72 protein-coding genes and 2 pseudogenes (1 of these 74 only partly in view) are annotated in these 55,506 nt (G+C 38.6%); 54 read left to right on the top strand and 20 right to left on the bottom strand.

Annotated features, from left to right (window positions below; all coding sequences use genetic code 11):
• The 5 genes in view from D0T87_RS02215 to D0T87_RS02195 are tightly spaced (at most 53 nt apart) and all read left to right on the top strand, a layout consistent with a single transcriptional unit that may run on beyond the window.
• On the top strand, positions 1–638 hold the 3' portion of the coding sequence (locus tag D0T87_RS02215) for a hypothetical protein (protein WP_163172431.1). Its footprint begins 91 nt before the window's first position; only the last 638 of its 729 coding nucleotides appear in the window; its start codon lies beyond the left edge, outside the window; the stop codon is at positions 636–638.
• A gap of 19 nt (positions 639–657) precedes the next feature.
• A complete protein-coding gene (locus D0T87_RS02210) occupies positions 658–1,281 on the top strand; it encodes a hypothetical protein (protein ID WP_163172429.1) in 624 nt (207 codons plus the stop codon).
• A gap of 9 nt (positions 1,282–1,290) precedes the next feature.
• Entirely contained in the window at positions 1,291–1,557 is a 267-nt protein-coding gene (locus D0T87_RS02205) for a hypothetical protein (protein ID WP_163172427.1), read from the top strand.
• Positions 1,558–1,562: 5 nt separating this feature from the next.
• Entirely contained in the window at positions 1,563–1,919 is a 357-nt protein-coding gene (locus D0T87_RS02200; RefSeq protein WP_163172425.1) for a hypothetical protein, read from the top strand.
• 53 nt (positions 1,920–1,972) lie between these two features.
• Positions 1,973–2,248 (top strand): hypothetical protein, encoded by a 276-nt coding sequence (locus tag D0T87_RS02195; RefSeq protein ID WP_163172423.1) that lies wholly within the window; start codon positions 1,973–1,975, stop codon positions 2,246–2,248.
• A 15-nt stretch (positions 2,249–2,263) separates the two neighbouring features.
• Here D0T87_RS02195 and D0T87_RS02190 read toward each other — a convergent pair whose 3' ends face one another.
• A complete protein-coding gene (locus tag D0T87_RS02190; RefSeq protein ID WP_163172421.1) occupies positions 2,264–2,524 on the bottom strand; it encodes a DUF4884 domain-containing protein in 261 nt (86 codons plus the stop codon).
• A 257-nt stretch (positions 2,525–2,781) separates the two neighbouring features.
• Between D0T87_RS02190 and D0T87_RS02185 the strand changes: the two genes are divergently transcribed.
• Genes D0T87_RS02185 through D0T87_RS02120 form a run of 14 tightly spaced genes read left to right on the top strand, consistent with a single transcriptional unit; the run spans position 2,782 to position 9,278 of the window.
• The gene (locus tag D0T87_RS02185) at positions 2,782–4,299 is read left to right on the top strand and encodes an LPD5 domain-containing protein (RefSeq protein WP_163172419.1); all 1,518 of its coding nucleotides are present in this window, start codon (positions 2,782–2,784) and stop codon (positions 4,297–4,299) included.
• A 16-nt stretch (positions 4,300–4,315) separates the two neighbouring features.
• Entirely contained in the window at positions 4,316–4,552 is a 237-nt protein-coding gene (locus D0T87_RS02180; RefSeq protein WP_163172417.1) for a hypothetical protein, read from the top strand.
• A 39-nt stretch (positions 4,553–4,591) separates the two neighbouring features.
• Positions 4,592–4,831, top strand: a complete 240-nt coding sequence (locus D0T87_RS02175) for a hypothetical protein (protein ID WP_163172416.1) — start codon at positions 4,592–4,594, stop codon at positions 4,829–4,831.
• A gap of 1 nt (position 4,832) precedes the next feature.
• Positions 4,833–5,102 carry a hypothetical protein gene (locus D0T87_RS02170; protein ID WP_163172414.1) on the top strand — a complete coding sequence of 90 codons (270 nt, stop codon included), beginning with the start codon at positions 4,833–4,835 and terminating at the stop codon, positions 5,100–5,102.
• Positions 5,102–5,491 carry a hypothetical protein gene (locus D0T87_RS02165; protein WP_163172306.1) on the top strand — a complete coding sequence of 130 codons (390 nt, stop codon included), beginning with the start codon at positions 5,102–5,104 and terminating at the stop codon, positions 5,489–5,491. The genes D0T87_RS02170 and D0T87_RS02165 overlap by 1 nt, the downstream gene beginning before the upstream one ends.
• Before the next feature lie 10 nt (positions 5,492–5,501).
• On the top strand, positions 5,502–5,726 hold the full coding sequence (locus D0T87_RS02160; RefSeq protein ID WP_370526808.1) for a hypothetical protein: 225 nt from the start codon (positions 5,502–5,504) through the stop codon (positions 5,724–5,726).
• A 42-nt stretch (positions 5,727–5,768) separates the two neighbouring features.
• Positions 5,769–6,170 (top strand): hypothetical protein, encoded by a 402-nt coding sequence (locus tag D0T87_RS02155; protein WP_163172412.1) that lies wholly within the window; start codon positions 5,769–5,771, stop codon positions 6,168–6,170.
• Positions 6,145–6,543 carry a hypothetical protein gene (locus tag D0T87_RS02150; RefSeq protein WP_163172410.1) on the top strand — a complete coding sequence of 133 codons (399 nt, stop codon included), beginning with the start codon at positions 6,145–6,147 and terminating at the stop codon, positions 6,541–6,543. Before D0T87_RS02155 ends, D0T87_RS02150 begins: the two co-directional genes overlap by 26 nt.
• Positions 6,540–7,121 carry a hypothetical protein gene (locus D0T87_RS02145; RefSeq protein WP_163172408.1) on the top strand — a complete coding sequence of 194 codons (582 nt, stop codon included), beginning with the start codon at positions 6,540–6,542 and terminating at the stop codon, positions 7,119–7,121. Before D0T87_RS02150 ends, D0T87_RS02145 begins: the two co-directional genes overlap by 4 nt.
• Positions 7,122–7,130: 9 nt before the next feature.
• A complete protein-coding gene (locus D0T87_RS02140) occupies positions 7,131–7,460 on the top strand; it encodes a hypothetical protein (RefSeq protein WP_163172406.1) in 330 nt (109 codons plus the stop codon).
• Between the two features lie 31 nt (positions 7,461–7,491).
• Positions 7,492–7,659, top strand: a complete 168-nt coding sequence (locus tag D0T87_RS02135; protein ID WP_163172404.1) for a hypothetical protein — start codon at positions 7,492–7,494, stop codon at positions 7,657–7,659.
• Between the two features lie 11 nt (positions 7,660–7,670).
• A complete protein-coding gene (locus D0T87_RS02130; RefSeq protein WP_239063423.1) occupies positions 7,671–8,312 on the top strand; it encodes a hypothetical protein in 642 nt (213 codons plus the stop codon).
• A 4-nt stretch (positions 8,313–8,316) separates the two neighbouring features.
• On the top strand, positions 8,317–8,571 hold the full coding sequence (locus tag D0T87_RS02125; protein ID WP_163172402.1) for a hypothetical protein: 255 nt from the start codon (positions 8,317–8,319) through the stop codon (positions 8,569–8,571).
• A gap of 11 nt (positions 8,572–8,582) precedes the next feature.
• A complete protein-coding gene (locus tag D0T87_RS02120) occupies positions 8,583–9,278 on the top strand; it encodes a hypothetical protein (protein ID WP_163172400.1) in 696 nt (231 codons plus the stop codon).
• Here the strand turns inward: D0T87_RS02120 and D0T87_RS02115 are convergent.
• Complete coding sequence (locus D0T87_RS02115) at positions 9,275–9,529, bottom strand: hypothetical protein (RefSeq protein ID WP_163172398.1); 255 nt, start codon at positions 9,527–9,529, stop codon at positions 9,275–9,277. The two genes, D0T87_RS02120 and D0T87_RS02115, sit on opposite strands and share 4 nt — an antisense overlap.
• Before the next feature lie 123 nt (positions 9,530–9,652).
• Between D0T87_RS02115 and D0T87_RS02110 the strand changes: the two genes are divergently transcribed.
• The 17 genes from D0T87_RS02110 to D0T87_RS02030 all read left to right on the top strand — a co-directional run bounded on the left by D0T87_RS02110 (position 9,653) and on the right by D0T87_RS02030 (position 23,679).
• Positions 9,653–9,922, top strand: coding sequence for a hypothetical protein (locus tag D0T87_RS02110; RefSeq protein ID WP_163172396.1), 270 nt, complete (start codon positions 9,653–9,655; stop codon positions 9,920–9,922).
• A gap of 12 nt (positions 9,923–9,934) precedes the next feature.
• A complete protein-coding gene (locus D0T87_RS02105) occupies positions 9,935–10,906 on the top strand; it encodes a hypothetical protein (RefSeq protein ID WP_163172395.1) in 972 nt (323 codons plus the stop codon).
• 63 nt (positions 10,907–10,969) lie between these two features.
• Complete coding sequence (locus D0T87_RS02100) at positions 10,970–11,698, top strand: hypothetical protein (protein ID WP_163172393.1); 729 nt, start codon at positions 10,970–10,972, stop codon at positions 11,696–11,698.
• A gap of 1 nt (position 11,699) precedes the next feature.
• Positions 11,700–12,149: a hypothetical protein gene (locus D0T87_RS02095; RefSeq protein ID WP_163172392.1), complete on the top strand. Its 450-nt coding sequence runs from the start codon at positions 11,700–11,702 to the stop codon at positions 12,147–12,149.
• 11 nt (positions 12,150–12,160) lie between these two features.
• Complete coding sequence (locus D0T87_RS02090; protein WP_163172391.1) at positions 12,161–12,490, top strand: hypothetical protein; 330 nt, start codon at positions 12,161–12,163, stop codon at positions 12,488–12,490.
• A 12-nt stretch (positions 12,491–12,502) separates the two neighbouring features.
• Positions 12,503–12,943, top strand: coding sequence for a hypothetical protein (locus D0T87_RS02085; RefSeq protein WP_163172390.1), 441 nt, complete (start codon positions 12,503–12,505; stop codon positions 12,941–12,943).
• A 35-nt stretch (positions 12,944–12,978) separates the two neighbouring features.
• Complete coding sequence (locus tag D0T87_RS02080; RefSeq protein WP_163172389.1) at positions 12,979–13,473, top strand: hypothetical protein; 495 nt, start codon at positions 12,979–12,981, stop codon at positions 13,471–13,473.
• Positions 13,470–13,979 (top strand): hypothetical protein, encoded by a 510-nt coding sequence (locus D0T87_RS02075; protein ID WP_163172388.1) that lies wholly within the window; start codon positions 13,470–13,472, stop codon positions 13,977–13,979. Before D0T87_RS02080 ends, D0T87_RS02075 begins: the two co-directional genes overlap by 4 nt.
• Positions 13,980–13,985: 6 nt before the next feature.
• Positions 13,986–14,624, top strand: coding sequence for a hypothetical protein (locus D0T87_RS02070; RefSeq protein WP_163172387.1), 639 nt, complete (start codon positions 13,986–13,988; stop codon positions 14,622–14,624).
• Positions 14,617–14,976, top strand: coding sequence for a YopX family protein (locus tag D0T87_RS02065; protein ID WP_163172386.1), 360 nt, complete (start codon positions 14,617–14,619; stop codon positions 14,974–14,976). Before D0T87_RS02070 ends, D0T87_RS02065 begins: the two co-directional genes overlap by 8 nt.
• A 4-nt stretch (positions 14,977–14,980) precedes the next feature.
• Positions 14,981–15,361 (top strand): hypothetical protein, encoded by a 381-nt coding sequence (locus D0T87_RS02060; RefSeq protein WP_163172385.1) that lies wholly within the window; start codon positions 14,981–14,983, stop codon positions 15,359–15,361.
• 64 nt (positions 15,362–15,425) lie between these two features.
• Positions 15,426–16,013, top strand: coding sequence for a tyrosine-type recombinase/integrase (locus D0T87_RS02055; protein ID WP_163172383.1), 588 nt, complete (start codon positions 15,426–15,428; stop codon positions 16,011–16,013).
• 120 nt (positions 16,014–16,133) lie between these two features.
• Positions 16,134–16,748, top strand: coding sequence for a hypothetical protein (locus D0T87_RS02050; RefSeq protein WP_163172381.1), 615 nt, complete (start codon positions 16,134–16,136; stop codon positions 16,746–16,748).
• 4 nt (positions 16,749–16,752) lie between these two features.
• Complete coding sequence (locus tag D0T87_RS02045) at positions 16,753–19,884, top strand: N-6 DNA methylase (protein WP_163172379.1); 3,132 nt, start codon at positions 16,753–16,755, stop codon at positions 19,882–19,884.
• A gap of 26 nt (positions 19,885–19,910) precedes the next feature.
• Positions 19,911–21,743: a hypothetical protein gene (locus D0T87_RS02040; protein ID WP_163172378.1), complete on the top strand. Its 1,833-nt coding sequence runs from the start codon at positions 19,911–19,913 to the stop codon at positions 21,741–21,743.
• Positions 21,744–21,913: 170 nt separating this feature from the next.
• Positions 21,914–22,999 (top strand): AAA family ATPase, encoded by a 1,086-nt coding sequence (locus D0T87_RS02035; RefSeq protein WP_163172376.1) that lies wholly within the window; start codon positions 21,914–21,916, stop codon positions 22,997–22,999.
• The gene (locus D0T87_RS02030; protein WP_163172374.1) at positions 22,996–23,679 is read left to right on the top strand and encodes a DUF4276 family protein; all 684 of its coding nucleotides are present in this window, start codon (positions 22,996–22,998) and stop codon (positions 23,677–23,679) included. The genes D0T87_RS02035 and D0T87_RS02030 overlap by 4 nt, the downstream gene beginning before the upstream one ends.
• 82 nt (positions 23,680–23,761) lie before the next feature.
• On the opposite strand, the gene D0T87_RS02025 is transcribed toward D0T87_RS02030, so the two are convergent.
• Positions 23,762–25,165, bottom strand: coding sequence for a P-loop NTPase fold protein (locus tag D0T87_RS02025; RefSeq protein ID WP_163172372.1), 1,404 nt, complete (start codon positions 25,163–25,165; stop codon positions 23,762–23,764).
• Positions 25,166–25,247: 82 nt separating this feature from the next.
• On the opposite strand from D0T87_RS02025, the gene D0T87_RS02020 reads away from it, so the two are divergent.
• The 11 genes from D0T87_RS02020 to D0T87_RS01970 all read left to right on the top strand — a co-directional run bounded on the left by D0T87_RS02020 (position 25,248) and on the right by D0T87_RS01970 (position 34,331).
• Positions 25,248–26,231: a phosphoadenosine phosphosulfate reductase family protein gene (locus tag D0T87_RS02020; protein WP_163172370.1), complete on the top strand. Its 984-nt coding sequence runs from the start codon at positions 25,248–25,250 to the stop codon at positions 26,229–26,231.
• A 115-nt stretch (positions 26,232–26,346) separates the two neighbouring features.
• A complete protein-coding gene (locus D0T87_RS02015; protein WP_239063422.1) occupies positions 26,347–27,000 on the top strand; it encodes a hypothetical protein in 654 nt (217 codons plus the stop codon).
• A gap of 160 nt (positions 27,001–27,160) precedes the next feature.
• Entirely contained in the window at positions 27,161–27,679 is a 519-nt protein-coding gene (locus D0T87_RS02010; RefSeq protein WP_163172368.1) for a hypothetical protein, read from the top strand.
• The gene (locus D0T87_RS02005) at positions 27,645–28,058 is read left to right on the top strand and encodes a ribonuclease H (RefSeq protein WP_163172366.1); all 414 of its coding nucleotides are present in this window, start codon (positions 27,645–27,647) and stop codon (positions 28,056–28,058) included. Before D0T87_RS02010 ends, D0T87_RS02005 begins: the two co-directional genes overlap by 35 nt.
• Positions 28,059–28,428: 370 nt before the next feature.
• A complete protein-coding gene (locus tag D0T87_RS02000) occupies positions 28,429–28,845 on the top strand; it encodes a helix-turn-helix domain-containing protein (protein ID WP_163172364.1) in 417 nt (138 codons plus the stop codon).
• 30 nt (positions 28,846–28,875) lie between these two features.
• Positions 28,876–30,015, top strand: a complete 1,140-nt coding sequence (locus D0T87_RS01995) for a site-specific integrase (protein ID WP_163172362.1) — start codon at positions 28,876–28,878, stop codon at positions 30,013–30,015.
• The gene (locus D0T87_RS01990) at positions 29,987–31,024 is read left to right on the top strand and encodes a hypothetical protein (protein WP_163172304.1); all 1,038 of its coding nucleotides are present in this window, start codon (positions 29,987–29,989) and stop codon (positions 31,022–31,024) included. Before D0T87_RS01995 ends, D0T87_RS01990 begins: the two co-directional genes overlap by 29 nt.
• 526 nt (positions 31,025–31,550) lie before the next feature.
• Positions 31,551–31,898: a helix-turn-helix domain-containing protein gene (locus tag D0T87_RS01985; RefSeq protein WP_239063447.1), complete on the top strand. Its 348-nt coding sequence runs from the start codon at positions 31,551–31,553 to the stop codon at positions 31,896–31,898.
• A gap of 68 nt (positions 31,899–31,966) precedes the next feature.
• Positions 31,967–32,299 (top strand): helix-turn-helix domain-containing protein, encoded by a 333-nt coding sequence (locus D0T87_RS01980; protein ID WP_163172358.1) that lies wholly within the window; start codon positions 31,967–31,969, stop codon positions 32,297–32,299.
• Positions 32,292–33,359 (top strand): AAA family ATPase, encoded by a 1,068-nt coding sequence (locus D0T87_RS01975; protein ID WP_163172356.1) that lies wholly within the window; start codon positions 32,292–32,294, stop codon positions 33,357–33,359. Before D0T87_RS01980 ends, D0T87_RS01975 begins: the two co-directional genes overlap by 8 nt.
• A gap of 84 nt (positions 33,360–33,443) precedes the next feature.
• Positions 33,444–34,331, top strand: coding sequence for a toprim domain-containing protein (locus D0T87_RS01970; protein WP_163172354.1), 888 nt, complete (start codon positions 33,444–33,446; stop codon positions 34,329–34,331).
• A gap of 51 nt (positions 34,332–34,382) precedes the next feature.
• On the opposite strand, the gene D0T87_RS01965 is transcribed toward D0T87_RS01970, so the two are convergent.
• From D0T87_RS01965 to D0T87_RS01960, 3 genes are all read right to left on the bottom strand, one after another.
• A complete protein-coding gene (locus D0T87_RS01965; RefSeq protein WP_370526807.1) occupies positions 34,383–35,186 on the bottom strand; it encodes a nucleotidyl transferase AbiEii/AbiGii toxin family protein in 804 nt (267 codons plus the stop codon).
• Positions 35,101–35,280 (bottom strand): nucleotidyl transferase AbiEii/AbiGii toxin family protein, encoded by a 180-nt coding sequence (locus tag D0T87_RS25015; RefSeq protein ID WP_370526812.1) that lies wholly within the window; start codon positions 35,278–35,280, stop codon positions 35,101–35,103. The genes D0T87_RS01965 and D0T87_RS25015 overlap by 86 nt, the downstream gene beginning before the upstream one ends.
• A gap of 106 nt (positions 35,281–35,386) precedes the next feature.
• Entirely contained in the window at positions 35,387–35,992 is a 606-nt protein-coding gene (locus D0T87_RS01960) for a DUF6088 family protein (RefSeq protein WP_163172352.1), read from the bottom strand.
• A gap of 86 nt (positions 35,993–36,078) precedes the next feature.
• On the opposite strand from D0T87_RS01960, the gene D0T87_RS01955 reads away from it, so the two are divergent.
• From D0T87_RS01955 to D0T87_RS01945, 3 genes are all read left to right on the top strand, one after another.
• Complete coding sequence (locus tag D0T87_RS01955) at positions 36,079–36,453, top strand: toprim domain-containing protein (protein ID WP_163172350.1); 375 nt, start codon at positions 36,079–36,081, stop codon at positions 36,451–36,453.
• Between the two features lie 62 nt (positions 36,454–36,515).
• A complete protein-coding gene (locus D0T87_RS01950; protein ID WP_163172348.1) occupies positions 36,516–36,842 on the top strand; it encodes a helix-turn-helix domain-containing protein in 327 nt (108 codons plus the stop codon).
• Positions 36,826–38,130 (top strand): type II toxin-antitoxin system HipA family toxin, encoded by a 1,305-nt coding sequence (locus D0T87_RS01945; protein ID WP_163172346.1) that lies wholly within the window; start codon positions 36,826–36,828, stop codon positions 38,128–38,130. The genes D0T87_RS01950 and D0T87_RS01945 overlap by 17 nt, the downstream gene beginning before the upstream one ends.
• Before the next feature lie 142 nt (positions 38,131–38,272).
• On the opposite strand, the gene D0T87_RS24455 is transcribed toward D0T87_RS01945, so the two are convergent.
• Both D0T87_RS24455 and D0T87_RS01935 read right to left on the bottom strand, forming a co-directional pair.
• Positions 38,273–38,962 carry a hypothetical protein gene (locus tag D0T87_RS24455; RefSeq protein ID WP_163172344.1) on the bottom strand — a complete coding sequence of 230 codons (690 nt, stop codon included), beginning with the start codon at positions 38,960–38,962 and terminating at the stop codon, positions 38,273–38,275.
• Positions 38,963–38,987: 25 nt separating this feature from the next.
• Positions 38,988–39,827, bottom strand: a pseudogene (locus tag D0T87_RS01935) (PcfJ domain-containing protein); the annotation flags it as partial.
• Here D0T87_RS01935 and D0T87_RS24450 point away from each other — a divergent pair.
• Complete coding sequence (locus D0T87_RS24450; protein ID WP_370526816.1) at positions 39,822–40,244, top strand: phosphoribosyltransferase; 423 nt, start codon at positions 39,822–39,824, stop codon at positions 40,242–40,244. The pseudogene D0T87_RS01935 and the gene D0T87_RS24450 sit on opposite strands and share 6 nt — an antisense overlap.
• A 70-nt stretch (positions 40,245–40,314) precedes the next feature.
• Here the strand turns inward: D0T87_RS24450 and D0T87_RS01925 are convergent, their stop codons facing one another.
• From D0T87_RS01925 to D0T87_RS01895, 7 genes are all read right to left on the bottom strand, one after another.
• A complete protein-coding gene (locus D0T87_RS01925) occupies positions 40,315–41,730 on the bottom strand; it encodes an OmpA family protein (RefSeq protein ID WP_163172340.1) in 1,416 nt (471 codons plus the stop codon).
• Positions 41,731–41,866: 136 nt separating this feature from the next.
• On the bottom strand, positions 41,867–43,324 hold the full coding sequence (gene mobV, locus D0T87_RS01920; protein ID WP_163172338.1) for a MobV family relaxase: 1,458 nt from the start codon (positions 43,322–43,324) through the stop codon (positions 41,867–41,869).
• 253 nt (positions 43,325–43,577) lie between these two features.
• Complete coding sequence (locus D0T87_RS01915) at positions 43,578–44,381, bottom strand: hypothetical protein (RefSeq protein WP_163172328.1); 804 nt, start codon at positions 44,379–44,381, stop codon at positions 43,578–43,580.
• 198 nt (positions 44,382–44,579) lie between these two features.
• Positions 44,580–45,083, bottom strand: coding sequence for a hypothetical protein (locus D0T87_RS01910; protein ID WP_163172326.1), 504 nt, complete (start codon positions 45,081–45,083; stop codon positions 44,580–44,582).
• A gap of 4 nt (positions 45,084–45,087) precedes the next feature.
• On the bottom strand, positions 45,088–45,438 hold the full coding sequence (locus D0T87_RS01905; RefSeq protein ID WP_163172324.1) for a hypothetical protein: 351 nt from the start codon (positions 45,436–45,438) through the stop codon (positions 45,088–45,090).
• 1 nt (position 45,439) lies between these two features.
• Positions 45,440–45,886: a hypothetical protein gene (locus D0T87_RS01900; protein WP_163172323.1), complete on the bottom strand. Its 447-nt coding sequence runs from the start codon at positions 45,884–45,886 to the stop codon at positions 45,440–45,442.
• Positions 45,868–47,007, bottom strand: coding sequence for a hypothetical protein (locus D0T87_RS01895; RefSeq protein ID WP_163172321.1), 1,140 nt, complete (start codon positions 47,005–47,007; stop codon positions 45,868–45,870). The genes D0T87_RS01900 and D0T87_RS01895 overlap by 19 nt, the downstream gene beginning before the upstream one ends.
• Before the next feature lie 404 nt (positions 47,008–47,411).
• Here D0T87_RS01895 and D0T87_RS01890 point away from each other — a divergent pair, with 404 nt between their 5' ends.
• Positions 47,412–48,026: a recombinase family protein gene (locus D0T87_RS01890; RefSeq protein ID WP_163172319.1), complete on the top strand. Its 615-nt coding sequence runs from the start codon at positions 47,412–47,414 to the stop codon at positions 48,024–48,026.
• Positions 48,027–48,286: 260 nt separating this feature from the next.
• Here the strand turns inward: D0T87_RS01890 and D0T87_RS01885 are convergent, their stop codons facing one another.
• Complete coding sequence (locus D0T87_RS01885) at positions 48,287–48,826, bottom strand: hypothetical protein (RefSeq protein WP_163172317.1); 540 nt, start codon at positions 48,824–48,826, stop codon at positions 48,287–48,289.
• A 505-nt stretch (positions 48,827–49,331) separates the two neighbouring features.
• Here D0T87_RS01885 and D0T87_RS01880 point away from each other — a divergent pair.
• Together D0T87_RS01880 and D0T87_RS01875 are read left to right on the top strand one after the other, a co-directional pair.
• A complete protein-coding gene (locus D0T87_RS01880) occupies positions 49,332–50,735 on the top strand; it encodes an AAA family ATPase (protein ID WP_163172316.1) in 1,404 nt (467 codons plus the stop codon).
• Between the two features lie 9 nt (positions 50,736–50,744).
• Positions 50,745–51,515: a hypothetical protein gene (locus D0T87_RS01875; RefSeq protein ID WP_163172314.1), complete on the top strand. Its 771-nt coding sequence runs from the start codon at positions 50,745–50,747 to the stop codon at positions 51,513–51,515.
• A 443-nt stretch (positions 51,516–51,958) separates the two neighbouring features.
• On the opposite strand, the pseudogene D0T87_RS01870 reads toward D0T87_RS01875, so the two are convergent.
• The 4 genes and pseudogenes from D0T87_RS01870 to D0T87_RS01855 all read right to left on the bottom strand — a co-directional run.
• Positions 51,959–53,349, bottom strand: a pseudogene (locus D0T87_RS01870) (helix-hairpin-helix domain-containing protein); the annotation flags it as partial.
• A gap of 39 nt (positions 53,350–53,388) precedes the next feature.
• Complete coding sequence (locus D0T87_RS01865) at positions 53,389–54,162, bottom strand: SDR family oxidoreductase (protein ID WP_163172312.1); 774 nt, start codon at positions 54,160–54,162, stop codon at positions 53,389–53,391.
• A 3-nt stretch (positions 54,163–54,165) separates the two neighbouring features.
• Entirely contained in the window at positions 54,166–54,423 is a 258-nt protein-coding gene (locus D0T87_RS01860) for a hypothetical protein (RefSeq protein ID WP_163172310.1), read from the bottom strand.
• 6 nt (positions 54,424–54,429) lie between these two features.
• On the bottom strand, positions 54,430–55,185 hold the full coding sequence (locus D0T87_RS01855) for a ParA family protein (protein ID WP_163172308.1): 756 nt from the start codon (positions 55,183–55,185) through the stop codon (positions 54,430–54,432).
• Positions 55,186–55,506 lie beyond the last annotated feature (321 nt).

Below are 55,506 nucleotides of genomic sequence, written 5' to 3'. Positions count from 1 at the left end.
GTGACAATGGTGAAATAGACGCCACTCAAGTAAGCAATCACTATCAAGCGTGCTACTTTAACCACCATGGCGAACCTGTTACTGCACTAATTGAAAGTATCATTCTCAACGAGAATAAGGTTGAGGTTACCACCGATGAGAATTACAGTATTGGTGAGGATGATATGACTACAGAGCACATAGAATCCGTTCTCAACATTATGGATGACTTAAATTTAATTGAAAAACAGCCAGAAGTATTATGCCCAAAATGTCAATCAAACAACGTAAAGATGAATGTGTGGATGAACCCGAATACTCCGGACAAGACTTATAATCCTGTTGATGATGATAACGAATACAGCGGACGTGTATATTGTGAAGACTGTAAAGACATTATAGCATTACCAATAAGTGGAGAAAAAAAAATCCGAGAGTTATTTCTTGACAATGATATAGACTATGTAACCTTTGATATGCATTTTCCGACAGACAAGGGATATATAATCTCGGTAAGTGCTGATGGTTTTGAATATGCATCTGAGGAAACTGGCTCTTTCGATGAATTAGACGAAAATACCCTTGAGAACCTTGCTTACGAATTGGAGCTACAAATCGAAGCTGACAAAGAAGTATTTGACAAAGCACGTGGATTTTAATTTAAAAAACAAAAACAATATGGCAAACGTATGTGAAAACCAACTGTATGCAACAGGTACAGAACAGCAAATCGATTTACTAAAAGAAAAATTGTCAGAAGTGTTTGACGACAATTTTGACATAGATGACAACATCGTTGTTGGCGACGAAGCTACTCTTATTGCAAGCCTCACAAGCAAATGGGATATGCCCAAGGATGGCTTAAGAGAAGTAACTACATCCATCCCAGACACTTTCGGAATGTACATTCAAGTAGAAAGCACTGAACCTGGCTGTAACTACCATGAACATTCCATCTTTAGCACCGGTGAATGGAGTTTTGACGTATATACCACCATTAATACACAAATACTAGAGTTAAAAGAGAAAGGTCTGGACATGGTTCGTCAGTTCTTGCAGAAAGAAGATGTACCTTATGCTATAAAGGAAGATAAATTCTGGAGTGTGGTCTATGTAGATGAATATGGTGTGGCTGAATGCGAATTTATTAATTGTGTAGAAACTAAAAATGATAGTATTTTACTTCATCTACAAAACGGGCACTGCATCCATGAGAATGACCTGACAACGGACCACGTTCTTCATACGCTCACTATAATTCAAAATGGAGATGGTGAATTTAAAACAACAGAAAATAAATAAGTTCTAATTATGGCATCACACAAAAACGACTTTTTAGAATGGGTCGAAAAACAGAATGTTGAGGTTTTCAGCAAACTCTCAGAAGTAACAACTGAATTTAAAGAGGATATTGTTGCCGGACAAACCTGCACCTTTAAAAACGATTACGGAGTGGTCTTTCCTGGCAAAACCATAATGGGCTTCTGTAAGCCAACATCACGGGGACGTTGTGTGTACCTTGATTATGATTGTTATTGGCTCCCTGCAAAACTATCTAACATAATATTAGACAAATAAATCACATGAAAGAATACTCTGATTTAATGGCACGAGAATATGCCATACGCAATGAGCAGTGTGAGTTTATAATCAAGATTTTGACGGAGAACGATGGGCGGATAATCTTCACTCCTGACGAAGAGTTCGAAGGAGATTTGGGTTTACATGAAATTTATCCAATTATTTCTACGCTATATGGTAAACATGACAACTACAACATCGCCATAACAGATGTGTATCTAAATAAGTCTGGCGATGGTTTTTATGTAGATGGAATTGACCAAGAAACAGAAGAAAAGAAGTTTCAATTTCCAATTTACCCTGAGCAATATACAGATGTGCTCTGTTTTATTGGTATTACCTTAGGATTGGATGAATAGTCAGAATCTCCCAACACTATCTTTTTACTTAATTACTAATTAACTATTATTTTATGAGCAAAGAAAAAATATTTAATCTGGCTGACAGCTTTACAAATGAAGCTTGCAATGCCACCCGCAAAGAGTTTCTCGAAGAAATGAAAAAATTACACCCAACTATCCAGCAAATGTTTGCCGGACTTGTACTCTCTTGGTTGAAAGACTATGCCACTAATTATCGCCAAGACCCCAGAAACAAGCATAGTATCGAAGAATGTCAAAAACTCATCGACTCCTATACTCAGATTCACGGAAGTGAAGAACTTCGGGAACGCTTCCCTATGATCTGATAAATGATATGCTTTTTATCGTCCAACTGTTCGTATATAAGTAGCTATTGAATCATTGCTTATGGCAGTAGTACTACTTCCACAATTGGTAAAGTACACATAATTACCTTGGTCATAGAAACGATAAACTTTGCAACCATCATGTTCAAAGAGATACTGAACACGATAAGAATCATTATTTTCTGCAGGAGCATTGGCTAATGGTCTCCCTGCAAAACATGAGTTTAGAATTAACATAGAAATTCCAAGCAGAAAGAAAGGGATTGTCTTTTTCATAATTGGTACTTTTTATACGGAACATGGAATAAAAGTATAAAAAGGAATAATTTTCATCAAGTTATTTCCCCTATATCATTATAGGAATTCCCCTTTCTTTCATTAAAGACTTAAGCGTAGACTACACCAGTTTACGTTTTTTTATTGCTATACCCCAATAATCTGCATGACTTACAACCAATCCATTTCAATTGGCACTATTCTTTATCAAGTCATTGCAATCAATCCCAATAACTAATTAATAAAATCAAAGGATTATGCAAACTACATGTAACCAAGACTCCTATATTCAGGACTTTGGGCAGAAAATAGGTGGAGCTAAAAAAGACCTTGCCCAAGAACAAATTCAAAAGTTGAGGCTCATCACAAACGATGCGCTCATTACCCAGCCATTGTCAAAAGTCTTACCTAAGTTTGACTTGGTGAAGATGTATAACGATAAGCAGATTACAAAGGAAACCGCTGTTCACTTACGCTATCTCCTTAGTAAAATCCCCACCAAACCACGTAGGACATACTCATTAAAGTACTGGGTAGTGAAAGTTATGGAAATTGTTTCAAACATCCGCCTCATCTTGGACAATCCGGCAACAGCTCTGAATATTACAGCATTATCCTTACCGGAATTTATTCTATTCTCTCAAGAGCAAGAATATGCTAATTGGCCACAAGAGGAATACAATTCAGGACACTATAAGATACAAAACCTATATTGGAGCAGTAGTATTGCCGTAGTGAAAGGAAACCGTATTTTTAAAAGAGGTACTATACAAGAGTGTGTTGAATGGATTAAAGAGAAAACAGGACAGAAAAAAAGTTCCGGAAAAAGCCAATATAGTGTATACCGCTACAATTACACCCAAGAAATTTATATTTCGCCTAAAGGCAAAGGCAATATCATACTCAAGAAAGGATTTACCACACCACAAGAAGCATACCAGTTTATTGCCGATTGTGCTAATGAGCTGGAGTGCATCTATAAAGAAATTCGCTTTATACCCAGCGAGCGAAGAGATTGGAATCGTCCACGTGTTGGTAATGACCATAGAGATGGCAAAGATATTTCACCGGAAGTATTCTCCGCAACATTCCCATTTTATGGTGTAGAGTTCGGCAACTGGGTAAATCAAATAGAAAGAGCCAGTTACTTGAACATGGCTTATGATGCCTTAATGGACTTATCACTGGCCATGGAAATTAAACCCGAAGAAATAGTCCTGAATGATAAACTGTCTTTAGCTTTTGGTGCTCGAGGTGGAGGAAACGCTTCAGCCCATTATGAGTTAGACCGTAAGGTTATCAACCTGACCAAGACCAAAGGCGATAAGGGTTCACTGGCTCATGAGTGGTTCCATGCATTGGACAATCATATCTGTTATCTGCAAGGAAGTCCACTAAGCATGGCCACCGAAATGCAATCCAGACTAAACGATAGAGAACTGGGGCAGGCCTTTCAGAAACTGGATGTTGCCATAAGAAGCACCGATTTCTACAAACGCTCTCAGAAATGCGATGAATGCAGATCTAAGAAATACTGGAGTACAATCACTGAGATGGCAGCTCGGGGATTTGAGAAGTTTGTAATTACCACACTTAACGAACTTGGTTGGCATAATGATTATCTGGCCAACATCAAGACTGTTGAGGAGTATACCAAGAAAGGTTATTATCCTTATCCGACAGACGAAGAAATCAAACTCTTAGCTCCACATTATGCCAAGATTGTGACCTGTGCTTTTAAAATAGCCGAATCCGAATTACTTGATATTGCATAACTATAGAGAAAAAAATATGGAAAGATTGAAAATATCAAAGAAAAGATTTGCTGTCATCCAGACTGCAGAACACGAAAGTGATGAAATGAGTGTGACAATTTGTGGACTTAGTGAAGTTGAGTTAGGAGACATTGCATTTAATAAACATTTCTGGGAAGACATTGCTCCGGGAATGAGTGTCGGAGACTGTTACAAAAGTAGCAAAACTGACGAAAAGTGTGTACAAGGATTCGTTATAGTTAGAGTCATATAAAAAAAGAATAAGAAATCAATAAAGAAATACAACCTAATCATGGACGAAAACGCAATAATACTATTTACATGCGATGAATGGCATACCCATTCCAGCAAAGACATTATAGGTATATTCAATGATGAAGAAGCCTATAACCAATACATTGTTGATATGCAAAATGATAGAAAGTTGAATAAAGATGATGTCAGGAACCTAAGAGAATACCAGCAAACACAAGGTAAAGACATGAACTACTTGATTGAAATATTTGCTCTGAATCCTAAATATTCAGCTTAATATGTGGGCTTATTTTAACTATATAAATCCGATTGAAATAACCAAAGCACAAGCCTCCATCGGTTGTCATTCCGGCGATTGCACCGATGACATAAAATCATTAATGGAAGTTCCAAAAATTAAAAGGCAACTAAAAAAAGTTCTTCCAGACCGACTGAAAACCGAATTGTGGGAGTACGGAGCATGGACTGATGAAGAATTAAACTGCCATAAGGACAACCTAATGAGAATCTTATGGATTGCTTGTGCCAATATAATGGATGAAAAATAATGAAAACAAGAAGATTTTGCCCTAAATGTGGACGACCATTGCTCAAATCCCAGATAAAGGGATACGCATTTCAATGCTTTAGTTGTGATGAGGACTTTTGTAAGTTTGAAGTGTTACGTAAAAAGGATATGGAGTTTATCAGAACTATCCGGAAAACAACAATTCTACATGAAAGACAGCAAGATATGAACAAATATGATAACCCGGAAATAGAACAGCTACGAAAGATGTGGGAGGAGTTTGGTGATATTCCGATTGACAATGACGAATGTATAGAGTCGGACTTTTACCATTGGCCAAAAGGAACAGATCGCTACGAAATTTGGCACTGGTTCGATGAACGATGCCCCAACAACCTACATGATGACCTCATGTTCCCTGAAGAATAATTTACAAACCATGAAAAGAAATAACGATATGATAGATTCAATCATAAATAACATTTGCAATACCTGTAGTTGCAATGATAAACAAGCAAATGAGTACCTCGATGATGAGGTTCGGAACCTCCGGGATTTACAAGAGCTCGGTGATCTTGAAAGCCGCGATATGGAAGTCGCATGTGACAACCTCGGTTTGGAGTATGATTACATTGAATACTTTGTAAATGCTTTATGCTTTTGAATCCCCATCCAGGCTTTCGCTGAACAAATAAAAATATAAAAAATGAAAAGAGAAGAGAAAATAGACATACTTGTTGCTGCATTAGCAAAGCTGATAGCAGAAGGACGTAACGATAAAGATGAATATAGATCCGCACCTCAGATAGTATTTCTATCTGAAGAAGAAGTTCAGTTTGAAGAATTTCCGGGAGAACAAAAGCCGACAATCAAAGTCTATGAAGATAATCCTCTGGTTAATATTCTTAAAGAAGTCTTTAACTACTATATAGATGACGAAAAAAAGCATTATGAAGAATGCCTATTTGAAGAAGATGAGCAGGCTTACGAAGATTTTGAAAACCAAGGTATTTACAATCAGGATTGCCTTCCAACACATATTTATCATTCACTTCGTTCATTTGGAGAATTTATTGAAAACCATGAGCAAATTAATCAAATATCCTGAATTCTCACCGTTGCCACCTAGTACGGATGCTGCCGATGTGATCGAAAATATCCGAAACTGGATTGAACAGAAAAGAGAAGATAAACTAAAGCTCTATTGCCGTCCAGATAGTTCTAAGACTGGTTACCGTTTTGTTCAAGAAGAAGACTTTCTCGAAACAAAGGAAGAGATACAAACAATCCTCCGGAGAAAGGTCAGGATTGTTTTTACCCGCTATGCAGAAGTAAAGAGTAGAGCATGGTATCCCTTACACTTTACAACCCGGATGATTACTGTTCAGATACATCATGGAGGCAGAGTGCATAACTATAAAAATGACAATCAACTACGGTTATTCTTAAAAGAAGATCGCAAAAGAATTAAAGCATTATGAATATACTTCCTGATAATCTAAAAAGATTTATGCCACTACATCAACAAAAAATAGTGGTAAGTTCTGACGAGTTCAAAGAAGTAATTGAGCGCCTTGAAGAAGAAATCAAGCACATCCCTACTCACAATGAAGGTAAAATGATCTTTGCTCACTTCTTCTATGCAGGTTGTGACTGGTACATACAGGATTGGAACAGAGAAACTGATAATCTTTTCGGTTATGCAATCCTAAATGAAGATGTTCAAATGTCTGAATATGGATATATGTCACTCATAGAACTGACCCAAGATGGACGAATCGAGCTGGATTTTTATTGGGAAAAGCAACCATTAGATAAAGTTCTCTATGATAAATACCCTGATTATTTCCCAAATCCGAATAAAGAGCTAACTGTATTCCTCTACCCATTAGAGCGATTTGAGCGCAATATCCCTGATGAGACAATCATATCAGCTTACGAGAGTCCGGACGAGATCTATCCAGAGGTAGAAAAGCTTACTCCAGATGAATTTGCAGAACGTATTAACGACGATATGTTTAATGACCAAGAGTATTATGTACGCTTCATAAAATACTAAACATACAATATGAGAATAAAAGAATTGCGTAAAAAGGGAGCGGATCAGGTTCTAAAATATTTCTTGCAATTACAGCGTGGTGAAATATTCGCTGTAATGCGATGGATTGAATATACAGGTTGGATTATTGACGAGTCCTCTCCAGATATTATCGTAATAAGATCACCCATGGGTGGACAAATTCGCTTGGTAAATGCTATTCAATTCGATTCAAAAAAAGAATGTGTGTTCATGAAGGATAAACTAAACAGTGAAATCGTCAAAGAAAGCGAACCAGAACATTGGTTTCCTACTTGGGTAGAAACTTATAATCGGACACACAAAGATGATCCCAAATAGCAACCATAGTTTAAACTGTAATATACATCACATGAAAACGAAGAAAATAAAAATAGTAACAGAGGTAGAAATTGAGTACAATCCTAAATTAATCAGCATAGACGATATACTCTCAGAAATTGATTATTCATTTAATGTGTTGGAGGGTCATGCGGATGTTGCTAAAATTAAGGATACGGAAATTATTGATTGGCATTAATAATTAAAGATATGGATAATATACATAGCACTATAAACTATAAAGGATTTACCATCAAAATCCATTATGACTACGATGCCCGCTCACCACGAGAAGAGTTCGACAATTTGGGCACACTTTACACCGCTCATCGAAGCTATCAGCCAGAAGAGGACTTTTACAAACACTTTGAAGCAGAAGAAGTTTTCGATGATCAATTTGGAGTATTTACCAAATTATTTCTGAAGAAGTATATAAGTCTTCCTGTTTACCTCTACGATCACAGCGGACTTTCAGTAAACACTACCGGATTCTCGTGCCGCTGGGATACCAGTCAGTTTGGAATCATCGCTGTATCTATTGCGGATATTAAGGCCGAATATGGCTGGAAGAATCTAACAACAAAACGTCGCAGACAGATTGAGACTTACCTTGATGGAGAAATAGAAACCTACAATGATTATTTAACTGGTCGTGTGTTTGGATTCACGATAGAGAATTCCTGCGGTGAAGAAATTGACAGTTGCTGGGGATATTATGGAGAAAGTTCTATCAGTGATATTGAGAGGGAGTGTAAACACTCTATCGATTGCACTCTTAAGCTAAGAAAGGAAAGAAGAAGCAGTAGCATAATCATACCAGAAAACAACACATCTCCCCAAACTCATAAATGAGATTATGACAGACAACGAGTACCTATTGCCCGCACACTGGGCATCCGCTTTAATCAACGATGATTACAGTGGATATAGCGATGAGGATGTAAACGAAATCCGCCAGTTTTTGGCAGAAACATCTGGTTATCCTTTATGCCCGGAAGAGTTTGAACCGGGATTTATGCCATTCAATGATGCAGGAACAAAAGCTTGTGATTGCATAAATTTCATATTCAGAGTTGACAATAACGAAGAAAAAACACCATTCAAAAACTAATTCAAAACATCATGGCATATATTAAAATAACACCGGAGTTCTGGGACTTTATTGAGAAGTACCTTCCTAATTACTACAACAGAGATGATATTGCCCGTCAATCAGACTTGCAGATGTACATTGATGGACATGAATCACCTGTGGTCAACGAGTTAACCATTGATGAAGCTGAGGATGAGTTGAACACACTCTTACTTAATATTTTTCAAGAGGCTATTGATGCTTATTCCAAAGGGTTCGGATCTGACTGTCCAGAGTGTTCAATACACACATCTGACTTTTGCCCCTCTTGTGGTAGGAAGCGAGCAAATGAGGTTAAACTTCAAAATCCTTGGCGCTGTGCTGAGTGTGGTTCTCTTTCCATACAATTGCGAGCGTGGGTAGATGCCAATACTGATAAAGTACACAGTAAAGATGTTTCAGAAGAAGAGGATTTCTGGTGCGATTACTGTGGACAACACAGCAGACAACTACAAGAAGAGGAATTGATAAAGGAAATTGATGAATGGTGGGAAGGTATTGATGATGAAACTAAAGAAATTGTAACCGATGCGAAGTATTGCTCATCTGATATGAATCCGAATGCAGACAGGTTATTTGATGAGGCTTGCAAAAAGTTCTGGGAAGCTCTCTCTAATGAGCAAAAAATTGAGTATTGGAAACATTACACATACAATTCAGAAGGAACGAAGGGAGAAGAAATTTAATTCGTTTTCAAACAAATGACTTTATTCACATTACCCATCAGCCCATCCGGATCAATTAACTCAAAAGTTTGCGTGGATTGGTCAAAGTGAAACGAAATTTGGTCGTTGACATGCATTAGTGCCGCCAACTTATTCACGTCAAAGAAACGGTTTAGGTTCAACGCAAAAGCAATCATCTGATCATTGTCAAATTTATACTCCCTAAGTTTCAAAACCAAGGGTGTGGACAGCTTTAACTCATCTGTGCTCATAATCTGCATTATAGATTTATGAGAATAAAGGTAATACAATTATAGCAATCCAAATGCTTTTTGACCAGTGAAGTTATTAACAAAATATTCAATTAACTTATAATTCAGAAGATAATGAAGATAATGAGTAAGACTATTTTTCTAGGATTCAACCAAATGACTACTGAAGAAGTTGCTATCTGGGCAAAAATGTTGCAAAAGGATGGTTTTACTTCACAAGAGATTATCGCCTATCTGGAAGGCATAGATAACTGTCTAACTATTCAGGCATCTATGTCAATACTGAACAGTCATCGTGGAAAGATCAAACGGAACCGGATTACAGCCAAAGAAGTGCTTTACCAAGCGGCTACTAATGTACCCATACCTGAGAGATTTATTGAAAATGATTAAACCTTATAATAAATGAGAAGAATATTATTACAATTGCAAGACTACTTCAAATCCAAGTCAGAACTCACAGGACAAGAGCAATTCTTGCTAAAGGAAATCTCTGGAGAGTTAGAGTTTTACATTATAAGCCGCTTGCATAGGGATGACCTTAAAGGCAAGGGCTTCGACATTTCATCAATATCCGACGAGACTATGTCTGAGATTGCAAGCCGTCTGGAATCGGATTACACGGAGCAGTTGTTCTGGCAGAGTCTGGAAATCATTGCAAGCATCGGTTTAAATGTGCCCAAAAGTAAATTATTCTGTCCCATTTGTGAATGCTATGATATCAACTACCAAATAGAGACGAATGAGCACGTATGTCAAGGGTGTGGAACAGAATGGTCAGACCAATTTGTATTGGTTGAATATCCAGATGATTCGACATACTTTGAGGAAGAAGAGATTGGATATCCCAGCTTTATCAGAGAAGACAATGGAGCACGATATGTTCCTGAACACGAATACATTCTGCAATTTCAGAAAAAGCCTGATCCTGATTTATATTATCGCGTTTGCCAGTGGCCTGATTCTCAGGATTTACTTGACGAAGTTAAATCGGATGACTCTATGGAAGAGGTTACAGACGAGAAAGGATTAAATGAATTTATATGTCCTGCGTATTGGGTTCATGTCCCACCAAGAAAAATGGAAATTCAGCATGAATATAATTATGATTTCGAACAGTTAGTGCTTTGTCGCTTTAAGGATCTTGATGAACTGAAAGTCAGAGTCGAGGAGATTGGACTCAAGGTATTGTCTATTACATATGAAGATATGGAACATCGTGATGATCCAGAATCAGGATTTAAGCAGGCTGATTTGTCCCTATTGATAGATTTAGATGCTGGTAAAGAAGGTAAATACGCCCATGTGACTATTTTCTATTATGTGGATAGAACTGAAAATATTGTTATTGTTGAAACTGCTTTCCGCTGGGAATAATATTTATGATAGAACAATCTCACATACCTTCCAAAAGTATAAAACAAAAATAAAAAGACAGATATGAATCATACCGATTTTTACAAACTCAATCAAAGAATTAAAAAACAAGAATACGACGAGTTATTTCTCGCCGTACAAGCCCATGGTGGCTGTTACCAATGGGCAGGAGGCGATGATGATGAAAAGCCACTCATCGCTGTCAACCCCAACAGCATAAGTCCTGACCCGATAGATGTATTTATCAACAAAGTCGAGATCGTCAATGGATTCTTGGAAATATATGGTCGCGACAAAAATAATGATGATGAGGTCGATTTTGGCCCCGAAGATGTGTTTACCGAAGGATTAGGATACATTATTGATTGCATTTCAGAAACAGACAAAGTTTCTGATGTGACGATAAGCATGTATGATTATAAAGAGGTTCTTGCAGACATCTGCTATGAGCTTGGCGTATCACAAGTGACTATCAACAACAATTCCAGAGCACTCATTGCCAAAACGATTGAATGGGCGGACGAATTTGATAGGCTACATAAAAACACAGATTGGCATGAAGTCGATTATCTGAATGCTATTCATGAGTTTACCCGAAAGAAGATTGCCCATTATAAGGGACATATATACCACACTTGTTCCTGTTGTGGTCATGGTGTTTTTCAGTATGAGAAAGTAGATGACGAGAAGAACGAAATTACATTGACTTGCGATAATTGCGAGGTGGAAATTATTGGCCATGAGGCCGATTCTATCTATCATAAAGCTGAGAAAATATTAAATCCCAGCTAAAATGAGTAAAACGTTAATTGGAAATAAGGCCAAGAAGATGCTTGAATTTCTCCTTGACAGAAGCAATGGCAAGGATAATTACAAGATTTATGCCGAAAGTAAATATCGTTGCAAGGGTATATATAAAGGAGATATACTTTTTGTTGTATTCGACAATAGTGGTGGAAACTGTAATGTGGAAGAGTTCGCATCAGAGTTAAAAGCCAATGAATGGTTATCGGGTGCCAGTTTTACCGAAAGGGACTATTTATGTCAATGTACGAACTGTGGGACCATTCTTATTGATGAGAGTCCACAAGTTGGTGCTAAGAAATTCATCCTTTCCGGGAATGAAATTACCATGGAACGATTCTGTGATGAAGATGGCGGATTCTGGGGGTGCCCGAAATGTGAGACCGATAGTTATTTGGTGGATCCGGATATGCTAAGAATAACAAAAACTAATACCTGAAATCAGACAAGATGACTGAAAAGAAAATAATTACCCAAATCGAATCCTTGAAAGATGTAGATGGGATTTTTACTCTATCCGAAATCAAATACGTTTTTGAGTATATCTGTTTTTTCAGGTGTCCGAAAGATAAACGTGTGGAATACATCAACGATCTACTCCTCAACCGAATGGACCTATACGAGATGATTGTAGATATGCGAGATGGTATTTGCATGATCGACGAAGGTTTATTTGAAGAGAGCCTGACTCAGCTACGAGCAGCCTTCGTTAGTATGATTGATAAATTTGCCGAATATTTTGCCATTCCGGGAACTACACCATATTACAAAAACCTTTAATTCAGAAAATAAATGAGAGTACAAGCAACAATTATACTGGGGGACGATGCTACCAGATACTATAATGAAACCGGAAGAATCCCTTCAAAAAGAAAATTGGATGAGCTCGGTGGTATTATACTGGATAAAGAGTTCGGCTCCAAAGAAGAATATGACGCATACATAGCAGCTTTGGAAGAATCCGATGGCTGGGACGATTATATCGTAGCCCAAGAGACTCATGACTTACCTGATAAATATAGTTTGGATGACCGAATCAAACATTTACTTGCCGAGGGACCGTTAGTTGCTCTTTATTTTCTGATTGGTATTAATATCCTGAAAGATACTATTGATAATATGAAGGATGAAGAACTTACCAGTATGTTTGAAGGACTAATGCATCCGGAAAGAGTGCGCAAGAATATCGAACACCTCTATGATAAAATGAATACCAATAAAACCAAGCCATAATAAAACGAGTAACAACTAATGAAATTACAATCAAAATGATAAAACCCAAAGTTTATATTGTATCCTACTACGGACATAATGTAGAAATAACATTAACCTCAGTTGCCCCTGAAAGAGAAATTACAGAAATTCCTGACCCTGTACAAGACTGGATCATTAATGCCATTTGCGAGGATTACAGAAGTGGTGAATTTACTTCCGATGAATGCAAACAGATTATTGAGGGAAATATGTATACTCATTATGCTGGGACCTGGCGAATTCTGGAACTCAATTTTGGAGTTATGGAGAATGTAATTCTCTGGATCAACAATCATTATCCGGATGAATCACTTACCGAAGAACTCTTTGTCAAATACTTCGGGATATGTGACGGCAAGCACTTTTATGGGAAATGGGAAAAAACATTCAACAAGAACTTCCTGGATATGATTAACTACTTCCGGAATAGTGGTAATAAGGGGCAACTATTCTGTAACATGGCTCTGGAGCAAATAAATAAATATAAAATTAGGGAGAATAAAGTATGATAGAAAACAATAAAAACACTCTTATTATCAAAGAAGAGGAAGGGGATATGATTGATATAACTCTATCTCCGGAGAGATACCCGATTTGTTTTAATCGCAAAGTTATAGAGTTTATGGATGCCAATGGACTGAGTCGCGAAGAGGCCGAAAATATAATTGCAAATTCACCCATCCAATTAGAATTACTATACTCAATAGACCAAGGGCTTTTTGCTATTGAGTCAGAACCTTTGGCGTATATTCCGGCATACAATCCATACACCGGTAATGAGATTCCGAACGAGAACTTGCCGACGCCGGAAGATAATCCGCTTAAAACCCTCGACACTACCATCTGTCAACTCACAGACCTACCCACAGTGCTCAGAACTGAAGTGTACGACAAACACGATTTCTCCATCGAACACATGGGCAAGCTGGAAGAGGCGATGGAGTTGATTGAGGGGGCTGTCAGCGCCTTGAATGACATTGACCTTACAGAAGAGAGAGAACGAACCAATTCATAAAATGATATGGAAATAAAACTGCATCTACCCAGCCCCGGTGAATTCGAACGGTATTATGAAGTACCGACAAGCGACTTCTGCATGGATAATGGAATTTATCTAATCGGTGAAATGAAAACCAGTTGTTTCGATTTTGGCCCATTCGATAGAACAATTGAAGACCTATTGAAGGCAAGTATGTTCGCTGATGAAGAGCCAGACAAGATTACAAAACTGATTGAAGAGCAATGCGAGTTTTTTGCAGAACACCTTGGCGTAGTTTACTATAAATACGGTATTCAGCAAGCGATAAGTATTAGCGCCCTCACCGAAAGCATTAAATCGGAATTAATGTCGCTGGTCTCGGAGTGGCGATGTACAGAAGAAGAAACGCAAACCATTCACAAGCAACTTGTAGAAAGGATGATAACTGATTCAGATTTCATCGCGCAATATAAACAATCATACACCCATCAATCCTTGAATGAAGTCGCTGAGTCTGTCGCCATATATATAACTGGAGGTGGGCGGATTGAAAGATACTTTTTGGATAAGAAATATCAGGATGTGTCCTGGCAGTTGGTCGGTAATAAACGTATAATGGACATGGATGAGGTATGGTCTGTATTTTGTGAAACACTAAAAGGAGGAACAAATCATGAGTAATAAAATGGAAAGAGAGATTCGCTTTAGAGGAAAACAGATCGGCACCGGTGAATGGAGAAATTGCACTTCCATTGATGTGTCAATAAGCGGAACAGTCCTAATCGGCTATGAAGAAGTCGATCCCAAAACAGTTGGCCAATATTCGGGCATAAATGATAAGAATGGAAAAGGAATCTACGAAGGCGACATTGTTGCTTGGGTAGATGGAGGTGGTAATGAAAGAGCAGATATAGTTCAGTGGAAGAATGCCGGATTGAGTTTAACCAAGACAAGTTTAGCTATTGGAAGCTATATGTCTGTGCTTGGAAATATCCACGACGACCCCGAAGTAATAAAAACAATAATAACATAACATTATGAAGAAAGATAAACCCTACAAAGTAAGTTATGACGAGTTGGCCGAGCGCCACAGCATCCCTTTCGGACTGGAGGAAGAAATTCGCAACCGAATCAATTCTGCCAATCGAACCCGATCGTTTACCAAACGCACACTGGAGAGTCGTTCTATTGCGATGCAAAGAGAGTATCAGGGCATTCTGAAGATGGAGAAGTCCGTTATCCACATAATCCAAACGGCATGCAACGAGTACATCAAAGTACGTGCCCAGCTTTCATTAGAATGGGACTATAACAAACACATGGAAGCTCAGAAAAAGCTTTCTACATTACTGAAGAAGCATAAACTTCAAATGAGCGAACCGTTTATATCCGTGATTACAGGTTACCAATTCCACTAACAACAATCATAATTCATCATCATAGGCAGGCACAATAGTCTGCCTTTCTTATACCAATAATTGTATGGCACAAAAAGGCAAACTAACCACCGCAGATTATCTGACTGTCGATCAGTTCAATCAATTCGCGACTGCCCTTCATGATGACGGGCAATACACTTGGGAGCTCTTTTGTCGCATGGCTTTTTGCTGTGGTCTAAGAGCGTCCGATGTTCTGCAACTCAACTGGGAAAGTATTCTGGATAAGAATGAACTCACTATTGTAGAAATCAAGACCGGTAAAATCCGGGAAATAAATATGAATGGATCCGTCCGTAACAAGATAAAGGACTTGTATCTTCTGATGGGATCCCCTAATCCTCATCAACCTATTATCTACAATCCCAAAACCAGAAAACGGTATACCATTCAAACGGTGAATGAGAAGCTCAAGCAATTCCGGGTAAAGTACCGATTGAATATTAAGAATTTCTCGACCCATACTTTCCGGAAAACATTTGGCAGAATGGTATATGAGAGTTCTGGACGTTCTGCAGAGGCACTTGTCTTATTGAATAGTATATTTAAACATTCCAGTATACAGACCACAAAAACCTACATTGGCATCACACAAGAAGAAATTCAAAGTGTGTATAATCTCGTCCATTTTTAATTCATTTTCATCCCCTTTACTCTCTTATTCACCCTATTCTTAACAGATAGCCGGTTGGTATCAGTTTGTCCTGTCACCGGTTATCTGCTATCACTTTGTATTACCCTAAAACATATTAATATGAGTCTATTAATCGGAATAAAACAAGAAGACGGAATCCGTTATATTTCCGTATCAACAGAATATGGACACAAATTCGACAAGGTTGTATCTATCCTCAGAAACTTTTATAAGTCGCCTGAAAAAGTGAAAACACTTATTGACCTTGGTAATCTTCACTGGCTGGGTCCATCACCTTACAATAAATCAAAAGGAAGTGAGGACCTGGTGAATTGTGAAGCAATCATCCGTGACAGGAAACTAAGTCCCGGGAAGCATGGATTCTGCTATACAGATACAGAAGAGAACTTTGTAAAGAAGCTCGATAGAGATTGTCACTATGGCTTAAACTGTTGTTTTCTTTTCGATGAAAATGAGTGGCATATCCTTATGGGTGGACATAAAGAGAATATCCGGACCATTGATGCCTCTGTCCTGAAAAAGGGCACTCGCATGGAAGGGCTTTCAGTATATGAATATTGCCTCGATCAAGACTATAATAGGTTAAGCGGAAAGGATTTTTATACCTGGCAAGAAGTACGACTAAGTGCCGATGAAAGTAATAAACCTTATTACATTTTCCGGGGAGAAAAACTGCTTACCATTATTCATCCAAACACAAATAAAGCATCTTAAAAAAATGAAGTATCCCATTATAGCCAACCGAATCCCACAAAGTCAGCGTGCTGCTTTGAATGAGAAGATACTCATGTCAGTTCTCAGGGGAAAGAAAGACTTTAGCAACATCGATATCTATAATTATTATACTGGTATTGGTGGTTTGCATGTCCTCAACGCTAATGATTTTGAAAACTACCACGAATATTCCGAAGCCAAAAAGAGTATCGAAATGGGGCAGTTCTTCACACCTCATGGGATTTGTCGGACAATGGTAGAACTAGCCGCTCCGACACCTGCTGATATGGTACTAGATATGTGTTGTGGAATGGGAAACTTCTTTAATCATCTTCCCAATGAATACAATGCCTATGGATTCGACATAGATGAGAATGCAGTAAAGATTGCTAAACGATTGTATCCGGATGCCAATATCTCGGTAGATGACTTGACGTATTATGATCCCAAAATGAAGTTTGATCTTATTCTGGGCAACCCTCCCTTTAACCTAACCATAGAAGAAGTCAAATCCCAACATTTCTTTACCCATAAAGCATACTGGCTCCTGAACCCGGGTGGGCTCATGCTGCTAGTGATGCCATACTCTTACCTGCAAAATGCATCAACTGATAGAATGTATATCAACATGATAAACCGCGACTTCAGTTTCATCGGACAAACCAAATTAGATGCCGATACTTTCAGCGCTGTAGGGGTAGATAACTATGAGACTAAAATTATGGCTTTCCTTTCCAGAACTGAATCCATGGAGATGAATCCATATAATCCTGAGGACTTTGTTTCATTGGAGGGTTTGAAAACAAGACTTGCTGATATAAATGTGGAAAAGAAGCGATTGAGACTTAAACTCCTTCAGGAAAGAAACAGGGTTGCTGAAGGCAATGTCGAGAGCCGCCTGAAGAAATATAAAGAATCCAAAGACACCAAATTAAAGGGCAAGGCGTTAAAGGTATCGCAGAAAGATGTTCAGCTAAACCTCATGTTTAAAAATATGTCATGCCATGAAGGAAGTCGTTCCTTTGAATATTTGTTGGAGAAGTACCTGTACGAACTTAAAACACACAAACACCTACAAAAACAATATCCGAAAGCCATTGCCTTTGTAGCAAAATTCCGGAATCAACAACCGCCAACCAACTGTTCGAAGGAAGTACGAGACAAATGGGAAAAATACGAAAAGATAACCCCAACACAAGTCCTGAACCGTTTGCAACGTATTATAAAACGGCAAAACATCAAGCCTGAGAAAAAATATGCTCTGCGAAGAACTCCATATGGTTATAAATTAAAGAACCTGGCTAATCCATACTCTGAAAGGAATACAGATAAATATGTTCCATTATACGACATTATCGCCAATGGAGCAGAACTTCCTTACCCCAATAAAATGACTCCGGAATTGCAAAGGCAATATCACATAGCTGGAAAGAATATAGCCAGAAAGAAAAGAGAATTCCAGCGTGAAAACGCCCAGTGGAAAGACATGGAGCGGAAAGAGGAACTGGATAGTTATATCAATAATCTCACTTTTGTGGGGATGAAACAAACTGTTTGCAGGTTCAATGAGCCACAGAAACATGATATGGGGCTCCTGTATCAAAAACATTACTCGCTTTTAAACTGGCAGCAGGGCTCCGGTAAGACCGCTGTCCTTTATCATTTCGGTAAATATCACATGGATAACCGGCGAGTGAAGAATGTTTTTATCCTGGCACCATCCATTGCCATACACATGACTTGGGGGCATTTTTTACGATACAATAACGAGAAGTTTATCACAGTATCCAAACCCGAACACTTTGATAGTATTCAGGAAGGTCAGTTTGTCATTCTATCGGTATCCATGCTGGGAAAAATTGATAATACGCTTAGATTGTATCTGAAAAAGAAATCACAGAAAGTCTGTTTGCTCTTTGATGAATCCGACGAACTTACCAGTGAAGTCAGCCTGCGTACCAAACGAACTTTGAAATGTTTCCGTCGGGTAAAATACAAGATGCTTGGAACAGGGACTACTACTCGTAATTACATCAGTGAGTTATTCTCACAGTTCCAACTCTTATACAACAGCTCTGTTAACTTTATGTGCCACTGCCCGGAAATCTATTATGAGGATGATAAGAGAGAGATACAATCACGGGCAAACCCATATTACCGGAAACCTTTTCCGCCAAGACGTGGTGCTACGTTGTTCAAGTCTTGCTTTAATCCTGGAAAGGCTTCGGTATTTGGCATTGAAAAGCAAAACCAGGATGTGTACAACAAGAGTAGCCTGTGGGAAATTGTTGGTAAATCTATTATTACCCGGAAGTTCAAAGAATTTGCCGGTGAGAAATACACCATACATACACAAACCGTTGCACCATCAACAGGTGAGTTTGGTGTTTACGAGAAAGTCGTTAAAGAGTTCTTCTCCATTGTCGATATGTATTTCAATAGTACGGGCGACCAGAAGAAAGATAATTCACTGGCCATTATTCGCCAGATACAGTTACTCATCAAAGCATGTTCTGTCCCCAGCCTTATGCCGGGGTACAATAGCAGTTCGTTGCCACAGAAAGTGCTACATATTGAGACTATGGTACACAATATCAAAGAGAAAGTAGCAATTGGTTGTACCTCTCTGGAAGCGCTTGAGTTTTACGAAGGACACATGAGAAAAGTTTTTCCGGACCGGCCATTGTTTATTATCAAAGGTGAGATTGCATTTGCAAAGAGAAAAAGACTATTACAGGATTTTCAGGGCACAAAAGATGGCATCTTGATCTGTATGCAACAAAGCTTGAAGAGTTCGGTTAATATCCCTGAATGTAATGAAGTCATTCTGGAATCATTGCAATGGAATATCCCTCGTATGGAACAGTTCTACTTCCGGTTTATTCGTTTTGACTCTGAAAGCCATACTAATGTACACTTCGTCAATTACTCAGACTCCATTGAGCAGAATATTATGGCACTAATCCTGACTAAAGAAAGACTCAATGATTTTATCCAGACAGGAGAGGTAACAGAAGAATCAGCCATTTTCGATGAGTTCGGCGTATCCACTTCCGTGATTGATAGTCTGTTTACCCGTACAAAGGATAAAGACGGTAGGTTCCACATCAGTTGGGGCCAACAAATTGTAGCATAACATTAATCAACTAATAAATTTACAACATGAATAAAAAGCATATAAACATATACGATGCCATAAATAGTCTCCCGGACGAACTAATTACACCGGAAATCTATCAGGCCGCTATCAAAGAAGCAAACATCAAGTTATTGAATATTCTGCCTGCGCAGTACATGACTGATGAGAATATCAATTATATCCTCGACCATTCCAAACAACATTATAGTTTTAATACATTCGATCTGGCTTCCATTCCGGAAAATGCACGTACACAGAAGGTATGTGATGTAGCCGTCAGTAAGTCGCTGAATAACTATTTCAAGGTACCGGTAGAAAAACGATCGGTACACATGTTGGGAGAAATCATGGGTTCTGCACATAAGCATTTGCATTATTTGCCATTGGTGCCAGAGACCAATTGGAATACAGAACTAGCCTTAGCCGGAATAAAATCCATTTATTCATCCGCAAGTAATAGTTCATCCCGGTATAATGGAAGATTCTCTTACTCCTCCGGAACATCCGATAAGAAGCTAGAAATGAAACTCATTCAGATACTACTTGCATACGTTCCGGGAGCACTAAAAACAAAAGCTTTCTATTTTTCCTTGTTCAGTACAAATATGGAAGTGAAACACATCGACTTTCTTATGCCTACGAAATATAAGAAGAAAGACTATTATATGGAGGTTGCCAGGAAGAATATACATGCTGTACCTAAGAATAAGTTGGATTATGACATATTTAAAGCAGCATTGCTTTCAGAGAAGAATAGCATATATGACTTCTTCGATAAAGACAAACAATTAAAAGAGCCTTTATTTGAAATTATGGACAATACTGTTGCTGATATCATTGTAACCCGTGATCCGGGTAAAATGGGTGAACTGCCTCAGAAGTTCTGGAAAAAGAAAAGGCTTATCCTGGCGTTGCAACATGAAAAGTCAGGCCATAACGTTAAACAAATCTATCGCAAATTTGATATAAACAAGTTTGATGATGATATCTGCCGTGCCATCGCGGTTAAACAGGAGTATGAATGCCCACAGTTTCCTCCACATATCTGGACACAGAGTTTCATTGATTTCTGCATGGAGAACTGCCAGTCTTATTACTGGTTCAAGTGTATGCCGATGGAATTACAAACACAAGAGTTGGTTAATACCATTATAGAGGCATCCATTTCTAAAATAATGTATGTCCGTGGGGAACTGATTACTTATAATATGGCTGTTAAAGCCTATAAGGAAGTTGACAGTTGGAATGGCAATCATAAACTGGAGGAGTACATTCCGAAGCATTATTTTGAGGACTTTGTATTCGAGACAGGATTGCCCAAAGAGTTCTTTGCCGGAAAGACGACGTATAACAATGTCCGTGAGAAAAGAGGGAACTATACCTACTGCGAGATCGGTAATTGTTATATTGGTTTCTTTGTAGATAAAGACGGACGCAATGAGATGAATCGTTTGATCATGACACGTCGTTCGCCAATGTCGCTGAAACCAACCATTGTATTTAGCCGTATGGTGGGTACATTCCATAAGACCTGGTTCGAGAAGATGATAGCTGATAGTGATCCTCAGTTTGAAAAACCAGTTCCAGGTAAAGGATTAAAAGGAAAGCAAATCAATCCATACCTGGATGTGAAACAAATCGAAACAATAGAAGGAACAAAAATCTATGCTCATTCGCTATTGGGAATAAACGTATTATTCACAGCTGAAAGCAATGACCATGAGTATGAGGCCGAATCGCTTTCAGGACTAAAGGAACAAATGTCTTATATGCTTCGGAAACAACTGAAGATACATGAAACAGCAACAGTTGATTCAATGAAAGAAAATCTAATAGTAAGACAAGAAGCTGTATAAAGTAACATGTTGATAACAGTGAACTTACATAGGATGAAATTAATGATGCATTCTTATCAATTTGGTTTTGATAATATAAAATATAAAAGCCATTCATAAAACATTAATCACAATAATTACTACTTTTGCATAAATATCAAACGATCTGTAATAAACAACTTCATCGTTTTATGATAAACAATATACAAATAGAGAACTATAAATCCATTCATTCGCTTAGTTTAGAGATGAAGCCTATTAACATGCTGATAGGCTCAAATGGTGCGGGTAAAAGTAATTTTATCAGTTTCTTTAAACTCTTAAAGAATATCTATGATGGACATCTACAGCAGTATGTTGCAATGGAAGGCAGTAGCGATGATTTATTGTACTTCGGGACTAAAATGTCGGACTTTATTTATGGTTGCCTAGAATTTAATGAAATAAATAAATATGCAATCAAACTGAACCCTAACTCAAACAATAGTTTATTTATTGAATATGAAGATGTTCAGTTTAACCGAGCAAAATATGGACACCAAAGTTTAGGATGGGATCATCGAAAACTAAGTGAAAATGCAACAGAAAGTGAACTAAGGATGAAATTCTATGGCCGATTTAGCTTCATGAATGATTTTATGCAATCCTTTCGCGTCTTTCATTTTCATGATACTGGCAAAACTTCTAGCTTACGAAAGGCTGCTTTAATCAATGATAACGAATTCTTGAGAGAGGATGGAGCAAACTTACCTGCATTCTTGTACTGGATGCAGGAAAAGTTCCCAAAAGAATTTAGAAAAATAGAAATGACGATTCGGTCGATAGCTCCTTATTTTGATAGATTTAACCTTGCACCCGATCGGTTAAATGATAATCAGATTCGCTTGAGATGGAAAGAAAAAAACTCGGATGCTTATTTCGACGCGAAACATTTATCGGATGGGACCATACGTTTTATTGCTCTTACGACCTTACTCTTGCAGCCAGAGGCACCTCAGGTTATTATTATTGATGAGCCCGAGTTAGGATTACACCCTTTTGCTATCAATAAACTGGCAGGATTAATGAAGAAGGCATCGATTAAAACTCAAGTTATCGTATCTACTCAATCAGTCAATCTGGTTGATAACTTTGAACCAGAGGATATTGTAACAGTCGACAGGGAAGAGCAACAGTCCATCTTTAAACGTCTGAATTCAGAGGAACTTAAAGAATGGCTCGATAATTATACTATCAGCGATTTATGGAATAAGAACGTGATCGGAGGCAGACCATGAAAAAGCTTGTATTTATTGTAGAAGGCGAGAGCGAAAATGAGTTTGTTAATAGAATTTTACGCCCATATTTAATATCTCAAGGTATTCCCGATCATCATATAAAGTCTATAATGATAACAATGAGCGGAGGAGGACATGGGTTTAATAGTATTGAACACTTCAAAAATACCATTAAACCGGTTCTTCATCGTAAGGATCATCCTATTGTTACTTCCTTTATCGATCATTACCGGCTAAATAGTGAAAAGAAACTACCCGGATATGCAGAGTGTGTAAAGGAAACCAACATAGAGCGAAAATTGACAAAAATGGAAGAGAAGCTGCAAGAGGCCGTACAGTCAATAATACCTTACCGTTTTTTTATTCCTTACATTCAACGACATGAGTTTGAAACACTTCTTTTTGCAGAGCCTACTGAAGGTTTTGACTTGGAGGATGAGCGAATAAAGCAAGATGTAGTTGAACTATGTAAACAGTTTTCGTCAATCGAAGATATTAACAGTACGCCACAAGGCGCTCCCTCTGTACGTTTAGGTGATATATACGCAAAGTATAAGAGAAAATATAATAAAGCAGCAGATGCAGTAGATATTGCGGAACTTACTACTATAGAAAAAATACTTGAGAAATGCCCTCGCTTTAAAAGATGGATAGACCTATTGATTTCTCAATGCACATAAAGGGGGGCATTTAGCCCCCCCCTTATCCAATCTTTCACACACAACTGTGTTATTCTCTCAAAGTCGCAATACCAATAATAAATCAACTAAGAACAAAAAGACTAACAAGATTTATTTTTTCAATCAAATAATTCAACTTTATATCATCAAACTCACCTGAATTTATTATTTTGGAAATATAACTATTTAGAGGCCTATTTCCACTATTGCTAAATCGAGAAATCACTAAAACTTCCAGCTTGCCATTATCGTCTACTTTATACAACTCATTCGTTTTATAATTATTCCGTTGGTTATTATAAAAATAAAGCAAAAGTGCCTCTACATATGAAAAATTAACGCTACATGAGGGGGACACTTTATCTTGAAAAATATCTTCAAACTCGTTGACCAATTCTTGTAAGGAAATAGTATAAGACGCTATTCTTTCAAAGAATCCAGACTTTAATGTCTTTGCATAGATGAGAAAAAATAGCAAATGTGGAAATAAATAATGACCCTTGGGAAAGAAGTTAACGACTAATCTGGCATGTCCAAAAATCTTTTCTTGTTGTCTTAGTGTTGTTCCTCTTAATATAGTTTCGGCCATCCCTAATAAGCGTTCTTTATCATCGGCTAATTCTGATACTCTTATGCGCTCATTTGATTTAAAAAAATCATCATATTCGTAATAATCATATAGATAGTTACAAAAATCTTTTGTATCAGGAACAGGTAGAGAATATTCCAGATCAATAAATCGCCTTAGATATTCATTTGCATTGATATGTTCACTACCATATACGCCTTCAATCGCATGACACAATTGAATTTTGTCAATAGATAGGGCAAAAACAATTCCATCCACAGAGAAAAAGTGCTTCATTTGTTCCAGAACTTCAACAGCATAATTAGGTCTACATCTATCCAATTCGTCTATGATAAAGACTATTGGCTTATTGCCTCTAACGGTTTTCACAAATCGTTCTAACTCATTTTTAAAATCTTTTATCGTTTGCTTTTTACTGGAGTATTCTTTAATCTCTTCTTCTAAAATTTCGGTAGCACCCTTTGTTGCATTTTCAATTGCATCGACAAGAATTTCTGTATCAATATACTTCTTTGCAATTCCTTTGATCAAAGCCGGAAGCATATTCTTTGACAGGATAGCACCTTTTTCAATCATAGATTTAAATATCGAACCATTTGAAGAGTTTGTAAAACAGTTCAATTCAGACATAATAGCAACTAAAGGATTGGTATCAAAATCGTTTTCCCAAGCATTAAAATATATTGTATTAAAATTGTTATTTTCGAGATGCTGTTTCCACATTTTGACAAACGTAGTCTTTCCTGTCCCCCACTCATTGTCTATTGCCATAACGAAACCATCTGAATAGGTTCTTACTATGTTCGTTAGAATAGTAGCGCATGCTTTTCTGTTTAACTTACAATTTAGAAAAGGATCTTCTTCATTAATGAGAATATCAGAATGCTTAATTTTCATTTGGTCTAAAATACATTAAAGATTAAATATTCAAAAATAAAAAGAAAAACAGACTTCTTAAAGAATTCTCAAAACAATAATTATGAACAGTTTATTGAATATCCACAACTATGATACCTATATCATATCATTTTCAGGCGGCAAAGATTCTACCGCCTGTTTTCTTTGGTTATTAGAACAAGGAGTTCCACTCCATAAAATTGAGTTATGGCATCAAAACATAGATGGAGACAATGGTCAGTTCTTTGACTGGGAAGTAACACCGGATTATTGTAGAAAATTTGCTGAAGCGTTTGGGGTTAAGATATACTTCCAGTGGAAGAGTGGCGGATTCAAAAGAGAATTATTACGCAATAACAGCCTAACTGCTCCAATTTGCTTTGAAGCATCTGAAGGAGGCATTAATGAAGTAGGAGGAACAAGAGGAAAATTATCCACTCGACTGAAATTCCCACAACAGTCACCGGATTTAAAAGTCAGATGGTGTAGCTCCTATTTAAAAATTGATGTTTGTGCCACATCAATTCGCAACCAAGAAAGATTCAACAACCAGCGAACATTAGTTATATCAGGTGAAAGAGGTGAGGAATCACCACAACGAGCCAAATACAAAATCTTCGAAGCGGATAAATCCGACGCACGCAATAGCAATAAGAAGAGACATGTAGACAGATTACGTCCTATAAGAGATTGGAAAGAACAACAAATTTGGGATATAATAAAGCGACATCGCATTCGTGTGCATCCATGTTATTATATGGGTTGGAATCGCTGTTCATGCAAGTTTTGTATATTTAGTGGAAGAAATCAATTTGCCAGTGCTGCTTATATAAGCCCAGAACAAATCAAAGATATAATCAGACTTGAAAAAGAGTTTGGTTGCACCATTAATCGAAAATGCGACCTTACAACCTTGATTCAATCTGGAACTATATATTCTGATATTACAACAAAATTGGCAAGAATTGCATTAAGCCACATATACACTCTCTCAATTATAATGTTAGATGATGAAGAATGGTTTTTACCAGCTGGAGCATTTGGCGAGAACTGTGGAAGCACCTAAGAACAAACATTTAGCCTCTTCCTCCAAACATTCTTAATTCAACTTATCTATTATTAAGTAACACCATCTCTACTCAATAGAGAGTCTACCATAAATTGAAACATAAACAAAAAGAATGATGAAAAACAATTGGACCGAAAAAGAATATCGAATGGCAACCATTCTCTCCATATATCCGTGGCTGGGAATAGTCTTGATTGGCGTAGTTGCTATTATCAAATCATGTATCGCGGAAGATATTGAGCCTATTGACAACAGTATAAATAAGAGCCGTGAAATTGTAAGTCATGTAGAAGTTGTGGATTCTACAAAAAATGGATTCAGGGTTGTTTATGGCACAGCTAGTGAAGTTACTAAAGAAAGATTGAATGAAATAATATCCCGAGAGCACATCGGATATGAATTCCAAAGAATCAAAACAGATGCACTACTCCACTATGGAAGCCTATTGAACACAGATATATATGATTTCGCTAGGTTCATCACCAAATACAAGATTGATAGCGACATTATGATCCACAATATCTTTGTATCAGGGAAGGAAAAAAGCCACCTTTATATCGGTCCGAATCCAAGAATTAATAATCCGGCTACTTTTATTAGCCCTTTAACCGAACAAGGAATACAGTATATAAATCATCAGGACGTTTGGGGGTTCATTCGTACTGGTGATCGAATATATCGTTACTGGAAATGTAAGGGGCTCAATGAGTTATCACGAAAAGACGAACGATTTAGCCACTTTTCAGAAGATGAAAGGTTATGGTAAACCTTGTATATGATATGGCTTTTCGATGAAAATTTAATCTGTATTTTACGATGATTATTACAATAAATAGAATAATTTTGTATTTGTATTTTATATAAAGATGACTGATTATTAGATTATTAATTGATTGAATTATATTTGATTAATATGATTACTAAAGATGAAAGTAGAGAAATCACAAATCAAATTTGTGAAATCAGAAATGACTGGAGAACTAATAGGTTTTGTTTCCAGCCATCCCAAAACTAAGCAGTTAAGAGGTGTAAGGGAACAATCGGGTTATGGTAAAAAGATCTGTGTACTATCTGAAGACTTAAAAGGAGAAGTTGTCCCCAACGTATTGTATGATGTTGAACTAAAGCAAATGCATAACCGGAAAGGTTATGTCGTTATTTCAGCAACCCCAATTAAGCAAAAGGTTCAAATCAGTACAAATATAGTTCCACACAGTATCTACCAGGTAACACTAACTTTTGGATACAAAATTATCTATTTCGATCCCTTGGATGGGAAATCCAATTCAAGCAAAACAATAAAAGGGGTTGTGGAGTTGCTAAATTCTCGTAAGGATATTGGAGACAAAGAATCCGTCATCAACGAGTTTAAACTCCACGCTGACTATTTAGTAAAAAGAATGCAGCAGGATGGGTACAATATTACAGAACATAGTTCCAGTTGAAGGAATAGCTACAGACGCTGCACACTCCACTAAACACGGGACAACAAGATATCGTGGGATAGACCTGAAAACCGGAAAACAACTATTCATTCGTGAGTTGGGTAACCAGACTGTAAACATCGGCGAGTTCTTAGGGGTAGTGGAGGCAGCCAAGTATATAATTGAAAATAATTATTTACCGGCTATTATTTACACTGACAGCGCAACGGCAATAACATGGTTTAAAAACAAAAAAACAGCCTCCAAAAAGAGAAATATCGAACTAAAGAAAGCAGAGATATTTCTGAATATCATGGCCGTGTATGTAGATAAGATCAAAGTTGAACATTGGGAAAATGATGCTTGGGGAGAGACGCCGGCAGACTTTGGTTTGAAGTGATTTTATGAGGTGACCGTTTCATTATTAGAATGTGCTGTGCTTCTCCGTTCGTGAGGATAGAGGGGCACTTTCTTGTTTATACAGACAGAACCAAATTTATTTTCCCTATCTTGTTCAATTATATTAGAGTATCCATACATCACCTTGGAAAATTTACAGGCGAAACCATTTATCTCTCAAGAGGCGTGTTGAAACAAAATAAAAATCATATATTTGCAAAAATGTGTTACACTTTCGGACCAGAAAGTAGAAGTCCATTAAATCGCTGATTATCAACAAGTTGCACCATTTAAGCGTTCTTATTGTAAATCACTGATTATCAAGCTCTTTAATATTTTGTATCGATAAGTATTTCTTAAAAAAGGGTTATATGGAAGCGGAAGAAATAACTGAATGGTACACCATTGAGGATATACAGAAGATATACCGCATGACCATAAAAGCCGTACATAATTTCACTTCTCGCCATAAGATTCCTAAGAAAAAGGAAAAGACCGGCAATACCACCTTGTATTCAAAGAAACATGTGGATGATATAAAGAATGCCCAAATCGGCGAAGATGGCTACATCACCATACCTGAAGCATGTGCCATGTTCAACGTTGATCGAGATACAATTTATAACCGATGCCAGTCATACAAGATACCAAAAATCAACAAGGGGAAATTCGTCATTGTGAGTGTTGAAGGACTTCGAAAAGTATTTGGATCCGGCAATATAGCCATAAATAATGTTAATGAGCAACAAAGAAGTAATATTATCGAAAATACAAATAGTGATAAATAGAACGAATCAATAACCAAATAAGTTACATGTATGAATACCAAAGTATATTTGAGAAAGAAGAAACTGAGTAAAGGAAGAGTATCGTTGTTTTTTGACTTCTATCCTCCCATTCGTATTCCTGATACCAATAAAATGACAAGACGCTATTTCTTAGGGATTCACTTGCCTGAGAAACCGAAGAACTTTGCAGAGCGTGAGCAAGTCAAAAGCATTATGGCGAAAGTGGAAATTATGCGTCTCAGAGTTCTTGAACAACTTATCAACGAGAAGTACGATTTCTATGATAAGGTGATTGAAAAGACAGACTTCTTAGCATATTTCCACAAAGAAGCCCTCAAGCATAACAAGAAATGGCTGTTTGTCTATCAACATTTTACCTCGTTTACAAATAACAAGTGCACCTTCGCAGATGTGAATGTAGCTTTATGTGAGAAGTTTCGTCAATATCTGATGAATACGACCAAGTTGAATGATAAGAAAGTGAAGCTAAAGCAAAACTCGGCAGCCGGATATTTTTCGACTTTCCGAGGTATGTTGAAAGATGCATATAAACGGAGGCTATTGAAAGAGAATATCAACGACTTCCTGGATAGAATACCAGAAGAAGAAACTGAGATTGAGTACCTGACATTAGACGAGCTTAATTTAGTAATTAACAGCAAATGCCCTTATCCGGTATTACGTAAGGCTTTCATATTTTCTTGTATTACGGGAATGAGGCGTAGTGATGTTCTCTCTTTACAATGGAGTGACATCAAAAAATTACCCAAAGGCGGATGGTATATCAATAAACGGATGATAAAAACTAAGAGTTTGGCAAACATACCTGTTGGAGAAGACTTGATTGAGTTGATAGGCCCATGCAAAGAAGGACTGGTCTTCAAAGGTCTGTCTGTGTATATGATGACTTATCCGCTAAAGAAATGGTTAAAGGATATCGGCATAAAAAAGGATATCCACTACCATTGTACAAGACACACATGTGCTACATTGTCTTTGGCATTGGGAACGGACATTATAACTATCAAACATATTCTCGGTCATAGGCAAGAGAGTACAACAATGCGCTATACCAAGGTGGTGAACCCATTAATGGAACAAGCCGCCAAAAGATTAAACATTTCAGCTATTGCTCAGAACCATGAAATGGATAAAGAAACTGAGATCTAAAACTGAACGTCTCAACAATGAGTCGAGAACTATAAAAGGAAACCAAAGACTGATAATACTGATGCTATTGTTAGTCTTTGGTATGACATTTACAGGTATAAGGATGTATCATCAGTTCAGCCCGGCATTTGCATTGGTTATATTTCCGGCACTATGTTTCGGTCTGTTCGTCCTCCTACTCTTGTTTATAAAGAGAGGGCTTGACTTAAAGACTGAGGAAGTTCTCAATAAATATAAAACTCATATTGAAACTCACAAGCTTGACAGAGAATGGTTAAACAAAAGATTACTTGATGAAAAACAGCTTAGTCACAATAAAGTAGGTGGTGAAATACATCGCCGGAAAAAGATGATTGTAGAATTTTGCATCCAACAACTCGACGCTTCCACCGAAAAAGTAAATCAAGAGATTTTAATACAGACAAAAGTAGCTATCCAAACCATGAAAGAAGAAATGGTCCAAAAGTTAGCAAATAGTCAGATTGAATATGAAGCTCAAATTAAGAAGTTGGAAGAACGACTTAGCCAAGAGCCTATCCCTTTACAACAATATCTGGATGCTATAAATATCAATAATAGCAATGAATTATCAGCGAGTGCAAAAAAGGTAAATGAAGCATTTAGTTACATCTATAAATATATAGACAACACATTAACCTGCAAGTTCTACGCTTATGAACTAGAGTATTTTAAGGTGCATGTTCTCGAGCATATAACAAACATTAAAGTTGACAAAGAGATTCAAAAACCTATTTCATCGATCAATGGTATTCAGAAAAGTGATTTGGGAGCGTTCCTACACAACCTTTTTGTAATGTGTAAATATTATAATCCACAATTGAAAAAGAGTGACTTCTTTGAGGATTGCCAAAAGTTTTTCGATAAAGAAGTGTGTGATACCGCAATACTTTTCACTAATAGCACAAGAATAGCTAATGGCCAGAAGATTTACCCCATAGACATGAAGAAGGATAATTTCTTCAAAGAATATCTCAAGGAACAACAATAGTCAGTCTTTTGATTATCCCACAAACTCTTAGCCTCAATGCTCTGAACAACCGGAATATTGAGGCTTTTCATTTTCATTCGTTAAACCACATTAATTCTTTGACGAAAACATGACGAACCTTTGACGAAGAAATGACGAAAAGCACTCGTCATCATTCTTTGCCATTTCTTTGCAGTAGATAATCAAACGATTGGTGTTTATGATAAATGAAAACAACTTCGACAAAGTCACTCATGACAACCTGCCTACATACGTAATCCGATGCATAAATAGAGGAAAAAACAAGATGTAGAGCATCTCACTTTGATAGTTAGCCTGATTATAGCATAGTATCAAGGTAGTAAATGCCTATGACTTTTATACTCCAATTAATTTTGCCCTTCGAAACCGGTTTCAGAGTGAACGGAGGAAAAACCTCTCATGTATAACATTTTAGTTAAGTATAAACTGATGACAAAGAAAAATATAGAAAATGAAGGCACTATTTGCCATTCACCTACAGCAGATAATCAAACTATTAGTGCTTATGACAAATGAAAGTAATTTCGGCAAAGTCACTCATGACAATCTGCCACAAGCCGTAGAGCATCTCATCAAATTACTAGAGGTGCAAGTTGAGAATCAGAATAAGGAGATTCCCATAGAAAAAGACGAAATGAACATCGAGGAAGTCAGTTCCTTGATTAAGAAGAGTATCAGTACAGTGTATCGCTACACTTGCCAACAATCTATTCCATATACAAAGATTGGGAACACTCTACACTTCTATCGATCAGAAATTTTGGAATGGATGAAACTGCATAAAAAGAAGTCCATTCAAGATTTATACAATGAAGCTTCTATCGAATCCTTTAAAGTATTAAATCGTGATTAGAGGAACGAAGACAAAGCATCAAAAAACAGAGACCTCTCGCGTAAACATTCTAATTTAGAAAATAAATAATGATAAAGAAATATATAGAGAATAATGATACCCCCATGTGTTCCACCTGCCTACTGAAGTTAAGCTACATTATCGCACGGATGGAAAAAATAGAGAATGCCCTTTATTGCATTAAAGGTACACTTAACTTCAAGGAAGCACGCGAATATCTCGACCTATCCAATAGTCAGCTTTACAAGTTGACAAGGAATGGAGATATACCGTATTATAAACCGACCGGCAAATTGATCTATTTCAACAAGCAAGAACTGGATGAATGGGTGTGTCGGAATCATTCGGAGAAGAATGCAGAATGTGGAAGAATAAAAGAAAAAGATTCAAATCATGATTGAGAACAAAAAGATAAGTTTGGGTGAAGATATAGACGAAAGTGCCTTTGAGCAGATTTTGAAGTTTATCCGACTCAGAGTAACGGATGTTTATGCTTATCCACCGGAGATAGTACAAGTGGATGGCATCACCATTGCCACGCTTGGGAACTTTAGCGCATCGACCGGAAAACCGAAGAGCAAGAAGACTTTCAACGTATCGGCTATCGTGGCTTCTGCATTGTCCGGTGAAGAGGTGCTGCGCTATAAGGCAATCTTACCGAAAGAAAAGCATAAGGTGCTGTATGTGGATACAGAGCAGAGTAAATGCCATTGTCATAAGGTGTTGGAACGAATACTGACTCTGGCCGGAATGCCCACTGATCGTGAAAATGAGCGACTGGAGTTTTTTATGCTGCGAGAGTATTCACCCAAACACAGAAGGCAGATCATTAACCTTGCACTGGATACAGATCCGAATATCGGGTTTGTGGTAATTGATGGGATTCGTGATCTCATGTACGATATTAACAGTCCGAGTGAATCAGTAGAGCTTATCAATGACCTGATGCGGTGGTCTAGTATGCATGACTTGCATATCCATACGGTACTGCATCTTAATAAAGGTGATGACAATACCCGTGGACACATAGGAACAGAACTGAATAATAAGGCTGAAACCATACTCCAGGTCACGAAAAGCCCGTTTGATAGCAGTATCAGTCAAGTGAAGGCTATGCATATCCGGGAAAAGGAATTTACTCCGTTCGCCTTTAAAATCAATAATGAAGCACTGCCGGAACTGGTGGATAACTATGCGTTTGAAACAGAACGTAAACCTCTCTTTGAAGTATTGACGGAAGAGCAGCATGTGAGTGCATTGGAGAGTGTGTTTTCGGAGGGCTCAATTGTCGGTTATGAGAATATGCTCAAAGCTCTGCAAAAAGGTTATGAGACCATCGGTTATAAACGAGGGCGGAACGTGTGTGTGGAATTAAACAAGTACCTGATGGGAAAAGGGGTAATAACCAAGAAAGACAAGACTTACTCTTATGACCCTAAAGCCTTTGATAATGAGGAGTGAATATCGAATGGAAACAAGTTTAGTTTACTCCGGGGCTATATATGGTAAATTAATGTCGAACTGCTTAAATACCAAAGAAACATTATGAACATTGCTCAAATAAAACAAATAGACTTGGTAGACTATCTGAGAGCCATCGGTTTTTCACCGACAAAGGAGTCTGCAAAGTCGGCCTGGTATCGTGCTCCTTATCGAGAAGACAGAACACCGTCATTCAAAGTCAATAAAGACAAAAATCTATGGTATGACTTTGGTACAGCCCAGAATGGTGACATCATTGATTTAGCAGAGCTGCTCTATAAATCAAAAGATGTATCCCGACTGCTCAAGCTTATCGAGAACGCAGCACCGGCTCTGGCTCCCCGAATCAGAACACCAATATCCCCGAATGGAGAACGGCTAACGGATCAGTTCAGCAATGTAAAAGTGATGGACTTGAATCATGAAGCATTGAGATCATACCTGCAATCTCGTGGTATTGATTTGGATATTGGGGAATGCGAATGTAAAGAGGTTCATTATGCCTGTTATAAAAAAGAATATTTCGCAGTGGCCTTTCCGAATATAGCCGGTGGATATGAAATCCGTAATCCTTATTTTAAAGGTTGTATCGCTCCAAAGGATATATCCATTATCCAAAAGTCGGATAAATTAAAACAGGATTGCTGTTGCCTGTTTGAGGGTTTTATGGATTATCTCTCCTATCTGACATTAGTGAAATTAGGAAGAATAACTGAAGGCAGCGAATCTATGGATTATATAGTTCTGAACTCGGTAAGCAATGTCAATAGGGTCATTGAACCCATTAAAAAATATGAAGTCATTCATTGCTATCTTGACAATGATGATGCCGGAAGACGGGTTGTGAACACCCTGCAAGAATTGTTGGGTAGTAAAGTGCAAGATATGTTTGCAGCATATCCGCTCTGTAAGGATTTGAATGACTTCTTACGAAATAAGAAGAAAATCTGATTGAACGCTTCTGACTTCTGAAACAAGCTCCTTTCCTCCGGGAGCTTGTTGCTACTCTGTGCCTCTGAATAACATTTCCAATTCCTTCATCCTTTCTATTATAGTACTGAATTTTGGTTTTTCTCCATATATCATAGATGTTTGCATGTCTGAATAATCCTTTTCCCATATTGTCAGTATGTCGTCACCAGGTACAAGAACTATTCTTTTTCTTATATCAGGGCTATAGTCTATATCTTTTACAGATGTGAATATTTCCCTATGGTGTCGTATTGTTTCCCATAGCTGGTCATTCTTGATGGCTTCTTTTGCAAAATTCTTCTCCATCATTATTGCCAAGTCATACATGTGTCGGGATTTTCTGTTAGCTTTTTCTCCATGCCCTTTTATAGAAAACAGTTCATGCAGTAGAAATGCCTTTTCTAAAAAAGTTTTCCCAGCTATGGCGGTATTTATTTCTGAATTTATGAGAGTTGTTTCTATGGTTGGAAATTCTTTCTCAACCATGCTTTGTACTTTAGTTGTCTCGTATGGTTCCATCAGTGAGCGTGCACCGATTTCCAACATCACAACAGTTTTCAGATAATCCAGTTCGGTTGGTAAAACACTCTCATATTTTATCCATATTTTTCGCGGTTCTGGATAGGTATTGTTTTCCTTACCATTGGGTTCTACCTCTATGGTGCACAAATCCCCCAAGCCACATTCCTCTATTGCCTTATTCAGTTCCGGATAGAATTCATCTTTTACAAAAAGAGACGAACTTTTTCTAAGCTTCTTTATCTGTTTTTTGGTTAAATCTCCTTTCATCCCAAATTTTGCAGGATCTACAGCAAGGTCTATGTCTTCTGACAAATCTGTTTATTAATCCCCATACCTTTGAAATTGAAGTCCCGCCCTTGAATGTTAAATTGGTGGCAAATGAAAGACTGAAAGTTATCTGGAGCATGGCAGTTACCCAAATGTCCTTTTCGATAGCTTGCGCCGGCAGCCCGATTTTATTTTCTGCTGCCTGAAGCACTTTTTGTTGTTGGTCTTTTGTAAGTTTGAAATAATTATTCATAGGTGCTAGTTATTAAATTCCTGATCCAAACAGGCATAAGTGGCAAGTCTTTTATGAGTGACTCTTTCGGCTCATGCTTTAATAGTTCATGGATCTTTTTAATGTTTTCTTCTTCCAGGTTCTCCTTTCCCAATGCTTTAAGTGCAAAGGTAATCAGCATAGCCAGTTTGCTTGTAAATGCCAAATTTTTGGGAGTTGTACGTTTGAATGTTATTTTCCTTCCATTGTACATTTCAAGGTGTCTTGCGGAACCGTCGGTCAGATAAACATAGTTCATGGGAACCTGTGTGGAAAGTCCTAACACATTCAATGCATATATTCCTGTAGGTACAATTCTTGCCTTATCTCTCTTTGCTAAGGCGTTTGCTACATCATCAAGTGATGGCATAAGTATGCCTAGCCCTAATTCTTCATCCACTTTGGGATAGCAATATATTCCTTGGGCAATCCTTACGATTTTCTCTTCTTTGCATAATCGCACCAAAGTTTGCCTTATGGCATCAGAAGAGCCAAGGTCTATAAAATCATCCGGAAAGAAGATACTTCCCTTTCCTAATGATTCAATTCTTTTTTCTATTTTTGATGCTACATTATCCATGTTTATCTTTTTTTGTCACAAATTTATTATTTATTTGTGACTGAACAAAAAAAATAAAGTATTAATTTCTATCTTCTGTCACAAATGTGAGCTATATTTGTGACAGAAACCGCTTTTTAAATTCAACTGCATGTGCGATTTTTCGAAACACTCTGGTATTCAGAAGGAGTTTTATTGAATTCCTTTTTGAAACAGGAAGTGAAATATTTGGCATTATTAAAGCTAGCAATAGTAAACACTACAAAGAAAGCATCCATAATAGACGATATAATATCGTTACCATCGAACCCATTAAAAAATATGAAGTCATTCATTGTTATCTCGACAATGATGATGCCGGAAGGCGGGTTGTGGATACCCTGCAAGAATTGTTGGGTAGTAAAGTGCAAGATATGTTTGCGGCATATCCGCTCTATAAGGATCTGAATGACTTCTTACGAAACAAGAAGAAAATTCCATGATAATAGTAATATATGGATATTATTTATTTAATTTGTGATTAAATAGTAATATTATACCATATATGAATAATACAGACTATATTACCAACCAAGATATTATGTTGCTTTTAGCGAAGCGCATAAAGGAGTACAGGCTTGCCGCACGGATGAGCCAAAAGGAAATGGCAGAGAAATCCGGTGTGAGCCTTGCTACAATAAGCCACTTTGAACAGGGCGTCAATCAAAATATGACCTTGAATAATTTTATATCACTGTTGCGGGTAATTGGCATGGAGCAACGTATAAGTGATTTACTGCCTGAGTTGCCCATGCCGCCGATGGCACTTAAAAAAATAAACAAACTCATACCCAAAAGAGTAAGGAGGAATAATAATGATACAAAATCTTGATGTTTTTTTATGGAACCGGAAAGTAGGCACATTAGTAGCTTATAAGGAGAAATATACAGAAAAGGTAAGTTTCTATTTCGACAGTGACTTTATAAAGGGCGGATATGACATTGCTCCATTGAAAGCCTCAATAAATGGTGTGTCGGCTCAACATAGGCTGCCTGTTTATGGAGAGGATGATAAAATCTTTGGTGGTTTGCCTTCTTTTATAGCCGATTCGCTGCCTGATCATTGGGGAAATAGAGTATTCAATGAATGGGCCAAAGCGCATCATATAAAATCTCGTGACCTGTCATCACTTGACCGCCTGGCATACATCGGTAGGCGGGGAATGGGAGCGCTGGAGTTTATACCTCCTGCCGCTGAAGAAATGGAGAAGCCGTTCAAAGTGGAGATTGCCGACCTGTACAGGCTTGCCTGTATTGCCTTGAACGAAGCTAAGGATTTCAAGGCAGAGATGCAACCCGACTTGATGATAGAAAGCCTGTTCAAGGTGGGAACATCTGCCGGTGGTCGCAGGGCAAAAGCGATTATCCATGTGAATACGGAAACTAATGAGTGCTATTCAGGACAGGTAAGTGCCCCCGCACCCGGTTTTACTCCGATGATTATCAAGTTTGATGAACATCTTGATTTGCCAACAACACGTATTGAATACAGTTATTACCTGATGGCCCGGGACGCAGGACTGAAAATGATGCCATCGATGCTTGTCGAGGGTGAAAAGGAAGTACATTTTCTTACCGAGCGGTTTGATCGCAAGGGAAATGAGAAAATTCATATTCAGACTTTGGCAGCAATGAACCCGACAGCAGACAGCTATGAGTCTCTGTTTGATACCGCCGGCCGTATCGGTATCATACCAGCGGAAATGCAGCAATTGTTCCTGTCTATGACCATGAATGTGCTTGGAGGAAATGTGGATGACCACAATAAGAATTTCAGCTTTATGATGGGGCAAGACGGAGTATGGCATATTACTCCCACGTATGATTTCACATTTTCGGTCGATCCGTCGGCACCAGGATATGTAAACCGTCATTGCATGACCATAAACAACAAAAACGCTGGCATTGAACGTGGAGATTTGCTTGAGGTAGCTAAAAAATACAATATAAAAGGTGCCGATTCCCTTATAGAAAAGGCAATCAGTGTTGTAAGCGATTATCCGCGATATGCGCAAATGGCAGGAGTTGATGGCTATTGGAGCCAACAAATTAAAGAGGAAATTACTTATCGCATTGAGGTATTATCAGGAATGTCACGACAGGAAGGGCTCCATAGATGAAGTTCTCCTTCGGAAGAGCTTTTGCTTACTGACAAAAGTGTTGGGTTTATCGGGCGGTGTTTACATCGTCCGGTATCCATAAAAAGGGGTGTGAAAGCCGATTCATGAAAGAAGAAATCAGGCGGAAAAATCCGCCCTGTGCTTATGTTTCTTTTTCTTCTTTTTTTATATCCCATTGAGAAATATACCAAGAATCATAATATTTATCTCCTAACAAGCTGAATCTGCCTGTCTGCCCTGTTTGGTCTGCGTATTGTTTCGCTTCCAAGATAGAGGAAAACTCCCCCAACTTCTTGAAACCGATAAATAGCTTGAATTTATCGCTGTTTTCCCTGTGATTTTTTATTTCTTCCTGTAACATTACATATAATATTTGATAATTTTCTTTCTTTTGTTCTAATTTGCTGTATGCCTTTTGTAATTGCTCATCCGTTTCTATGTCGAAAAACAGATTATTACACTTATTATAGTCGATATATCGGGAAATAGCTCTTTCTACTTTGGTTATCTGTGCCTTTGCCGAAGCGACTTGTCCCAATATAAAGTCAAAACCTGTATGTAAACCTGTTCGCTTGTCGTAATAGCAAAACAATAGGTCTATTTTTTTTTGTGGGTACTTGCATATTAACTTAGCCTTTCGCCAGTTAATCAGCCACCGCCAACGGTCTAACATATCACGGGGTATGTCTATCACATGAAGAACCTCCCGACTTCTGTCGGGGCTACGGATTTCAAAGGAGATATATACCCAATGCTCAATTTTCAGTTCCCGTTCTGCTTTTGCAAGGTCTTTTGCTTCTTGCATCCAATCGTCCATTCTTTCCTGTGCCATGATACCTATAATTAGCATTGTTTATTTATGCCGCTATTCTCTTTTGAATGAGCTTGATGTTTTTGTTTACAAGATTGATGATGCGTTCGTGGTATTCCGTATTGGAATTGCATGTACCTCGACTTTGGACTACTTGGAATGTCTTTAACGATACCTCTATCGTTTCAATACGCTTTCCGTTAATGGTTGCCGAAAGTATCAGCGAGTTCTCTTTGAGATAATAGGAGTTAGAAAATATGCAATGTCTCATTTTTGCACCTTCTTCTGCAAATTCTTCCACACTTTCTAATACCCGGATATTTAATATTCCGTCTGTAAAAGCAAGTCCCAAAAAACGACCTTTGAGTTCCTTGTATTTCTTCTCGTCCTTTTTCGCCTTACGCCTGCTTTCGACTAATTCTTCACGCTCTCTTTCTATCCGTTTTTTCTCCGTCCATTTGTCGTGTTCGGCTTTGAGGTCGGTTGGACATACATATTTCGGACTGTTCGTATCTTTTCCGAAATGATGTAATAAGTCAATGGTATCGCGCCACATTGAACCGTCTTCTATCGTGTAACCATTTCTAATGCAGATTCTTATAGATGCCCAATATCTATCCATTTCGAAAGAGGAACGTAGGTAATGACTCAACATCGCGTATTGCCTTGCCTTCAAGAGTGTCTCCGCTTTCGGGTCGGCGAGCAATGCAGGAATGAGTGAAATTGGAACAATGCCGTGGAAATCTCCATTAAATCCGTTTCTTCGGAGTGTGCTTGTTACCTTGAATTTAGGATATATCGGAGAATAGGCAATGTGTTGGTATGCATTGTTGTCTTGCCGGATAGCCATTGGTGAAGCAAAAGAAAATGTGTCGACGTAATGCCCATAACTTTGGAGTCGGAAGATGATTGTGTCATCATGTTTATGCCTTGTAGTAAGAACTGGCATTATAAGAAACGGTTTAGTGCATTGAACGATTTTCTTGAAGATTATTATCCTGAATCCTCCAACGGCTATAACTTCATCACTTATACAGGTGAACGAGAAAGCCTTCATCTGACTAAAGACAGGACCAAAAAGAGTCTGGAGCAAAACTACTATATTAATTGTGATTTGACAGGAAAAAAGGTTGTCGTAGTTGATGATCTGTTTACTACAGGGGGTAGCCTTCTTGATTTCAAAAAGCAGGTAGAAAAGAAAGGCGGAAAAGTATCTTGTGCTTTATTTCTAGGTAAGACATTCCAAATGCCTGATAAATTTAATGTTTGGTTCACAGCATGGTGCAATACCAGAAGGGATTGACTTTCGCAAGCCAACCCCTTCTATTAATGTTTTATTTATTACGAAAAAGTTATTGTTTGAATGTTGTTTGTTATTTAAGGAAGAGCATCACTGAAGTGTGCCGGTTAGCTTCCTTTGGTGTATAGGTATCAATCCCTCCTTTATTTACCTCTGAAATTCGATTCTTGTCAATGCCCCGATGTAACAATTGTGAACAAATATATTCGGAACGGATAGCTGCTAAATTATGATTAACATCAGCAGTTCCGGTAGCACTGTCAGCAGCTCCACAAACCTTGATATTCAGATTGTATTGTTTCGCAATCCTGGCAATTTCATCTAAGTTGATTAATTGAGATGCATCCGTAAGTTGATTTGTTCCCAACTCAAAGAAAAAGAAAATAGGTGCGCCTATGTAATTTTTTCCTTTTGACAACTCGGAAAGATAGCCTTGTAATGATGATTGGTATCCGGAAGAAGTCCCCAACGTATAATTTTCTGTTGAACTCTTGTCTTGAATAGAATCACTGTTGAATGAATTATCCGGCCATTGAGTACCCTGCAATCTTGAGCGGAGGGAATTAAGTCCACTGTAATCGTTTTTGGGATAAGGTTTATTTGAGACTCTTTTCTTTTTCTGATTCTTTGAGCGATCTTTATATAAGCCAAGTAATCCTTCAATTTCCAGAATCTTTTTCAATTCAGCAATTGATTCTGTATCCTCATTATGTTGCTTAGCCAATCGTGAATTGCAATCACTTAGCGAAGAAGCATACTCAATCAGCCATTCATTCTGTTTTATATAAGGATTGGCATCCACCACTCTTTTACAGCCCACCTTTCCAATACAGAAAGATAAGCCGGCTGTGAGGCTCATCAGATTGTCACCGAATCTATTGGAAGCGCCGCGACCGTCGAAGTCTTTAAATGTAGTAGTGCCGCCAAGTTCCATGATTAGGTGAGTTCTTTGAGAAAGACGATATTGTCCCGTCACGCCATAAGAGAAGGCAAAAGGACTGTTCCCATTATCCTCATTGTGTATGATGCCAAGTCCTACGTAGGGAACAATTTTCCATTTTGGCTGGTCACGGGCATTGTAAGTGTGAGACAATACATTCCATAAAAAATCAGCATGTACACTTTGGTATGATTGCTTATGCAACAGACTGTTTTTTAATTTGAATCCCTGAAAGGAAACTCGACCGCCAATAGCCGGTGTGAACCACTTTCCTGCTGAAACAGATAAAGTCGGCTCTATTCTACCAAACAAGTCGGCACAGCCTAACGGAGAACCGACAAATGCCGAAGCTCCACCGGAAATGCCCAGAAACCAATTATCCTTCCATATCCTCGCAGAAGTAATGTTTTCAAGGTAGGATGGTTTAATTGGTTCGAGCATCTCCAATGAAGCATTATGAACTATAAGACTATCTAAAAGGTGGACATCATCAGCTTGTGCCTTCAGCGGCAAAGCGAGTGGTAAAATCAATAATATTTTCTTTATCATTGTAATCTCAATTTAATGTATGAAACAAAGAAACTGTATCTAAATAAGGTAACGAAGTGTTCAACTTCCAATCAATCTATATTTAACCTGCATTTTGTTTCTTGGAAAAAATCATACCTATTATCATACTCGAAAACTATCTTCGCATATTTTTTCCACTTGGCTTCATCATCCGGTGAGCCATCATCAAACAGCGACGCGCCCAGGCCCGGTCATCTTCATCATCCTTACGTCCCCAGGGAAGGTCGCTTCCTCCTCCACCTCCTCCATGTCCTTTCGCAAAGTTGGTTGCCTGATCTACCATATTGGCATATAAGAATATGGCACATTTGATAATCTCTTCGCCATGTTCCGCCATATCTTGTAACAACGAATCACTCATGGCTTCTTTTGTATCAAGACTAAGAGTTGGCAAAATCATTTTGAAATCTCTGATTAAGTCATCCAAGAGCACATCTGCCAATCTAAAGCGTACTTGCTGGCTCAGATTGGCTGTCGAAGCCCTAAGTTGTTGCTCGTACTGATATGTCAGTTCTTTCGCCTTGTCTTTAAGACTTTTCAATTCATCCAACTGCTCATTGGCATGTTCCAGTTTAGCCTGTTTATCTGCCAGATTATCCAATACTTTCTGAAGATCATTATCCAGTTTCTTAATTCGTTCGTGTAACTCTTCAGAATTACCTTTGCCGTTTTTCAATTCTTCATTGACTGCGGCAATTTCTTTTTCTAATTCTTCTTTCCGCTGCTCCAAATTCAAAGTCATCGTGGTAAGCCCCTTGACTCTCTTTTCTGCAAACCGGATATCATCATAGAGTTGTTTGAGTATTTTCTTGTTCTCTTCAATCTGTCCCTCGAGAGTGGTACACTGTTCGGTAAGGTCACGTCTGTACTCTTCTGTAGTGCGATGTTTCGCACCTGTTACGGCAATACTGTTTCCACGCTTCAGCCCCCACTTTTCATTTACCTTGGCCAGTTCATCATGAAGAGCCAACATGATTTCCTTGTATTCATATTTATCCTTACCGGCAAACATTTTTTTGAATGCAAACTTCTTATCCTTATCTATTGGCAAAAGAGTCATGTGGATATGCGGGTTGGTTTCATCGAGATGTACAATGAAGGCGACAATATTTTCCTCCCCCCATTTGTCACTTGCAAATCTGTACATATCCTGTGCCCATTGTTCAATATCAGGGCTTCGTTTTATTTGTGAGTTATCAGCACCTTTTGCAAGATCCACCTTTTGATTTCCGAAAGCGATTTCAAGCATGCGTTCACGTGTACCACCCAAAATGAAATTGACCACCGTCCGGTACTTAGGTGTTTCCCGGTTCTCGTTGGGATCTTTAATACCACGTTCCGCCAGATTTTCCGCCATCAGTTGAGGAATACTTTTACGCTTGTCAACCGGAGTAATTACTCCGCCTTTTCTGATCTCGAAATTGAGAGCCTCCCGGCTGCGGTCATAGTTTCCGGTACTGATAGCAGAGTCCCAACCTTTCTCCGACCATTTACGCTGATGCTCGTTACTTTGGCCAACTGTTATCCCTTTTGAGGCACGGATATCCATTACCTGTTTCATTTGTTTCGCCATATTTTTTTAGTTTTTCCCCACAGCTTGCTGCCTCGTTAGAGCCTATTTCCCATTGCAATTTTGCAAATGGGGTATTAGGCTACCCACAGAATAAATTCTGTGCCTGAACAGGCAAGTCTTGTGTCTTACAAGAGGTCAAGACCTCCGAAGTGAATATCCTGCCGGAATGGAAGGAATAATGGCTTCACGAGGCTGCATTTTGTTAAAGCGGGGCTTCCTGCCTTTTGTTAGGAAGGTAGGTTTGCGGTGAATTCTATTTTTGATTTTCAATGGGTGCAGAACAGAGTATTGCTCCGTAGTGTTCAAAGATTATATCCGTTAACTTTTTGACTTCATCTGAAAGTTCGGATAAATGCGGTTTAAGTATCGGACTTTGACCACTTGAGAAAAGAAGACCACCCAAAGAAAGCAGACGCCAGAATTCAATGAAGTCATGGTGACAATGTTCGGTAAAAAGCGTGGCGAGTGCCGCATTCACATCGGGCTGTTCCGGAATAAGATTGGAGTGGTTCAGGATGAGGTGTGAGATAAACCGGTGTAACCGTGCCCCGGCATTTGCTCTACTGTCTGTCTCCTGCGGTTTGAAAATAGCATCCGTATCTTTGAAGAAATCGACACTGGAAGAGAACATCTCTTCTACACTAATATATCCACTTAGCCATCTGGCAAGTCGCTGCTCGTCTTTGGTGAGCAGCGACTCGTTTCTTTCCTGTTCTGACGGCTGGATGTAATGCATGGCTATCACAAAGAATTTGCCCCGTGAAAACATCTCGACATAATTCATTTCAACCAGCTTGTCGAGAAAAGACTTGACCGTAACCCTATGCCAATTCCATTTTTTTGCAAGGTCGGTGACAGTCACTGTAAACTGTCCTTGGTGCAAATAAACGGTGGTGCCGAACCGGGTTTCCTCCGATGGGGTATCTTTGCTTATTGCCATATTCATCAGTTCACAAAAAGCATCCAATTTCGATGTCCGGTCTGTACTTCTTGGCCGGAGATACTCAAGCAGAAACTTGTCTGCCTTTATCTGGTAATCTGCAATAATTTCACTCATGGGATTATATATTTTAATAATATTGTTATGATTCTAATCTTGGTATTGGAAGGAATGGTGACTGACAATAAGCTTCTGTGGCTGTCTTGTTGGGACCTATATATTGCGAAAAGAAGTTTTTTGGACAATCATTTTCATTGATAAAGTTTGATTCTTTACAATGACAGTCGATTGCCATCCAAAAAAGAAGTCTAATTGTCAGTCACTCCAACTGTAATAGGAGTATCGTATATCTTTTGGCTGCTCCATTATTTCCTTGTGATAATCAGGAAATGAAATCTTCTCACGCACTTTTCGTGAGGGATAAAATATCGCTCCGAATAAAAGAACTTCTATTGTAACGGCTGTCGAAAAGAAGAATGGAATAAATCCACAGAGCATGGCAATGATGGCACTGACGAAAAGCGTCTTTTTGTTCTGGAGGTAATAGATGATACGCTCAGTAAAACGATGTGAGAACAGAAAGATAAAGGCGACGGATGAGGGAACCAGGTCACATACACTTTGAGCTATATTGACATAGTTGAAATGGAATAGCAACAATATCAATAACAACATTAGCGTATAAAACCTGCGCCAACAATGGCGACAGGTCATGTGTACATAGAATTTAGTCATTCGCTTGCCACCTGATTTATAACAAAATAGAAAAATCAGAAGTAACAATACAGGGAATAGGATATGTATACTATTTGTAATCATTTTATTATGGTTCTAATTCTAAAATAATATGCCCGAAAGAGGCTTGTTTAATGATTGCTTCCGCATCCGTATAGAGAAGTTGCTTGTTCCGGCAACGCTTTCTGAACGATGGGTTTTGGCTTAACACACGGATGGCATTATCCAGTTCAAACTCAGGAATACGCCAGCATTGGCCTTTCGGATAATTGTAGTTTGACCACTTGGCGACCAGACACAAAACCCGGCTGTGAACAGGATAAAAACTCCCACCGGTATGAAAACTGAAAATCTCTTCTCCGTTAGTGTCCATAATATCCACCCATGTATAAGTGGCATGGATAAGATTGACCAATTGATGGTATAACTCCGTATTCATGTCAAATAAAATCCCGTAGCAATTCATCAACTTTGCGATTATAAATAAACCGCCCATGTTTGCCTGTTTCTATTAGTTCATTACGCAACTCAATGCCCATGACTTCCAAGGACGAATACAAGGTGACGTAGATAGTGTCGCACCTGCAACACTCATCGGCGATAGCATTCATTTTGTACATGTGCCCAAAATGTGGGTTAGAGTATGCACAGCAACGATGCCCAAAGATGGTATCTTCTGAGGGGATGTGATGGTATAAAAGGATTAATTCCATCTGATCCTCCAACTCGTCAATCAATTCTTCCAATGAATACTTCTTTGGTAAAGAGAATGTCAGCAATGTGCTTTCATCGGATAGTTCTGCTCCTTGGAAAAGAGTTGAGACAATAAGATCGGGCATTTCCAAAGAAGCCAACATGATGAAACGTTCTATAAGTTCTTGTTGCATATAGATGTGGTGTATAAATTATCAATATAGGCTTTTATTAAAAGTGGTGGAAGCTCGTTTAAGCCAATGGGAAAATGTCCGGATTCCAACTGCCTAAAAGCTTGAGGCATTTCAGCAGCTAGTTTTTCAAGTGATATCTTTTCTTCTTGAGACAACAGTGTATAGCAGAATCCGTCTATTGACAGCCAAGGTTGGAGAAGCATCCACAAGTACGCTGTCGCCTGATTGCTATCTTTGAAGTCCAATTTGTGTACATCGGTCACACAGGTGGTGGCATTCTGGAGCAACCGACGGTTATTTCGCATGGTCATCAGTATTACGATCTCTGATTTGCTCATTATCTCCTGGCTTCTGGTCATTGACTCAAAAATGCTTTTTATCTGCGCCTGTGTCTTCACTTTGATATGATCGAGAGATATGTCTCCCCAAGATGACAAGTGACCAAGGAATAATCTGAAAGCAATATCTTCGGATTTCAGGAAATGTAGGATGTCTTGTTTAGAGTGGATGTTACGAGATAATGCTGAATCCAGCGTGTTTTCATAAAATAATATTGTATGCCGCTTGTCAATCTGAGGAATTGTTACGGAGTCCATGGAATGGAAAAACTGATGAGCTGATGCAATCAAATTTCTAACCTCTTTAGGAAGTTCCGGACTCGACAATTTATTCAGTATGTGATAATAATCCTTGAAATTTCGAGGGCTGCTGTCAATTAGGCGTTCAAGTTCAAGAATAATCGAGTCGCCGATTATGCTATAAGCCGATTTGGTATGATAATTTTTATTATCGATACTGTCCCGATTGATGCAGGCAGATACAGAGTCACTTAACGTTCGCCATTCATAGACCAAATCAATAATAAGGTCTATTGAAGCCCCATCGTGCAACCTTATTTGCTGTAATAAGTCATTATAAGCATGAACGGCTTCATTGGAATCCTGAAAAAGATAATTCTCCTTTGAAGAGCAACCTGATAGGTATAGTATGAAAATGAGTATAAATAGAAAGTAAGTATGATTATTTCTCCATTTAATAAAAAATGGCACGGTACATTCTTTGTGTTGTGCATATTTTATCTGCCATTTATGCAGGCTTCTTTTCAATAAAAATCGCTCCATATTGTCTTTGATTAAAAATTTATCTGCAAATGTATAGTATAAAATTTCAGAGAAATTTCATTTGCCAATTGATTTAATTATTCTTGTATAATCATATTCATAGTATAACTTATATAACTGGTTATAAATTAATTAGTAGGCAATAAATAGTGGTAAAAACAAAATATGGAAAACATATTATTATTGGAAAACGTGATACCAAACAGACGATTTGGTCCGTTCGAGCTTTTTCATATCAAGATATGTCAGGGTGTTCAGACAAGGGTATAGATAGTATCTGCATCTGCCGAATAATAGTATAAGGCAAAAAAATATAAAGTATGTATTTTTCTGGTTTAAGTATGATTCATTCTATTATAAATATTATAATTTTACTCGCGAATTTCATACCTAAAGAGTAAGTTATGGCAAAAATTGGCTATTTGATGCGTTTCGGCCATTATGATGGTGCTGAAACCGATATTGAATGGATGAAGGGATACGGTTGCTGTGAGATTGTCGAAGAGCAACCAGAACAGGAGAAGCTACGTCCACTATGGAATAAAGTGCTGGGAAACCTGCATAAGGGTGATGAATTGGTCGTGCCTAAATTTAGTAATGTTCTACAAGGTACTCGGCAATTATCCTTCTTTCTGGAGTTCTGCTGGGTGAAAGTCATTCGGATTATCTCCATTCATGACAGGATTGATTCCGGCAATGAATTGTTTCCTGAAACTAAAACGTCTGAAGTGTTGCTTACCATTGCTTTATTGCCCTCAGAGGTGAATGCCAATCGAAAAGCTACTAATCATATACGCAAGTTGAAGAGCAAAATCAAGGTTCTTACTTCTGCCGCGCACAATAAAGCAGAGAGAGCTAAGCTTGTAGTAAATATGTATAAGAGTGGGCATACGATTGATGACATCTGGAAAACGAGTGGATTCAAAAGCCGCAGTTCTGTTTTTAGGGTATTGAATGAGGCCGGTGTGGATCTGAACCGAGGGCATACAAAGGGACCACTTGGAGCAAGAAAAGGATAGACATTATTCTCCTTTTCAGGAAAAGAATAACCGAATGAGACAGGGGATAATCTAAAATTTTTTCGCACACAGTCGAAACGTCTAACTTACCCGTATGTGTAGGGTACCTACCCGTATGAAACGCCCAACTCATGCGGCTAAATCAAGCATTTCGACCGCATGAGTTGTACCCCGTACAAAAAATATGGTTTGGAGAACGATAGAAAATCTGGTTCTGGAACAAGAACCTTTCACATACTGCTGAAAACTATATCCCCTTTTTATATCAGCCCACCCACCATCTCCGCCGATTCTTCACTTAATCGACGAAAGTGGCCTTGAAAATTCACATGCGATACTTTGCCCTCCTTCAGCGGTAGCAGTTTCTCTTTGCCTTTGGGGCCTAACTTCAGCTTTTCAACGATTGAAACAGGTACAATCCTATCATACACCAAAGCGGTTCCGGCGCCGATTGCCGCATGGTTTACACAATTTCTGGGGATCAGGTGCCCTAAGGCAGGCTTTTCTTTAATAAGAATTTCCGATCCGGTGTCCCACAGGTGCCCGGCAGGTATTTCAATCTGTTGAGAGGCGAGGTAAAGTTCAACGTCATCTATTGCTGAGATTTCAAAACGCCCCAACAGATACAATGCCCCTCCATTAATTCTGACAGGATATACCATATCGCCCACCATCACTTTACCCAGCGGTGGCACAGATTGATGCTCGCCGCCATAGATCACTTTTATGGGGCCGTTATCAGGCATCTTCTCAAGTTTCTTGCACCAGTCATTGGACCATAGAATTAAATAGCTGTTCATTTCCACGTATATTGATTTGGGAATAAAGGTAATGATAATAAGTATAATAAGTGACAGAATAGATCAACAAATGATCGTCTAAAAAAATGTGCAGAATTGGCTTTGGTTGGAAAGAAGTTTCGATATGAATAAAACCTATCATATCAGCAAAACCCTAATTTATTGTCATAACTTCTTTCTATCCACAACGTTCCTGTAGGGTGAGGCGTTTGGCTTTTTTTTATTAAAATGGGGGGAGTGGGTTCTAGCCTCCCGAATAGCGAAATAAGATATTTCTGCATGTACACTAATTAATGAAAATATGCAACAGGAAAGGCTAAAACTGGGGAAAATATCAGGTTAAGCTCGTAGAGCGATGGTTTAGTAAGGTGGTAAAAGAGGATATGATGTGAAAATTTTGTTTCTGATGGGAGAAAAAAAGAGGAAAGGGGAGAATAAAAATCAGATAATTGAATATTTTTCTTTAAATTTGCATATAGATTATAGAATTTAGCCTGTTAACAATATGAAACTCGAAAAAATTACCATCGAAAATTTTCGTTGCTTCCAGAATATTGAATTGTCACTCGCGAATGATGTGACCGTATTGATCGGGAAAAACGGAACAGGAAAATCATCACTTATTCATGCTGTACATAATGTGTTGAGTTTCATTTTTGCCAACAATCCCAAATGGGGCGTCGAGCCCCTTATTAAAGGTATTCCCGACTTAAAGATTGCCAATATTGGTACGATGGACATCTGGCGGGATAAAGCCAATGGGAATACATTTGCAAACGAAGTAAAGATTGCAGGGGAAGCCGTTTACAAGGAGATACCTTTGACCTGGAACCTCAATAAGACTTCGACCGTAGGTTCCGCTCTTAAAACGAACGGTTACAAACAGGCTTATATTGATTTTTTACGAAAAGCCAATCAAACAAAGTCTTACCCTGTTTTAGCGTATTATTCAGACTCTTACCCGCATATCAATACCCGTGTGGGTACAGTAGCCAAAGAGGGATTGGAGACTTTTGACCATTTCCCTTTTAATTGGGGATATTATCAATGGGATGAAGAAAGCTCATGTACGTATATCTGGGAACAACGGTTTATAAACTGTTTAAGCAAAATTTATACCTTCGAGAAAACTATTGAACAGTTGAAAGCCAGACAGGAAAAAGAGAAGAGTAGTACACTTCAAGCTTCGATTGGCGTCATTTCCGACGAACTCTCCACATACAAAGCCGAAGTTTCATTTATTGAAAAGTGTGTGCAGAAATTCACAGACAACGTGGATTTAAGCCCGGACGATCTCTCGTTTAAAGTTTTAACCATGAATATGGAGATCGTTAACCAACGCTCATATATTAAATTTCTGTTTGCCGACAATAGCAATTCCTTCTTCCATGAATTGCCTGCCGGATATAAGCGTTTGTTATCCATAGTTTTCGACATTGCTTATCGTGCCTATATCCTGAATGGAGACAAGAAACCTTTTGGAGTGGTTATTATCGACGAACTGGATCTGCATCTGCATCCGACACTTGAACAGGATGTTTTGCAACGCTTAAAAAATGCTTTTCCCGAAATACAGTTTATTGTTTCCACCCATTCTCCTTTAGTTATTACTAATTTAAAGAAAGACGGTGGTAGTAAAGTAGTAAAGCTTATTTCTGATGCCGAGGGCTATGGGTGTCAGGAGTTACCCAATCTATATGGAGTAGATTATAGCACCGGTGTACGCGATGTAATGGATGTAAATTCCACTCCGGCGGAAATTGAAACTTTGAAAGACCAATATTTTATTTTGTTGGATAAAGAAGAAAACGGAAAAGCCGAACAGGTTTTTAACGAGATAGCCACCCTTACAGGAGGAACGCAATCAATGGTTATCAGAGAGATCGAGGAAGAACGCGAAAATATGTAAGAATAAAGCATGAACTACATCGATAAAACCACAAACGCAGATGCAGCAAATGAAATTGTAATTGATTTTCTGGAAGAAACACAGCGAAGAAGAAATAATCCAGGCTATAAGTTATTTGTGCAAACACCTTTAAAAGATCAATTACGTGATCTGTTAATCGATGAACAGCAAGGATACTGCTGTTATTGTATGCGCAAACTCGCTAAAGATGAAACTACGACTCTTGAACATGCCATTCCTCGGGGATCGGATGAAGCCGAATGTAATGGCTACCTGACGCGATATGCCGGATATTTTTCTGATATAGTTCATTTAGACGCGTTTGTAAGAACATGGAGTTATCCCCCTTATCCCCATTCAGTAGCCTATTACAATTTGATGGCTTCATGTAATGGATTACTTACTGAAGGCACCCGTGATTGCTCTTGTTGCAACAATAAAAGAGGGCATGATGAGATTGTTCCCCTCCCATTTATTCCGGCTATTAATAGCCTTATCAAATATACTTCAACAGGACAGGTATATGCCACGGACAGTGATACTCAAAAGGATAATGCGATCAAGGTATTGAGCCTGAATACTGCAACGCTCAAAGAGATCAGAAAGCTCTGGCATTCTGTCAAAAAGAAAGGGATAGATGTGACAACCAAAGCTGAACTGCTGAGTGTTTTCGATAATGATATTCTAAAGATGCCCACAGACCTGTTGAAATATTACCAGAACGACTACTATTTTAACCTGTTTCAAAGCTATAAATGGTTTTACGGGTATTATACCTGATTCTTCGTGTGTTGATACGAAATCCGCCCCCCCAAAAAAAATCTGGAGCAATGGCAAACCGTATCTACATCCTACTTTGAGTTTCAATACACAGTGGTTGAGCTTCATCTTCTATATTGACAGCACCTGAGCACTTTATTTTTTTATATCTGCCAGAGGATTTACTGACAACAACGACGCTTATTATACCTGAACGGTTCTTCTTCTTTCGCACATATATGCCGCAAAAGCAAATCGATGCTTGCGGCAAAGGAAAGTTGTGCGTCAGGCTACGTGTTTTTGGAAATAAATTCTTCCCATACAGAACAGCATCCTCCGCCGCCATTGAACAGGATGCTTCCGGGGGTTCCGGATAAGGAATAGCTTTCGGAACTATAACCGGTTTATCCTTTTTTGCAACCAATGATGGGTTTAACCTTTCCTTGAGTTTCGTATTCCGTTTCAGTATCCTCTTCCATATCTACTTCTTCGATGTACCCTAGGTCGCCATTGAATACTCCTTTGTCGTAGTTGTTCTGTATCTGCATAACACGGTCGCCTCTCCGGTAAGAATAATCGCCCCGATTCAGACAAACAGATGTAGGGTTCAAAGCCTCCTGAAGTGCTAAGTTCAGATTGGATGCGCCCACTACTCCCCGCTGCATGGGCGTAAGAACTTGTATGTTGCCGGGCGACAGACTGTATGCTTTCGGAAGCCGTTCTTTCACCAGGTGATTCATCAGGAGGATGTCTATCATCGAGCATTCATCTACAATCAAGGCGTCGGCTTCCAATGGGTTTTCTTCATTACGCTTGTACCCGTCTTTGGGATTGTATTCCAATAACCGATGGATGGTTTTGGCTTCCATGCCGGTGGCTTCGCTCATTCGTTTGGCGGCTCTGCCGATGGGTGCGGTGAGTAGGATGTTCATGCCTGCCGTCTTCAAAGCAGCAATGATGCCTTGCGTGGGAGTAGTCTTGCCTGTTCCGGGACCGCCTGTCAACACCATCACTTTGGATTCTATAGCTTGACGGATAGCGGCTATCTGAATATCATCGTATTCAATGCCGGTTTCTTTCGAGATGTCGGCAAGGTTGAATGTGGGTTTCTTTCCGTCCTCTTCGGCAGCTTCTACCAGTGCCCGCAGACGGTTGGCTGTGCCACATTCGGCATAGTAAAAAGGGGGAAGGTAGATGGCGTGTAGAGGATTCCACTCCGGCAACGGCGCAAGTCGCTCTTTTCGTAACCCATTTTGGCGGCGATACCGTCGGCGGTCTTAAAGCCGATGCCCCATATATCATCTGCCAGTCGGTAAGGGTTGTCTTTCACCTTGTCGATACTTTCCTTGCCATACTGGCGATAGATTTTGGCAGCGTATGCGGTACTTACCCCATAACCTTGCAGGAAGAGCATTACGTTTTTGATGTCTTTCTGTTTTTCCCAGCTCTCAGCGATCTTTTCCACACGCTTCTTGCCGATGCCGGGCACTTCGTGCAAGCGTTCGATGTCGCTCTCTATCACATCAATGGTCTCCAGCCCGAATTCAGCTACAATCAGTTTGGCGAACTTGGGACCAATACCTTTCACAAGCCCACTACCCAAATATTTTTCGATGCCGTAGATGGTGGCGGGCATGACTTCCTCCCATGATTCTGCAACAAACTGGCTTCCATATCTCTTATCGACTTTCCAGTTGCCGTCGCATAATAGGACACTGCCTACTGGAACTTCCAATAGGTTACCCACAAGGGTTATAGGGTCATTGTAACCTTTTACATTGACCTTCATCACCGAATATCCGTTATCGGGGTTCTGATAGGTGATACGTTCTACTACGCAACGGAGCTTTATCATCTGTTTTGCTCTTCAAAGATTATTCTTGATTGCTATGGGCTATCGGGCTTTATATTCCCACCCACAATCATTATGATAAACCATTAATTTGTTCATGCCGCCGTCGATGGTAATATTTTCACCGTTGATAAATGAGTTTCGTTCATCGCATAAGAAAGCGACCGCACGGGCTATGTCGTCAGGGGCACCCACTCGTTGGGAGGGATGTTGCAGGTAATCACTTTCACTGGAAGGCACGAAGGCTGTTTCCTGATGGGTGCCTGTCTCTATCCATCCTGGTGCAATAGAATTGACACGTGCAATACCGGACAGACTGACGGCAAGCGCATGGGTTAACGCTGTGATGCCGCCTTTGGCGGCCGTATAGCTTTCCGTGTTGGGTTGTGATTGAAACGCTCGCGTGGAAGAGATATTTACGATAGAACCCAGGCCGACGAAATGGTCTTTGAAGAGCTTTGCCAACATAAAGGGAGCGGCTACACCTACCCGCTGGACGTAAAGGAAATCCTCATACTCGCAACCGTCCAACACGCCTCCGTGCATCAGGCAGGCATTGTTGATGATACAATGGATGCCTTCAGGATGCTCGGATAGGACTTGTCCAGCAAAATCTATAAGGGTCTGTTTGTCGGCTATGTCCCCGATATAACCTATGACATTCCATCCTTTGTGTTGCATTTCATTAGCTACTAGAACTGTTTGCTTGGCTTCTTTATCTAAAATATATACAGTATCCCCCTCTGATGCGAAGTGTTCTGTTATGCAACGACCAATGCCGTTGGCTCCACCGGTCACTATGATTATTCTTCCCATGAGTTACTTTTTCTCGTACTTATCCAGATACTCTTTCATGGCTTCGTTTACAATGTCTTTGAGGGACATATTCTTGTCTATTGCCAAATACTTCATTCTGGTATGAATGCTTTTGTTGATGAGAAAATTACAGTGTACAACTGTCTCTTTCTCCTTCGCAACTTTTACTGGTTTTTCTTCTATAGAAGAGGGTGTAGTTGATGAAAGGAGGCTATTTAAACCACCTTTCATGCTATCTTTTAATGAATTGCTTTTGCCCATATCAGTTTATTTTAATTTCAGGACTTCCCTGGCTAAATCCATGTAATCTTTGGCTCCGTTGCTATTCTTATTGTACTCGTAGATATTTTTCCCATTAATTGGTGCTTCTGCCAAAGCCACATTGTCACGGATAATTGTCTTGAAAACCTTTTCGCAGAAAGATTCATTGATAATCTCCGTAACGCTTTTGTTCAGTGTCTTACGTTTGTCGTATTGGGTAATGACAATGCCACCTATCTTTAAATTGGGATTGAGGCGCTCTTGAACAATGCTGATAACGTTCATAATCTTAGCCATGCCTCGCATCGCTAAGAATTGAGCCTGTACCGGTATAATCAGGAAGTCGGCTGCCGTTAATGCGTTCAAAGTAAGCAATCCCAATGAAGGGGGACAATCAATGAGGATGTAATCAAACTTATTCTCTTTAGGTAGCTTACCAATCAGTTGCTTCAAAATCATTTCCCTTCCCGGTTCATTGATAAGTTCTGATTCGGCTGCTGACAAATCAAGACAGGACGGAATCAAGGTAATGCCGCTCTCTGTCTTTATAAGAGGAAGAGGATATTCACCTTTCATCGCTCCATATACTGTGTTAGGCTCTTCAATAGAGAAACCAAAGGATTCGGTAAGGTTCGCTTGTCCGTCAAGGTCTATAACAAGAACCTTCTTGCCTTTTTGTTGCAAAGCAGCGGCAAGATTGACGGTTGTTGTGGTTTTACCTACACCACCTTTATGATTTAAAATTGCTATAATACTGGACATATTTTGTTTTGTTTTTACATTTAAAACACAAAGATAATAATTATATTAGTATATACTATTATTAGTATTCGATACAATTACTAATTCACTCTATTTAGTAATTACTATAAATAGTATCAGTTGATATATAGATGTTTATATTATTGTTTTTTGCCCATATTAGAATACAAAAGTATCTGATATGGGCTAAAGGATGACTAATGAAGGCTATCTATTTAATTAATAAGTAGATGTTCATAATTATTTCACATATAATAAAACTGTCGTATCTTCGCATCATACAAAATATAGATGCGAATGAAAATCACGATATTACCATTG

The sequence above is a fragment of the Bacteroides sp. 51 genome (assembly GCF_010500965.1).
Lineage (GTDB): Bacteria > Bacteroidota > Bacteroidia > Bacteroidales > Bacteroidaceae > Bacteroides.
Note: the sequence above shows the minus strand (reverse complement) of the source record. Positions and strands in the feature narration are given on the sequence as shown.

Coding starts and splice junctions, on each gene's coding strand:
- D0T87_RS02040 (WP_163172378.1), top strand. CDS start 19,911: ATGAATAAAAAGCATATAAACATATACGATGCCATAAATAGTCTCCCG.
- D0T87_RS01990 (WP_163172304.1), top strand. CDS start 29,987: ATGAAATGGATAAAGAAACTGAGATCTAAAACTGAACGTCTCAACAAT.
- D0T87_RS01860 (WP_163172310.1), bottom strand. CDS start 54,423: ATGGGCAAAAGCAATTCATTAAAAGATAGCATGAAAGGTGGTTTAAAT.
- D0T87_RS02160 (WP_370526808.1), top strand. CDS start 5,502: ATGAAAAGAAATAACGATATGATAGATTCAATCATAAATAACATTTGC.
- mobV (WP_163172338.1), bottom strand. CDS start 43,324: ATGGCGAAACAAATGAAACAGGTAATGGATATCCGTGCCTCAAAAGGG.
- D0T87_RS01945 (WP_163172346.1), top strand. CDS start 36,826: ATGATACAAAATCTTGATGTTTTTTTATGGAACCGGAAAGTAGGCACA.
- D0T87_RS02020 (WP_163172370.1), top strand. CDS start 25,248: ATGAACAGTTTATTGAATATCCACAACTATGATACCTATATCATATCA.
- D0T87_RS02155 (WP_163172412.1), top strand. CDS start 5,769: ATGAAAAGAGAAGAGAAAATAGACATACTTGTTGCTGCATTAGCAAAG.
- D0T87_RS02120 (WP_163172400.1), top strand. CDS start 8,583: ATGGCATATATTAAAATAACACCGGAGTTCTGGGACTTTATTGAGAAG.
- D0T87_RS02010 (WP_163172368.1), top strand. CDS start 27,161: ATGAAAGTAGAGAAATCACAAATCAAATTTGTGAAATCAGAAATGACT.
- D0T87_RS02090 (WP_163172391.1), top strand. CDS start 12,161: ATGACTGAAAAGAAAATAATTACCCAAATCGAATCCTTGAAAGATGTA.
- D0T87_RS01900 (WP_163172323.1), bottom strand. CDS start 45,886: ATGCAACAAGAACTTATAGAACGTTTCATCATGTTGGCTTCTTTGGAA.
- D0T87_RS02115 (WP_163172398.1), bottom strand. CDS start 9,529: ATGAGCACAGATGAGTTAAAGCTGTCCACACCCTTGGTTTTGAAACTT.
- D0T87_RS01970 (WP_163172354.1), top strand. CDS start 33,444: ATGAACATTGCTCAAATAAAACAAATAGACTTGGTAGACTATCTGAGA.
- D0T87_RS01885 (WP_163172317.1), bottom strand. CDS start 48,826: ATGAACAGCTATTTAATTCTATGGTCCAATGACTGGTGCAAGAAACTT.
- D0T87_RS02135 (WP_163172404.1), top strand. CDS start 7,492: ATGAAAACGAAGAAAATAAAAATAGTAACAGAGGTAGAAATTGAGTAC.
- D0T87_RS02110 (WP_163172396.1), top strand. CDS start 9,653: ATGAGTAAGACTATTTTTCTAGGATTCAACCAAATGACTACTGAAGAA.
- D0T87_RS01905 (WP_163172324.1), bottom strand. CDS start 45,438: ATGAATACGGAGTTATACCATCAATTGGTCAATCTTATCCATGCCACT.
- D0T87_RS02005 (WP_163172366.1), top strand. CDS start 27,645: ATGGGTACAATATTACAGAACATAGTTCCAGTTGAAGGAATAGCTACA.
- D0T87_RS01855 (WP_163172308.1), bottom strand. CDS start 55,185: ATGTCCAGTATTATAGCAATTTTAAATCATAAAGGTGGTGTAGGTAAA.
- D0T87_RS01975 (WP_163172356.1), top strand. CDS start 32,292: ATGATTGAGAACAAAAAGATAAGTTTGGGTGAAGATATAGACGAAAGT.
- D0T87_RS01950 (WP_163172348.1), top strand. CDS start 36,516: ATGAATAATACAGACTATATTACCAACCAAGATATTATGTTGCTTTTA.
- D0T87_RS25015 (WP_370526812.1), bottom strand. CDS start 35,280: ATGCTCCAGATAACTTTCAGTCTTTCATTTGCCACCAATTTAACATTC.
- D0T87_RS01995 (WP_163172362.1), top strand. CDS start 28,876: ATGAATACCAAAGTATATTTGAGAAAGAAGAAACTGAGTAAAGGAAGA.
- D0T87_RS02140 (WP_163172406.1), top strand. CDS start 7,131: ATGAGAATAAAAGAATTGCGTAAAAAGGGAGCGGATCAGGTTCTAAAA.
- D0T87_RS01865 (WP_163172312.1), bottom strand. CDS start 54,162: ATGGGAAGAATAATCATAGTGACCGGTGGAGCCAACGGCATTGGTCGT.
- D0T87_RS01915 (WP_163172328.1), bottom strand. CDS start 44,381: ATGAGTGAAATTATTGCAGATTACCAGATAAAGGCAGACAAGTTTCTG.
- D0T87_RS02060 (WP_163172385.1), top strand. CDS start 14,981: ATGAAGAAAGATAAACCCTACAAAGTAAGTTATGACGAGTTGGCCGAG.
- D0T87_RS02130 (WP_239063423.1), top strand. CDS start 7,671: ATGGATAATATACATAGCACTATAAACTATAAAGGATTTACCATCAAA.
- D0T87_RS02030 (WP_163172374.1), top strand. CDS start 22,996: ATGAAAAAGCTTGTATTTATTGTAGAAGGCGAGAGCGAAAATGAGTTT.
- D0T87_RS01985 (WP_239063447.1), top strand. CDS start 31,551: ATGACAAATGAAAGTAATTTCGGCAAAGTCACTCATGACAATCTGCCA.
- D0T87_RS02095 (WP_163172392.1), top strand. CDS start 11,700: ATGAGTAAAACGTTAATTGGAAATAAGGCCAAGAAGATGCTTGAATTT.
- D0T87_RS02175 (WP_163172416.1), top strand. CDS start 4,592: ATGGACGAAAACGCAATAATACTATTTACATGCGATGAATGGCATACC.
- D0T87_RS24450 (WP_370526816.1), top strand. CDS start 39,822: ATGCCCATAACTTTGGAGTCGGAAGATGATTGTGTCATCATGTTTATG.
- D0T87_RS02105 (WP_163172395.1), top strand. CDS start 9,935: ATGAGAAGAATATTATTACAATTGCAAGACTACTTCAAATCCAAGTCA.
- D0T87_RS02165 (WP_163172306.1), top strand. CDS start 5,102: ATGAAAACAAGAAGATTTTGCCCTAAATGTGGACGACCATTGCTCAAA.
- D0T87_RS02185 (WP_163172419.1), top strand. CDS start 2,782: ATGCAAACTACATGTAACCAAGACTCCTATATTCAGGACTTTGGGCAG.
- D0T87_RS01925 (WP_163172340.1), bottom strand. CDS start 41,730: ATGATAAAGAAAATATTATTGATTTTACCACTCGCTTTGCCGCTGAAG.
- D0T87_RS02000 (WP_163172364.1), top strand. CDS start 28,429: ATGGAAGCGGAAGAAATAACTGAATGGTACACCATTGAGGATATACAG.
- D0T87_RS02050 (WP_163172381.1), top strand. CDS start 16,134: ATGAGTCTATTAATCGGAATAAAACAAGAAGACGGAATCCGTTATATT.
- D0T87_RS02195 (WP_163172423.1), top strand. CDS start 1,973: ATGAGCAAAGAAAAAATATTTAATCTGGCTGACAGCTTTACAAATGAA.
- D0T87_RS02065 (WP_163172386.1), top strand. CDS start 14,617: ATGAGTAATAAAATGGAAAGAGAGATTCGCTTTAGAGGAAAACAGATC.
- D0T87_RS02125 (WP_163172402.1), top strand. CDS start 8,317: ATGACAGACAACGAGTACCTATTGCCCGCACACTGGGCATCCGCTTTA.
- D0T87_RS02210 (WP_163172429.1), top strand. CDS start 658: ATGGCAAACGTATGTGAAAACCAACTGTATGCAACAGGTACAGAACAG.
- D0T87_RS24455 (WP_163172344.1), bottom strand. CDS start 38,962: ATGGCACAGGAAAGAATGGACGATTGGATGCAAGAAGCAAAAGACCTT.
- D0T87_RS02200 (WP_163172425.1), top strand. CDS start 1,563: ATGAAAGAATACTCTGATTTAATGGCACGAGAATATGCCATACGCAAT.
- D0T87_RS01880 (WP_163172316.1), top strand. CDS start 49,332: ATGAAACTCGAAAAAATTACCATCGAAAATTTTCGTTGCTTCCAGAAT.
- D0T87_RS01980 (WP_163172358.1), top strand. CDS start 31,967: ATGATAAAGAAATATATAGAGAATAATGATACCCCCATGTGTTCCACC.
- D0T87_RS01875 (WP_163172314.1), top strand. CDS start 50,745: ATGAACTACATCGATAAAACCACAAACGCAGATGCAGCAAATGAAATT.
- D0T87_RS02145 (WP_163172408.1), top strand. CDS start 6,540: ATGAATATACTTCCTGATAATCTAAAAAGATTTATGCCACTACATCAA.
- D0T87_RS01890 (WP_163172319.1), top strand. CDS start 47,412: ATGGCAAAAATTGGCTATTTGATGCGTTTCGGCCATTATGATGGTGCT.
- D0T87_RS01895 (WP_163172321.1), bottom strand. CDS start 47,007: ATGGAGCGATTTTTATTGAAAAGAAGCCTGCATAAATGGCAGATAAAA.
- D0T87_RS02150 (WP_163172410.1), top strand. CDS start 6,145: ATGAGCAAATTAATCAAATATCCTGAATTCTCACCGTTGCCACCTAGT.
- D0T87_RS02180 (WP_163172417.1), top strand. CDS start 4,316: ATGGAAAGATTGAAAATATCAAAGAAAAGATTTGCTGTCATCCAGACT.
- D0T87_RS01910 (WP_163172326.1), bottom strand. CDS start 45,083: ATGATTACAAATAGTATACATATCCTATTCCCTGTATTGTTACTTCTG.
- D0T87_RS02190 (WP_163172421.1), bottom strand. CDS start 2,524: ATGAAAAAGACAATCCCTTTCTTTCTGCTTGGAATTTCTATGTTAATT.
- D0T87_RS02100 (WP_163172393.1), top strand. CDS start 10,970: ATGAATCATACCGATTTTTACAAACTCAATCAAAGAATTAAAAAACAA.
- D0T87_RS01960 (WP_163172352.1), bottom strand. CDS start 35,992: ATGGATAATGTAGCATCAAAAATAGAAAAAAGAATTGAATCATTAGGA.
- D0T87_RS02035 (WP_163172376.1), top strand. CDS start 21,914: ATGATAAACAATATACAAATAGAGAACTATAAATCCATTCATTCGCTT.
- D0T87_RS02070 (WP_163172387.1), top strand. CDS start 13,986: ATGGAAATAAAACTGCATCTACCCAGCCCCGGTGAATTCGAACGGTAT.
- D0T87_RS02085 (WP_163172390.1), top strand. CDS start 12,503: ATGAGAGTACAAGCAACAATTATACTGGGGGACGATGCTACCAGATAC.
- D0T87_RS02045 (WP_163172379.1), top strand. CDS start 16,753: ATGAAGTATCCCATTATAGCCAACCGAATCCCACAAAGTCAGCGTGCT.
- D0T87_RS02025 (WP_163172372.1), bottom strand. CDS start 25,165: ATGAAAATTAAGCATTCTGATATTCTCATTAATGAAGAAGATCCTTTT.
- D0T87_RS02205 (WP_163172427.1), top strand. CDS start 1,291: ATGGCATCACACAAAAACGACTTTTTAGAATGGGTCGAAAAACAGAAT.
- D0T87_RS02055 (WP_163172383.1), top strand. CDS start 15,426: ATGGCACAAAAAGGCAAACTAACCACCGCAGATTATCTGACTGTCGAT.
- D0T87_RS02015 (WP_239063422.1), top strand. CDS start 26,347: ATGATGAAAAACAATTGGACCGAAAAAGAATATCGAATGGCAACCATT.
- D0T87_RS02075 (WP_163172388.1), top strand. CDS start 13,470: ATGATAGAAAACAATAAAAACACTCTTATTATCAAAGAAGAGGAAGGG.
- D0T87_RS02080 (WP_163172389.1), top strand. CDS start 12,979: ATGATAAAACCCAAAGTTTATATTGTATCCTACTACGGACATAATGTA.
- D0T87_RS02170 (WP_163172414.1), top strand. CDS start 4,833: ATGTGGGCTTATTTTAACTATATAAATCCGATTGAAATAACCAAAGCA.